General features: G+C 43.0%; 38 protein-coding genes and 1 tRNA gene (2 of these 39 running past the window's edge). 17 read left to right on the top strand and 22 right to left on the bottom strand.

Annotated elements, in window-relative coordinates:
* The 6 genes from secA to ACEN82_RS00895 all read right to left on the bottom strand — a co-directional run.
* Positions 1–779, bottom strand: partial view of a preprotein translocase subunit SecA gene (gene secA / locus ACEN82_RS00920; protein WP_413319510.1) — the 5' end (the start) only. 2533 nt of this gene lie to the left of the window's left edge; 779 of the gene's 3312 nt are visible here — the first part of the coding sequence; the start codon lies at positions 777–779; its stop codon lies beyond the left edge, outside the window.
* A 411-nt stretch (positions 780–1190) separates the two neighbouring features.
* Positions 1191–3584, bottom strand: a complete 2394-nt coding sequence (locus tag ACEN82_RS00915; protein ID WP_413319512.1) for an ABC transporter permease — start codon at positions 3582–3584, stop codon at positions 1191–1193.
* A gap of 90 nt (positions 3585–3674) precedes the next feature.
* Positions 3675–6035: an ABC transporter permease gene (locus tag ACEN82_RS00910; protein ID WP_413319514.1), complete on the bottom strand. Its 2361-nt coding sequence runs from the start codon at positions 6033–6035 to the stop codon at positions 3675–3677.
* A gap of 186 nt (positions 6036–6221) precedes the next feature.
* Positions 6222–8597, bottom strand: a complete 2376-nt coding sequence (locus ACEN82_RS00905) for an ABC transporter permease (RefSeq protein ID WP_413319516.1) — start codon at positions 8595–8597, stop codon at positions 6222–6224.
* Positions 8598–8698: 101 nt separating this feature from the next.
* Positions 8699–11068, bottom strand: coding sequence for an ABC transporter permease (locus ACEN82_RS00900; protein WP_413319518.1), 2370 nt, complete (start codon positions 11066–11068; stop codon positions 8699–8701).
* Positions 11069–11316: 248 nt separating this feature from the next.
* Positions 11317–14100: an ABC transporter permease gene (locus tag ACEN82_RS00895; protein WP_413319520.1), complete on the bottom strand. Its 2784-nt coding sequence runs from the start codon at positions 14098–14100 to the stop codon at positions 11317–11319.
* Between the two features lie 472 nt (positions 14101–14572).
* Here ACEN82_RS00895 and ACEN82_RS00890 point away from each other — a divergent pair, with 472 nt between their 5' ends.
* Entirely contained in the window at positions 14573–17071 is a 2499-nt protein-coding gene (locus ACEN82_RS00890; RefSeq protein WP_413319522.1) for a M1 family aminopeptidase, read from the top strand.
* 212 nt (positions 17072–17283) lie between these two features.
* Here the strand turns inward: ACEN82_RS00890 and pyrH are convergent, their stop codons facing one another.
* The 7 genes from pyrH to ACEN82_RS00855 all read right to left on the bottom strand — a co-directional run bounded on the left by pyrH (position 17284) and on the right by ACEN82_RS00855 (position 24085).
* A complete protein-coding gene (pyrH, locus tag ACEN82_RS00885; protein ID WP_090529473.1) occupies positions 17284–17988 on the bottom strand; it encodes a UMP kinase in 705 nt (234 codons plus the stop codon).
* A 125-nt stretch (positions 17989–18113) separates the two neighbouring features.
* Positions 18114–19235: an N-acetylglucosamine-6-phosphate deacetylase gene (nagA, locus tag ACEN82_RS00880; RefSeq protein ID WP_413319524.1), complete on the bottom strand. Its 1122-nt coding sequence runs from the start codon at positions 19233–19235 to the stop codon at positions 18114–18116.
* 157 nt (positions 19236–19392) lie between these two features.
* Entirely contained in the window at positions 19393–20244 is an 852-nt protein-coding gene (gene tsf / locus ACEN82_RS00875) for a translation elongation factor Ts (protein WP_091165207.1), read from the bottom strand.
* 172 nt (positions 20245–20416) lie between these two features.
* Complete coding sequence (gene rpsB / locus ACEN82_RS00870; protein ID WP_090529482.1) at positions 20417–21259, bottom strand: 30S ribosomal protein S2; 843 nt, start codon at positions 21257–21259, stop codon at positions 20417–20419.
* Between the two features lie 18 nt (positions 21260–21277).
* Positions 21278–21664, bottom strand: a complete 387-nt coding sequence (gene rpsI / locus ACEN82_RS00865) for a 30S ribosomal protein S9 (RefSeq protein ID WP_090529485.1) — start codon at positions 21662–21664, stop codon at positions 21278–21280.
* 25 nt (positions 21665–21689) lie between these two features.
* Positions 21690–22127 carry a 50S ribosomal protein L13 gene (gene rplM / locus ACEN82_RS00860; protein ID WP_091220406.1) on the bottom strand — a complete coding sequence of 146 codons (438 nt, stop codon included), beginning with the start codon at positions 22125–22127 and terminating at the stop codon, positions 21690–21692.
* Positions 22128–22660: 533 nt separating this feature from the next.
* A complete protein-coding gene (locus ACEN82_RS00855) occupies positions 22661–24085 on the bottom strand; it encodes a S41 family peptidase (protein WP_413319527.1) in 1425 nt (474 codons plus the stop codon).
* 193 nt (positions 24086–24278) lie between these two features.
* On the opposite strand from ACEN82_RS00855, the gene ACEN82_RS00850 reads away from it, so the two are divergent.
* Together ACEN82_RS00850 and ACEN82_RS00845 are read left to right on the top strand one after the other, a co-directional pair.
* Positions 24279–25535 carry a BamA/TamA family outer membrane protein gene (locus ACEN82_RS00850; RefSeq protein WP_413319529.1) on the top strand — a complete coding sequence of 419 codons (1257 nt, stop codon included), beginning with the start codon at positions 24279–24281 and terminating at the stop codon, positions 25533–25535.
* Between the two features lie 86 nt (positions 25536–25621).
* Positions 25622–26308, top strand: a complete 687-nt coding sequence (locus tag ACEN82_RS00845; protein ID WP_413319531.1) for a PAS domain-containing protein — start codon at positions 25622–25624, stop codon at positions 26306–26308.
* A 59-nt stretch (positions 26309–26367) separates the two neighbouring features.
* On the opposite strand, the gene ACEN82_RS00840 is transcribed toward ACEN82_RS00845, so the two are convergent.
* Positions 26368–26766, bottom strand: a complete 399-nt coding sequence (locus ACEN82_RS00840) for an SPW repeat domain-containing protein (RefSeq protein WP_090529500.1) — start codon at positions 26764–26766, stop codon at positions 26368–26370.
* A 115-nt stretch (positions 26767–26881) separates the two neighbouring features.
* Entirely contained in the window at positions 26882–27367 is a 486-nt protein-coding gene (locus ACEN82_RS00835; protein ID WP_274990090.1) for an ABC transporter ATPase, read from the bottom strand.
* A gap of 45 nt (positions 27368–27412) precedes the next feature.
* Here ACEN82_RS00835 and ACEN82_RS00830 point away from each other — a divergent pair, with 45 nt between their 5' ends.
* Positions 27413–27895, top strand: a complete 483-nt coding sequence (locus tag ACEN82_RS00830; RefSeq protein WP_413319534.1) for a hypothetical protein — start codon at positions 27413–27415, stop codon at positions 27893–27895.
* On the opposite strand, the gene ACEN82_RS00825 is transcribed toward ACEN82_RS00830, so the two are convergent.
* Together ACEN82_RS00825 and ACEN82_RS00820 are read right to left on the bottom strand one after the other, a co-directional pair.
* Entirely contained in the window at positions 27890–28693 is an 804-nt protein-coding gene (locus ACEN82_RS00825; protein ID WP_413319536.1) for a (Fe-S)-binding protein, read from the bottom strand. The two genes, ACEN82_RS00830 and ACEN82_RS00825, sit on opposite strands and share 6 nt — an antisense overlap.
* 56 nt (positions 28694–28749) lie before the next feature.
* Positions 28750–30051: a 4Fe-4S dicluster domain-containing protein gene (locus tag ACEN82_RS00820; RefSeq protein WP_413319538.1), complete on the bottom strand. Its 1302-nt coding sequence runs from the start codon at positions 30049–30051 to the stop codon at positions 28750–28752.
* A 206-nt stretch (positions 30052–30257) separates the two neighbouring features.
* On the opposite strand from ACEN82_RS00820, the gene ACEN82_RS00815 reads away from it, so the two are divergent.
* From ACEN82_RS00815 to ACEN82_RS00800, 4 genes are all read left to right on the top strand, one after another.
* Positions 30258–30330: transfer RNA gene (locus tag ACEN82_RS00815), tRNA-Phe, on the top strand.
* A gap of 350 nt (positions 30331–30680) precedes the next feature.
* Positions 30681–31466, top strand: coding sequence for a hypothetical protein (locus tag ACEN82_RS00810; protein ID WP_413319540.1), 786 nt, complete (start codon positions 30681–30683; stop codon positions 31464–31466).
* Between the two features lie 168 nt (positions 31467–31634).
* Positions 31635–32387 (top strand): hypothetical protein, encoded by a 753-nt coding sequence (locus ACEN82_RS00805; protein WP_413319542.1) that lies wholly within the window; start codon positions 31635–31637, stop codon positions 32385–32387.
* A 193-nt stretch (positions 32388–32580) separates the two neighbouring features.
* Entirely contained in the window at positions 32581–33357 is a 777-nt protein-coding gene (locus ACEN82_RS00800; RefSeq protein WP_413319544.1) for a CHAD domain-containing protein, read from the top strand.
* A gap of 161 nt (positions 33358–33518) precedes the next feature.
* On the opposite strand, the gene ACEN82_RS00795 is transcribed toward ACEN82_RS00800, so the two are convergent.
* Positions 33519–35534: a PAS domain S-box protein gene (locus tag ACEN82_RS00795; RefSeq protein WP_413319546.1), complete on the bottom strand. Its 2016-nt coding sequence runs from the start codon at positions 35532–35534 to the stop codon at positions 33519–33521.
* 214 nt (positions 35535–35748) lie between these two features.
* Entirely contained in the window at positions 35749–38535 is a 2787-nt protein-coding gene (locus tag ACEN82_RS00790; RefSeq protein WP_413319548.1) for a hybrid sensor histidine kinase/response regulator transcription factor, read from the bottom strand.
* Between the two features lie 355 nt (positions 38536–38890).
* On the opposite strand from ACEN82_RS00790, the gene ACEN82_RS00785 reads away from it, so the two are divergent.
* The 7 genes from ACEN82_RS00785 (at position 38891) to ACEN82_RS00755 (ending at position 49428) form a co-directional block, all read left to right on the top strand.
* Positions 38891–40216: a sugar porter family MFS transporter gene (locus ACEN82_RS00785; protein WP_413319550.1), complete on the top strand. Its 1326-nt coding sequence runs from the start codon at positions 38891–38893 to the stop codon at positions 40214–40216.
* 12 nt (positions 40217–40228) lie between these two features.
* On the top strand, positions 40229–41140 hold the full coding sequence (locus ACEN82_RS00780) for a carbohydrate kinase family protein (protein WP_274990103.1): 912 nt from the start codon (positions 40229–40231) through the stop codon (positions 41138–41140).
* Positions 41141–41169: 29 nt separating this feature from the next.
* Entirely contained in the window at positions 41170–44310 is a 3141-nt protein-coding gene (locus tag ACEN82_RS00775; RefSeq protein WP_413319552.1) for a SusC/RagA family TonB-linked outer membrane protein, read from the top strand.
* 18 nt (positions 44311–44328) lie between these two features.
* A complete protein-coding gene (locus tag ACEN82_RS00770; protein ID WP_413319554.1) occupies positions 44329–46035 on the top strand; it encodes a RagB/SusD family nutrient uptake outer membrane protein in 1707 nt (568 codons plus the stop codon).
* A gap of 120 nt (positions 46036–46155) precedes the next feature.
* Positions 46156–47685, top strand: a complete 1530-nt coding sequence (locus ACEN82_RS00765; RefSeq protein ID WP_413319556.1) for a glycoside hydrolase family 32 protein — start codon at positions 46156–46158, stop codon at positions 47683–47685.
* A 254-nt stretch (positions 47686–47939) separates the two neighbouring features.
* Positions 47940–48764 (top strand): family 16 glycosylhydrolase, encoded by an 825-nt coding sequence (locus tag ACEN82_RS00760; RefSeq protein WP_413319558.1) that lies wholly within the window; start codon positions 47940–47942, stop codon positions 48762–48764.
* A gap of 265 nt (positions 48765–49029) precedes the next feature.
* A complete protein-coding gene (locus ACEN82_RS00755) occupies positions 49030–49428 on the top strand; it encodes a response regulator (RefSeq protein ID WP_413319560.1) in 399 nt (132 codons plus the stop codon).
* Positions 49429–49788: 360 nt separating this feature from the next.
* Here ACEN82_RS00755 and ACEN82_RS00750 read toward each other — a convergent pair whose 3' ends face one another.
* Positions 49789–50469, bottom strand: coding sequence for a hypothetical protein (locus ACEN82_RS00750; RefSeq protein ID WP_413319562.1), 681 nt, complete (start codon positions 50467–50469; stop codon positions 49789–49791).
* Positions 50470–50703: 234 nt separating this feature from the next.
* Positions 50704–50856 (bottom strand): hypothetical protein, encoded by a 153-nt coding sequence (locus ACEN82_RS00745; RefSeq protein WP_413319564.1) that lies wholly within the window; start codon positions 50854–50856, stop codon positions 50704–50706.
* A gap of 96 nt (positions 50857–50952) precedes the next feature.
* On the opposite strand from ACEN82_RS00745, the gene ACEN82_RS00740 reads away from it, so the two are divergent.
* Positions 50953–54273 (top strand): SusC/RagA family TonB-linked outer membrane protein, encoded by a 3321-nt coding sequence (locus tag ACEN82_RS00740; protein WP_413319566.1) that lies wholly within the window; start codon positions 50953–50955, stop codon positions 54271–54273.
* Positions 54274–54284: 11 nt separating this feature from the next.
* Positions 54285–56093: a RagB/SusD family nutrient uptake outer membrane protein gene (locus tag ACEN82_RS00735; RefSeq protein ID WP_413319568.1), complete on the top strand. Its 1809-nt coding sequence runs from the start codon at positions 54285–54287 to the stop codon at positions 56091–56093.
* Between the two features lie 164 nt (positions 56094–56257).
* On the opposite strand, the gene ACEN82_RS00730 is transcribed toward ACEN82_RS00735, so the two are convergent.
* Positions 56258–57671: the 3' portion of a glycosyltransferase family 39 protein gene (locus tag ACEN82_RS00730; protein ID WP_413319570.1), read on the bottom strand. The gene runs 254 nt beyond the window's last position; the window shows 1414 of its 1668 coding nt (coding positions 255–1668); its start codon lies off the right edge, out of view; the stop codon is at positions 56258–56260.

Below are 57671 nucleotides of genomic sequence, written 5' to 3'. Positions count from 1 at the left end.
TAAGCGGCACGGCGCTGCTCAGAGTTTGGTTCATGTTTGTCGATGCAATCAACAGATAAACCGTGGAATTCATACAACGGGCCCATCCACTCACTATCTCGTCGGGCCAGGTAATCGTTCACCGTTACGATGTGAACACCTTGTCCGGCCAAAGCGTTAAGATATGCAGGCAGCGTGGCCACCAGCGTTTTACCTTCACCTGTGGCCATTTCCGATATTTTACCCTGGTGCAGTACGGTACCGCCAATCAGCTGTACATCATAATGAACCATGTTCCAGGTAACCTCATTGCCGGCTGCTATCCAGGTGCTGCTATGAAAAGCTTTATCGCCTTTAATAGTTACATTTGGTTTGCGGGCAGCAAGCTGGCGGTCAAACTCGGTAGCGGTAACTTCTAATGAACTATTGGCAGCCAGGCGGCTTGCTGTTTCTTTAACTACAGCAAATGCCTCGGGCAATATATTCATCAATATATCTTCAAGCTCTTTATTACGGTCTTTTTCAAGCTTATCAAGCTGAGTATAAAGCTCAACTTTTTCGGCTACATCCATATCAAGCTCGTTTTCTGTACGATCTTTGATGGCTTGTATCTCACTGTCGATACCAGAAAGGCCTTCGGCAATGGTTTCTTTAAAATATATGGTCTTAGCCCTAAGCTCATCATTACTCAGGGAGCCAAGCTTAGCATATTCAGCCTTAATTTTCTCAACTATAGGCTGTATACTTTTTACATCCCGTTCTGATTTGCTTCCGAAAAGCTTACTGATAAAATTTAACATATTATTTTATTATGATACAACCCGGTTCAACAATTGCGCCATAGCAGCCGTTAGAGCCAAATTGACAGGCAAATGTAAGATTTTGTGCCGAATGCCGAAAGGATAATGCTTTAAACCGTTATGCGTGGATGTAAGATTGACATTACGGTGTTTGTATTTGTTATTGCCTGACTCAGAATTTGCAGAATTAGAGGATTTACAGAATGATACCTGAACCTGAATTTATAGATTTATATAAAAAGCTAAAAGCGGAATGCACAAAGCATAAAGCTTAAGACTTTATAATTAGAATACTTAGCAAATCCGATAAACCCCTTAATCCGTTTAATTTAGGTTCAGAAGCTCACACCCCGTTGTCGTGAGGGCACGACAACGGGGTAAAAACTGATCTTTCTTTAATCACTAACCCCTCTATTCCGTTTTCAAACTTTTTACCGGGTTCATTGAAGCTGCTTTTATACTTTGATAACTTACGGTAAGCAGCGTTATGGCGATAGCTCCTATTGCGGTGAGGCCAAATATCCACCATGATAAATCGGCCCGGTATTTATAATCCTGTAGCCAGCCCTGCATAAAGTAATAAGCTGTTGGTATAGCTATCAATAATGATACCGATACCAGGAGCACAAATTCCTTCGACATTAATTGCCATAGGCTGAATATTGAAGCACCCAGCACTTTGCGTACACCGATCTCCTTAGTACGTTGTTCGGCCATGAATGATGCCATGCCAAACAAGCCCATGCAGCTGATAAAAATGGCAAGCAGCGTAAAGAAGCCGGCCAGCTTGCCAATGCGTTCTTCATTGCTAAACTTGCGGGCATATTCTTCGTCGGTAAATTTATATTCAAAAGGGGTACCGGGCGCATATTTTTTAAACATGGCTTCAATTTCGGCCAATGCGTCATGCGCGCTCATTTTAGGGTTAAGGCGGATATCAAGCAGGCTAAAATCATTTTTATCCAACAAGAATAACGATGGCTTAACCGGCTCATATGGCGACGACATCACCATATCTTTGATTACACCTATGATCTTAAACTTCTTAAACCAATCTACCGTTTCGCCAACCGGGTGCTTAAAGTTCATAAACCTGGCGGCCGACTCATTGACGATAATACCCAGCGAATCGGCAAGATTATTCTTTTCAAAATCACGGCCGTCAACAATTTTCCACTGGGCTACTTTTCCAAACTCGGGGCTAATAGTTATTGTACCAAAATCATCCTGTAAGCCCGCTGGCTTATCCCGCCAGTTAAGGCCGCTGTTATTTGAATAAACGCCTGTAAGCGGACTGCCTGACTCAGCCATTTCAATAATAGCGCCGGATTTAAGCAGATCGGTCCTTACCGCTTCAAAATGCTTATGGATCTCGTTCGTGCGCATGTCCATCTGCACAAGGCCCGTGCGTTCATACCCAATAGGCCTGTTCTTGGTAAACTGCACCTGCCTGAAAACAATGGTGGTACCAATGATTAGTGTAACCGATACCGTAAACTGCACTACAACAAGCACCTTACGTGGGATAGCGGCAAAACGTCCGGCCTTAAAAGTACCTTTAAGCACCTTAACCGGTTGAAACGACGACAGGTAAAACGCAGGGTAACTTCCCGCTATTAAGCCTGTAAAGATGCTGAAACCCAATCCCATCAACCAAAATACAACATTGCCCCAAAGCACATGCATTGTTTTATCGGCAACGGTATTAAACCAGGGCAATGTAAGCTGTACCAGCAATATAGAAACTCCAAAAGCAAACACGGCGATCATGAGCGATTCAATAAAAAACTGGCTGATAAGCTGGCTCCTTAACGACCCTACCGTTTTGCGGATCCCTACTTCCTTGGCCCGTTTCTCACTCCGGGCGGTACTCAGGTTCATGAAATTGATGCAGGCCAGCAGCAGCACAAACACACCGATGATGCCAAACATCCATACAAATTTGATATCGCCGCCGGTATTAAACCCACCTTTAAACTCCGAGTACAGGTGCCATTTGCTCATGGGATGTAAGAAAACCGCAGCCTTAAAACTCACGCCCACATTATCGCCCTGGGCTTTAAGACCATCAAGTTTTACATTCCTGATCTCTGCCGATACCTTATCCAGATTGACACCCGGTTTTAGCTGAGCGAAGATTTGCCAGGAATTATTGCCCCAGCGCGTACGGGCATTTTTTAACCAGGGCATCGTAGTCATGTACAGATCCCATGGGGCAACAAAACCAAGATCCCGGAAATTGCTGTTATGCGGTATATCCTCATACACTCCCGTTACCTTAACATTCCACTCGTTATCAATTTTAATGGTCTTGAGCATAGGGTCGGCATCGCCAAAAAGCGCTTTAGCCAATGATGCAGAAAGCATAATAGATGAAGGATCTGCCAGGCCGGAACGTGTGCCTTTCAGCATTTTGAGGCTAAGCAGGTCAGGTGCTTCGGCCTGCATGTAGTTCCCTTGTTTGGTGAGCTTTTTATCACCATAAGCCATAATATGCGTATCCGTCCAGGTTGAAAGCACTACATATTTAAAGTCATGCTTAAAATCATCCCGGAGTTTATACCCGAGCGGCATAGGCATGGCTGTTTGCGCATCGGTAACACCATTAAATGTTTGATTTTGCCACACCTGCACAATACGGTCATAATTGTCAAAACTCTTATTGTATGATAACTCGTCCCAGATCCAGAGGCCAATGAGTACAGCTACCGCCATCCCTACCGAAAGGCCTGTAATATTGATAAGCGTATGTGCCTTGTTCTTAACAAGGTTTCGCCACGCAACGGTTAAATAGTTTTTAAACATTTACCCCTCCTAACCTCCCCAAAGGGGAGGGATCTTTAATTTGATTATTAATTTATTAGCCCTCTCCTTTGGAGAGGGTTGGGTGAGGTCTTACTCACTCCTCAAATTTTTCACCGGGTTAGCCAGCGCTGCTTTTATGGCGTGATAGCTAACCGTTAATAAAGTTATTACAATAGCTCCCGCACCCGATGCAGCAAAGATCCACCAGGTTATGGCTGATCTATACTCGTACCTGTGCAGCCAGTTGTTCATGTAATAATAAGCAGCAGGTATCGCTATAAACAGCGAAATAGTAACCAATACTACAAATTCTGTCGAAAGCAATCGCCACAGGTTGGCTACCGACGCTCCCAATACTTTGCGCACCCCTATCTCCTTGATACGCTGTTCGGCAACAAATGAAGCCAGGCCGAATAAGCCAAGGCACGATATAAATATAGCCAGCACCGCAAATATGGTAGCGAGGTTCCCGATCCGCTGTTCGTCCGAAAACTTGCTCGCGTATTCGTCATCATTAAATTTAAAATCAAACGGGCTGCCGGGGTTATATTTTTTGAACACCGGTTCTATCTTTTTTAAAGCCTCCTGCATGGGCATGGTTGGTTTAACCCTCAGCGTTATGAAATTAACCCAGCCCGGTAACATCATAAATACCGTAGCTACAGTTTTTTTGTAAGGCGATTCCATCACCATATCCTTCACCACGCCCGTAACAACATGATCCTGTTTGTTCCACCTGATCACTTTGCCCACCGGGTTTTTAATACCACTCATTTTCACTGCCGATTCGTTGAGGATAAAGGCACCGGTATCTGTTGGGAAGTTTCTTGAAAAATCGCGGCCCTGGATAATTTTCCAGCCTACAGTATGCCCAAAATCATAAGTTATAGCAACGGTACCAAAAGTGGGGTCGAAGCCTGCGGGCTTGCCCTCCCAATCGAAACCTCCGTTATTTGCCCAAATCTCTGTAGTAGTACTGTTTGATTCGGCCATATCCTCAACCGCGCCGGTTTGGATCAGGTCGTTACGCATGGTTTCATAATGGCCGTAAATTTCAGGAGTCTTCATTTCGATAGAAAGCAAGCCCGCACGTGAATAACCAACCGGCCTGTCTTTAGCATACTGGATTTGCCTGAACACAACTATAGTACCGATAATCAGCGCTATGGATACCGTAAACTGCACAACAACCAAAACCTTCCGCGGCAGAGACGCAAAACGGCCGACCTTGAAAGTGCCCTTTAAAACCTTCACCGGCTCAAATGATGAAAGGTAAAATGCCGGATAACTGCCTGCTATGACACCTGTAAATAAGGTAAAACCCAAAGCCAGGAGCCAAAACCAAACATTGCCAAATGGCATACCTATTTGTTTATCGGCAATATGATTAAATGATGGCAGCGCTATCAAAACTATACCCAGTGTAACTACCAGCGCCAAACAGGCAAATATTACCGATTCGCTCAAAAACTGATTGATGAGCTGTGAGCGCATGGAGCCGATAGACTTTCTGATCCCCACTTCCTTAGCACGTTTCTCACTTCGGGCGGTACTCAGGTTCATGAAATTGATACAGGCCAGTAACAATACAAATACCCCGATAATACCAAACAGCCAAACCATTTCAATAAGTCCACCAACAGGTTTGCTGTTTTTAAAATCGCTGTACAGGTGCCATTTGCTCATGGGGTGCACCTGTATACTTTCATCATTCATCTTAAAGTGCGGCTTGGTAATGTTCCTGATCTTAGCCGATACTTTATCAAAATCCACGTTATCGGCCAGCTGAACAAACAATGAGCAGCCATGATTGTCCCATGCTCCCGTTTGCGTGCTCCACCAATTGTTTTTATTAAAAAAAGGCATCAGGAACTTTGTTTCATAAAATGAAGTATTGCGTGGCAGGTCTTCATATACGCCGATAACTTTTAAGTTTGTTTTATTATCAGCTTTGATAGTTTTATTGACCGGGTCGGCATTGCCAAACAGCGCTTTGGCAATTGATTGAGATATAACTATTGATGAAGGATCCCTAAACTCGGTATAACTGCCTTTTACCATTTTCAATGCAAGCATGGCCGGCAAATCACCCTCGGCCCAGGCCCCAATTTGTGATATCTTTTTATCACCTACCGAAAGAATATGCGCCCCACCCCAAAAAAGCGAAGTATGTTTAAAATCGCTGGCATACTTAGTGCGCAATTCGGCACTCAGCGGCACCACGGTCGATCGAAAAGTAGGCGTTTCTCCGTTTGCCGTTTGTGTAACCATAATCTGCCCCATGCGGTTGTAGGTGCTATGGTACTTATCAAACGATAGCTCGTCCCAGATCCAAAGACCGATAAGCATGGCCACTGCCATCCCCACCGATAAACCCGCAATGTTAATAAAGGCATGCACCTTGTTTTTAACAATATTACGGAACGCGATTTTGATGTAATTCTTTAACATGATTATAGTTCATTGGTTCACTTGTTTATTAGTTCATTGGTGCCTATCATTTAATCATTGCCGGAGGATAACCGCATGCTAAGCAAATAGGCTCTGTATAGTATGCGGTTGCTTCATCGCTCTTCACAATGAGATAAAATATTATTTCTTAACTCCGAAATCGAACATCCGAAATCCGATATCAAATTATTCCGACCTCAAACTTTTTATCGGGTTGATCAGCGCTGCTTTAATACTTTGGAAACTTACAGTTGCCAGCGCTATCAAAATAATTAACGTGCCCGATAGTCCAAACATCCACCATTGTACCTGTGTACGGTAAGCATAACCCTGCAGCCATTTTGAAGCAGCATACCAGGCTATTGGTGAAGCAATAAGTAAGGCGATTACTACCAGTAACATAAACTCCGATGATAAAAGCCTGAACAACGAGCCTACACTCGCGCCCAGTACCTTGCGGATGCCTATCTCCTTTACGCGCTGCTCGGCTGTGAACATGGCTAAACCAAGCAAGCCAAGACATGATATAAAGATGGCTAAAAAGGCAAATGCATCTGATAGCTTACCAATTACCTGCTCGTTCTGGTACAACTTCTGGTATTCCTCATCCGAAAAATTATAATTGAACGGGAAGGCCGGATTTAGCTGTTTGCACAACTTTTCCATGCTGGCCAGTGCTTCGCGGGTTTTGCCGGGCTGCGTACGTAACAGGATACTACCATAGTTTTCGTTTTCGGCACATCTTAACACCAATGGCTTAATTTCTTCATGCATGGAGTTAAAATGAAAATCTTTGATTACACCTACAATTTTGCCATGTTTGCCCCAAAAAGTCAGCGGCTGGCCTATTGGGTTTTTATACCCTATCCTTTTCAGCGCGGCTTCGTTAAGAATATAGCCAACAGAATCCGTCGGGAAGTCTTTCGAAAAATCGCGCCCCTGCAGTACTTTGATCTTCATAGTTTTCACAAAATCGTATCCTACCGATGCCTGGGTGAACTGGATATTAACATTAGGGTCCTTACCTATCCAGCCAACACCGCCCGTTCCATTCTGGATATTGGTAGGTGTAGTGGTGATCCGGGTAATTGATTGCACCCCGGGCATTCTCAAAGCCTCTTGCTTAACAGTGCTGTATTTGGCTGTTAAATCACCTTCAAGCGGAATATAAACCAGGTTTTCGCGGTCATACCCTAAATTTTTCGACTGGATAAAATTCATCTGTCCCGATATAACTATAGTACCGGTAATCAGCACAACTGATAGTACAAACTGAAACACCACCAACCCTTTACGGAACAAAGTGGTACCGGAATCAAGCTTCAGCGCTCCTTTGAGCACTTTAACCGGATTGAACGACGACAGGAATAAAGCCGGATAACTCCCCGATACTAAACCTGTTACCAACGTAATTGCCCCAAGTTTGAACCAAAAAGCAGCATCATGAAAGGGCAATTCAATTTGCTTTTGGGTTACCTCGTTAAACAACGGCAACAACAGTACAAGCAATATCAGGGAAACCAAAACCGAAAGTGCGGTAATGAGCATCGACTCGGCAATAAACTGGCCTATTAAAGCCGAACGCACGGCACCTACTACCTTGCGTACCCCAATCTCTTTAGCCCGCTTAACCGAGCGGGCTGTAGTTAAGTTCATGAAGTTGATACAGGCTATCAACAAAATAAACACCGCCACTATGCTGAAAATACGTACATATTCAATACGCCCTCCTACAATTTTTCCATCTTCAAAATTACCCCGCAGGTAAGTATCGCTATAACGCATCATCCCCAGATCGATGATAAAAGTTGATGTTTTACGGTTTGTACCATTATAAGAATCTAAAAAATGAGGGATCTTTTTGGCAAACTTCACCGGGTCGGCATCAGGGCGAAGCATAATAACAGCGGCTGGCCCCTGGTTGCCCCAGTCGCGCGCCCAGGTGTTTTCATCCAAAAAGTTATACCAGTTCATCACAAAATCAAACTTTTGCGAGCTGTTATTCGGCATGTCCTCATATACAGCAGTAACTGTAAAATCTTTAGCGTTTTCATAGCGGATTGTTTTACCAATGGCTGCCTCTGCGCTGCCAAAAAACCGGTTAGCCATTTTACGTGAGATGGACAAGCTCTTTGGGGTATTTAATGCGGTTTTGGCCGAACCCTGAAGCAGTTTATAACTAAAGATGTTAAAATAATCTTCGCCGGCGGAGGTACCGCCAATCTTTAATATTTTATCGCCTACCTGGAAGGTATTCCATTGGTCGAAACCCATATTTGCACCGTACTGTACTTCCGGGAATACTTTTTTCATCTCCTCGGTAGTGCGGCCCGGAGTATTGTAACTACCATGCAGCTTATGGTCGTATTTTTGTAACTCATAAACTGCATAGATCCGTGATCCATTTTTAAACCACGCATCCATATCCAGTTCATTCTGCACCCAAAGCATGATCAGCAGGCTGCACACCAAACCTACCGAAAGCCCCACAGCATTAATAAATGCATGCGTTTTATTACGCAGCAAGTTACGCCAGGCTACTTTTAAATAGTTTTTTATCATATGCTTAGTTCATTTACTTTATATCATTGGGTCATCAGGCCATTAAGTCATTTTTAACTCAATGACCTAATGACGCGAAGCAAATGACGGAATGACTTTCGTCACTCCGCCTTCAAGCTCTTCACAGGGTTCATTCTTGCAGCTTTTATGGCTTGTGTGCTTACCGTTAGCAGGGCTATTACCATAGCCAGCACACCGGCCAGGGCAAACATCCACCATCTTATAGTTACCCGATATTCAAATGCCTGCAGCCATTTGCTCATGCCCCACCATGCTATTGGCGTGGATATTACAAGGGCTATCAGCACCAGTTGTACAAAATCTTTCGACAATAACTGCACAATACCCGTTACACTGGCGCCGAGCACCTTACGTACACCTATTTCCTTACTGCGCTGTTCGGCACTGAAAGCTGCCAGGCCAAACAGGCCAAGGCAGGATATCACTATCGCCATCAGCGTAAAGGCATTAATAATTTGCGACAAGGTAACTTCAGTTTCATACTGCTTTTGCACCTCGGTATCTAAGAAAGAATATTCAAAAGGTGCGTCGGCTATGTCTTTACGCCACAGCGCTTCCATTTTGCCCAGCAGCGATTTATAGTTTTTGCTATCTGTTGATACCACCATCACATTAAACTGTCGCGGATCATTACGGTAAACCAGCATAAACGGCTTTACTTCCATATGCAGGGAGTTGTAATTAAAGTCCTTCATTACCCCGGCCACTTCAACAAAGGTTACCGGGTCCGGATCATATTGGGTATACAATCGTGTACCCGGAGCAGTCTGCGGGTTTAGTCCCAGGCGCTTACATAAGGTTTCATTAATGAGTACCCGGGTAGTATCCCCTATCCGGAAGTCCCGGCCGGCAATTATTTTAATACCATTGGCTTTGGCAAAAAACTCATCGGTATTAATATTTTGTGCATCGATGGCGGTGGTCATATTGCCCCCCGCGGTGTAAACTCCGTGATCATGCGGCACAAACTGGCTCAGGTAATTATCGGCATTGCTTACGGTTTTAACTTCGGCCAATTGCCTTAAATCATTTGCAAAATTTTTCATTTTACTTTGGGTTGTACCGGTATAAAAATTAAAGATGAGCTTTTGATTTTGGTCGAAGCCAAGATCTTTATTCTTTACGAAATTGAGCTGACTGTAAATCACAATAATACCTGTTATAAGTACTATCGACAGCACAAACTGAAACACTACCAATGATTTACGGATCCCTGCTGCCGAAATATGACTGGTAAAATTCCCTTTGATCACCTTGATAGCCTTAAACGCCGACAGGTAAAATGCAGGATAGCTTCCGGCTACAAAACCGGTGACCACAACTATGCCCATCAGCATTAGCCAAAGCCTGTAATTGCTAAAAAACGATAAATGAATATCGGTATGGGTTACCTGATTTAAATATGGTAGCAGCAATACGAGTAATGGTAACGCTATGGCTACGCCCATGAGGGTCAGCATAAACGATTCGCCTAAAAACTGCTTCATCAAATCGCCCTGGCCCGCTCCTATTACCTTGCGTACGCCAACCTCTTTGGCACGTTTGGATGCCCGCGCTGTTGATAGGTTCATGAAGTTGATACAAGCCACTACTTGTATCAGTACAGCTACCAGTATCATAATGTACAGGAATGCAGGATCAAGTGTTTTGGTGAGCTCATGCTCATGTCCTGGCGTTGTATGAATGGTAGTTACAGGCTGCAGGTACAGCGCCTTTTTCATGCCGATGGCCTTCAGTTGGTCGGCACCATATTTATTTAAAAAGTCAGGAAGCTTTTTTTCAAGGGCTGCCGCACTGGCATTAGGGCGCAGCTTTACATAGGCATATAAAAAATTATTACCGGCCCATGCGGTATTTTGCCGTACGTACTGACCTAAGCCGCCACTGTTCATAGCCATAAACATACTCACTTTGATATGCGACTGACCGGCGCTTTCGTCAACAACCCCCGTAACCTTAAAATCGTGTTTGCCGAATGAATTATCGATAGAGATCATTTTCCCTATAGGATCCTCGCTGCCGAAAAGTTTATCAGCAACCGGTTTCATCAATACAAGGCTGTAAGGCTCGGCCAACACTTTATTGGCATTACCGCTAACAAAATGAAAGTTAAACACATCAAAAAAAGTAGAATCGACATAAGCCGCATTCTGTTGATAAAATGATTTTTCTTTGTAGCGTAACAGATGCTGTTTAGCTCCAAAACCTTCGGTTGTTACCAGCCGGGTAAACTGCAAAACCTCGCCAAAATCATTTTTCATGGCCGGCGCTATTGGCGGCGAGCTTGCCGCGCCATCATGCTTATCACCCGTGAGCTCAAGCGTTGTGGTAATACGATAAATATCCTTAACATCTTTATGCTGCTTATCATAGCTATACTGATCCTGCACGTAAAGTAAAATGTACAGGCAGCACAGTGTACCTGTGGCTAATCCTATTATGTTTATCAAACTAAAGGTTTTGTTTTTCAACAAAAACCGCCATGCCGTTTTTAAATAACTTTTAATCATTTTATTAGTTCATTTGTTCAATGGTTCATTATAGTGCTTTCAAACATGTCATTGCGAGCGTAGCGTGGCAATCGCACGGAAGCATCGCCGCTCTGTATAACGTGCGATTGCTTCGTCGTCCCTCCTCGCAATGACATATTTTATATTCCAAAATCAACCTAACCTCTAATCTCCAACCTCTAACCGCTCTACTCCGCTTTCAAGCTCTTTACCGGGTTCATTAACGCGGCTTTAATGCTTTGATAGCTTACCGTAGCAAGGGCTATCATAATTGCGGCCACCCCCGCCAGCGCAAACATCCACCAGCTAAGCTGTACGCGATAGGTAAAATCCTGCAGCCATTGGGTCATTGCATAATAGGCTATAGGCGTTGCTATCACAATGGCAATAAATACCAGTTTTACAAAATTCATGGATAACATTGCAGTGATATTGCCAATAGTAGCGCCTAATACCTTGCGAATCCCTATTTCCTTGCTGCGCTGCTCGGCCATGAAAGCAGCCAGGGCAAACAGACCGAGACAAGCAATCATGATAGCTAGTACCGCAAAACTTGTGAAAATACGCCCCATACGCTGTACATCGGCATACATGCTGGCAAAACGCTCGTCCATAAAAGTGTACCTGATGGGCTGGTTGGGTGCAAACTGTTTCCAGGTCGCGGTGATCTGGTCGAGCGCTTTTTTTACATCACCGGCTTTTATTTTTACCGATACTATCGATTCGCTTGAGCTTAAATGCATCACCAATGGCTCAATGCCATCGCGCATCGAGTTAAAGTTAAAGTCCTGCACCACGCCAATAATAGTTTTACCCGGGCCATAGTTAACTATCTTTTTCCCTATCGGATTTTTAAGTCCGAGTTTGTTGGCCATCATTTGGTTAATGATCACCGCCTGCGAGTCGGCTTTCATATCGGGAATAAAGTCGCGGCCAGCCACCAGTTTAATGCCCAGTGTTTTGAGATAATCATGATCCACATCCCAAAACTGACCACCTACAGTAGGATCTATTTTTTCTCTTCCCTCAATAAAAAATTGGTTGCCATTACGCTTAGTGCCCGAAACCGGTAAAAAATCGCTGATTGATGCACTTTTAACTGTGGATAGTTTCAGCAATTCGCTTTTAAATGGTTTCACCTGGTTATCAAGCGTATTGGTACCTTGTATCATCACCACCTGATCTTTCTCAAAACCTACTTTTTTGTTAAGCAGGTATTGCATCTGGTTATAAATAACCACCGTGCTGATGATGAGGATAATAGATGTAGCAAACTGGAAAACCACCAGCACATTACGCAATACCGAACTTTTACTTCCGGTGCTTAAATTGCCTTTAAGCACTTCGGCTGGTGTAAAGCCCGAGAGGTAAAACGCAGGATAAATGCCCGCCACAATGCCAATTAAGAATGCCGCCGCCAGCACTACCGGTACTAACCACCAAACCGCCCACGGCATAGTAAGCGATTTGGACGCCAGCATATTAAAATATGGCAATAGTACCCAGGCCAGGACCAGGCCTAATACAAACGAGAAAAAGCTATACAATAATGATTCGGCCAAAAACTGCCTGATCAAACCACTTCGCTGCGAGCCAACTACTTTACGTAACCCAACCTCTTTGGCCCTGTTAGCCGATTTGGCTGTAGAAAGATTAATAAAATTGATACAGGCAATCACCAAAATAAAACCGGCCACCGCGCCAAACAACCACACGAAACGGATATCCCCGTGCGACATGCCATCATGAATATCGTACGAGCGTAAATTGATATCCTGTACATTTTGAACCACTAAATTAAAAATGCTCATTACCCTGCTGGCGCGTTTATCGCCATTGCGTGTCATGCTGGGGATGTAATAATTTTTCAGGATGCCATCATTTACCTTTTTATTAAACTGTGCTATGTTGGTGCCGGGTTTCAGCGCCATGTATATATGATAATTATTGGCATCCCAGGTTGCCTGTTCGCCATTCCAGAACTCGACACCGGCAAGGGTGATAAAGAACTTAAAATCGTGCAGATGCGAATTACCGGGGATATCCTGCATCACCGCGGCTATTTTAAAAGGTTTGGTTTTGTTATTGTTTAGGTACATTACCTTACCTACCGGGTTTTGACCGGGGAAGTATTTATCTGCCTTGCTTTTTGAGATCACCATACTCAAGGGTTCGCTTAAGGCATGTTTTGGGTCGCCGTAAACCATGGGCAGGTTTAAAATATCTATCAGCCCCTGGTCGGCATAGGCAAACCCTTCTTCGTGGGTATTATCGGCTTGCTCGGCACGCTTTAACTCATTTGCGCCGGCCCCCCAAAACAGCGAGTTTGGCATTAAACGCCCTGATTTCTCTACTTCCGGATAGTCCTGTTTAATCACTTTGGCCATCACCGAAGGCCAATCAACACCTTTTTCATCTACCGAGCCATCGTGGTAATGCCCAAGCAAACGGTAAACATTAGCGGCATTAGGGTAACTTTTATCAAAGCTCAACTCATCGCGAATGTAGAGGGCAATTAGCAAACAGGCCGCAATACTAAACGCAAAGCCGCCAATTTTAATAGCAGCATACATTTTTTGCTTGCGCAACTGTCTTAAAGCAACCTTCAGGTAATTTTTGATCATGGCTATGCTGTTTAAAAAGGGGCTATGTTGTTTTAATTTTTCAGTACTGTTATAATTAGCCTGCATGGTTTTCTCCGGTTTAACCGGAGCGGGTGTTTCAACTGCAACCGTTGGTTGTCCTGTACCCTCCATATCTTTGATCTTTGCCTGGATCTTACCAAACAAAACCGAACCGTCACTCTTTGGCTTTTCCTCTCCATCATCCCACCATTTCGACATTAACCTTAGCTGGCTATGCAGCTCCGGGTTTTCGGCCAGCAAAGCGTTTAGCTCCTGCAACTCCTTTTCCGAAGCTTCATTAGCCAATTTCTTTGAAGCCAGGCTCCAAATGTGGTCATCCAAGTTCATCTCTCAAACGGGCGTTAGTTTATCAAAGGCAGTACACTACTGTTTTGGTAGATAAAAGCCATGCCATTTATATAAATAACTAATAATCAATAATTTATATAAAACTCGTCATTGTTACTGTACGATAGCGTACATCTGGTGTCCGGTTTTAAGCAGAGTCATTTCCTTCCTGAACAAGTATGATAACACCAGCTGCAAACAGAACGTCTTTAACCAATCATTGGTGTTACCCCCCCTCTTTAATTAAAAAGCTTATTTTCAATTATTTATCCAATAAAAATACGAATTGTGTTAACCCTGTTAACTCCCAAGCCATCCGGTTTAAACTCACAATTTCTCTACTCTCCCGTAACATAATTCCGTCCCATGCGTCATAGGTGATTTACGCACAAAACATTTTGGCTGGCAGGGTGTATATTTGAGAATTAACTATCCTTAACAGCTTGTAAAAAGCAAACTTTTTGTACTACATATGACTGATCGCAAATTAATTACAAAACTCATGCTGTCGTGTGTGCTTACCACAGCTATGGCAACTGCTTACGGGCAGCAAACCCCTCCACCCGAAAACCCCGCACTAAAAATTTACCGGGCCGTACCAACCAAAACCAACGATCTTATCCACACCAAACTTGATGTGCGCTTCGATTACAAAAAACGCTACCTGTATGGTAAGGAATGGGTTACTTTGAAACCTCACTTCTATCCAACTGATAGCTTAAGGCTCGACGCTAAAGGCATGGACCTTAAAAATATCTCGGTAGTAAAAAATGGTAAAAATGTGCCGCTTAAGTTTACGTACCAGGACAGCCTTTCGGTAGCTATTAAACTGGATAAGGTTTATCACAACAACGAAAGCTATACCATTTACATTGATTATACCGCCAAGCCCAATGAGCTGAAAGCTAAAGGCAGTGCAGCTATCAATGACGCTAAAGGCTTATATTTCATCAATCCCGACGGTACGGAAAAAGATAAGCCAACCCAGATCTGGACACAAGGCGAAACCGAGAGCTCATCGGCCTGGTTCCCTACCATTGATAAGCCCAGCCAGAAAACTACTGAAGAGATCACGATGACCGTGCCTGCAAAATACGTAACCCTATCAAACGGTAAACTGACTGCTCAAAAAACAAATGCCGACGGAACCCGTACCGATACCTGGAAACAGGAGTTGCCGCACTCGCCATATCTGTTTATGATGGCCGTTGGCGATTTCAAGATCTATAAAGATAAGTGGAAAGATAAAGAGGTAAGCTACTACCTGGAGCCTAAATACGCTCCTTACGCCAAAGAGATCTTTGGTTTCACGCCTGAAGCTATCGACTTTTATTCAAAAACTTTAGGTGTTAATTTTCCATGGGTTAAATACTCCCAAATTGTAGTACGCGACTACGTAAGCGGCGCTATGGAAAATACATCGGCTACCCTTCATGGCGATTACGTACAGGCTACCCACCGCGAACTGATAGACGCCAACTTTAGCAATGGCCGCAGCACTATTGTGCACGAGCTGTTTCATCAATGGTTTGGCGATTATGTTACTGCCGAAAGTTGGAGCAACCTTACCGTAAACGAATCGTTTGCCAACTTCAGCGAAACCATCTGGGCCGAACATAAATATGGCAAGGACGAAGCTGATGCGCATAACTATGCAGATATGCAAAGCTATCTCCGTTCGCAGGGAGCCAGTACTAAAAACCTGGTGCGTTTTTATTATGCCGATAAAGAGGACGTTTTTGACGCTGTAACCTACCAAAAAGGTGGCCGCATCCTGAACATGCTCCGCAATTATTTAGGCGATGCTGCATTTTATAAAGGACTTAACATCTATCTGAAAACTAACGCCTTCAAAAACGGTGAAGCCCAGCAATTACGTTTAGCATTTGAGGAGGCCAGCGGCCAGGACCTTAACTGGTATTTTAACCAATGGTATTATGGAGCCGGTCACCCGATACTGAATATCAGCTACAAATGGGACGAGGCAACTAAAACCGAAACCGTTTACCTGAAACAAACACAGGATGGCCAAACCTTTAAACTGCCAATGGCTATTGATATTTACCAGGGCGGTAAAAAAGTGCGCCATAAAGAGTGGATGAATGACAAGGTAGATTCTATCAGCTACCAACTGACCGGCAAACCTGATTTGGTGAATGTTGATGCCGATAAAATCCTGTTAACCAAGAAAACTGACAATAAAACAATTGACGAGTTTTCATTCCAGTATTTCAACGCCCCTAATTATCTTGATCGTTACGAAGCGATAGAAGCTGCTGCATCAGATCAAACCCGTCCGCAAGCACAAAAAATCCTGATCGCGGCTTTAAAGGATAAGTATTATGGCCTCCGCATTAAAACCATCAGGGCATTAAACCTCACTAAAGATGATGTGCGTAATGCAGCCCAGCCAATATTGATCGCATTAGCTCAAGCCGATAATAACACGCTTGTAAAAGCAGCTGCTATTACTGCATTAGGCAAATTGAAAGCAAGCGGTAATATGACTTTGTTTACCCAGTCCATATCGAGCGAATCATACGCTGTACAGGGCGCGGCCTTAAACGCCATTGCACAACTTGACCCGGCCAAAGCATTAAGCTTAGCCAAAGGCCTTGAAAAAGACAACAAAGGCGCATTAACTACCGCTATCATGACTTTATATACTACTAATGGTAATGATGCCGAATGGCCATTTGTTTACCATGCGTTTACCGAGGCAGGGATTCAGGAAAAATTCAATTCCCTTAAAAACTTTGCTGACATGACTGCCAAAGTAAATAAGCCAGAGTACGCTCAACAAGGTATTGAAGAGCTTAAAAATGCCGGCATTAAATTTAAGGTTTACGGAGCAGCACCATTTATAGTAACCCAACTGGAAGGTATCAAAACCTCACGTACTACTATGAAAGACGATGCATCGGCAAAAGCTGCTGACGATGCTATCAAGGCTGTGAATGACACCAAATAAGCAGAAAGCTAAAGGCTTAAAGCTAAAAGCTTTATAGCTTTGTGCATTCACCCTGAATACAAAAGGCCGCCTTTGTTAAGAGCGGCCTTTTGTATTTAGCGTAAAGCGATGTGGTTGAGCTTAAGGCCTAAAGCTAAACGCGTTTTGAGTGTTAGCGTTATTAGCTTTGAGCTTTTTGCGTTCGGCTTTAAGCCTTCTGCTTTTAGCTTAAATTACTTTACCAGCGTACCAATATCTTCGCCTTTGGCAATTTTCATAAAGTTGCCTTCTTTGTTCATATCAAATACGATGATAGGCAGTTTATTTTCCTGGCAAAGGGTGATGGCGGTCATATCCATTACATTAAGGCCTTTGTCATATACTTCCTGGAAAGTGATTTCGTCGTAACGGGTAGCTGAAGGGTCTTTTTCCGGGTCGGCGGTGTAGATGCCGTCAACACGGGTACCCTTTAATACCACATCGGCTTTAATTTCAATGGCGCGTAATGAAGCGGCAGTATCAGTAGTAAAGTAAGGGTTACCAGTACCGGCACCAAAGATCACGATCTTGCCCATTTCCAGGTGGTGCATAGCACGACGGCGGATGTACGGCTCACAGATCTGTTCCATTTTAATGGCCGATTGCAGGCGGGTTTCCACACCAATGCTTTCTAAAGCATTTTGCAGCGCCATACAGTTAATCACTGTTGCAAGCATACCCATATAATCGGCCTGCGCACGTTCCATACCCGATTTTTCAGCACTTAATCCCCTGAAAATATTACCGCCTCCAACAACTACCGCAATCTCGATACCGGCATCATAAACGTTTTTAATGTCATGAGCATACTGCAAAACCTGGTTGTTATCAATACCATATTGCCTTGCGCCCATCAGCGACTCGCCCGAAAGTTTCAGTAATATTCTTTTGTATTTCATTTGGTGTGATTTGCTAATAATAGAAAAAGATGAAACCTGCTTTTGTTTATATCAAGAATTGATAAAGCTCTGTTCATACGGGAGTAGTTCGCCAAAAATAGCGAATAAATTTCAGTGTTAAAATTTTATGTTGTCTTTGTTAAAAAATCACCCTTTAGTATAGTCCCAAGCACTTCAAAATCAGCATTAAAAATAACAAGGTCGGCATCAAAGCCTTTCTCTATTTTACCCTTTTTTGTTTGCGATGCTAACTCGGCGGGATATAATGAAGCCATATTTACGGCCTCAGCCAGGTCAATACCGGCCAATTTAACGCAATTTTCAACTGCTTTAAGCATGGTAAGGTTTGAACCTGATAAAGTACCATCGGGCATGGTGTACCTGTCGCCCCTTAGCTCGTGCTGGTAAGCGCCCTCTTTGGTTGAAGTAACAGCATCAGTGATCAGGAAAAGTTTGTCACCCAGTTCGCGTTTAGCTAAACGTACCATAGCAAAATCAACGTGGATACCATCTGCTACAATACTGGTATATGGCCTTTCCTCAAAAATTGCAGGGATATAACCGGGCTCACGATGGTGCATGGATGGCATAGCATTAAACAAGTGGGTTACTGCCTGCACCGGTTTCTTTAAAAATGATTTGCCTTCGGCATAAGTAGCATTACTATGGCCGGATGATATGATAACACCCTGCTCATATAAATAATCTATCACCTCCTGATCCTGCAGTTCGGGCGCAATGGTGATCATCTTGATAACACCATCAGCTTTTTCAAGCCAGCCTTTAACCTCAATCAAAGTAGCCTTTTTGATAAACTTTTCGGGGTGAGCGCCTTTTTTGGCAGGATTTAAATACGGCCCTTCCAGGTGCAATCCCCAGAAAGCCCCCCTGCTTTTTTCGCGATAGATCTTAGCTGCTTCAATACCGGTTTCCACAATTTCATTAGTATTGGTGCCAATGGTGGCAAACACACCAATTGTGCCCTGGTTCAGCAGGTCATTCTCCAATTGTTCAAGCGCCTCAACGGTAGGTGTACCGGCAAAAAGCTTACCGCCGCTGCCGTAGATTTGCAGATCGATAAATCCCGGGGCAAGGAATGCGCCGTTCAGGTCTTTCTTTTCACTCTCCGTTGGGATAGCGCTTTCGTCAATAACATCAATGATAGTTCCGTTTGAGATCAAAACGGCTTTGCCTTCGGCGATGGTGCCGGCAGAGATGAGTTTAAGGTTGTGGAGGACGATAGGCATGTTTCTTCGTTTTACGTCATTGCGAGGTACGAAGCAATCGCGAACTCTACAGAGCGGCTCTGCATATCGGGGATTGCTTCGTACCTCGCAATGACGGGGTTGATTAAAAACAACAGGGCAAAAAAAATCCCCCGATTTTCATCGGGGGATAATATGATTAAGCTCCTAAAGCTACCCGCTTGAAGGCGGTTACTGTAAGGCCTTTTTCAACCGAGTCAAGGAATTGTGAAATGCTCTTAGACGAATCTTTCACAAACTCCTGATTTAACAGGGTTGAGTCTTTGTAGAATTTATTCAGTTTACCTGCAGCAATTTTTTCAACCATTGCTTCTGGTTTACCTTCTGCACGGATCTGCTCTTTAGCAATTTCAAGCTCACGCTCAATTACTGAAGCGTCAACGCCATCTTTATCCAAAGCGATAGGATTCATAGCAGCAATTTGCATAGCTACGTCTTTACCGGCTTCTTCTGCACCTGCGCCATCAGCGCTTAAAGCTACCAATACACCTAAACGGAAGTTACCGTGGATGTAAGCAACAACCTTTTCGCCGTTAACAACTTCATATTTAGATACACCGATTTTTTCACCGATTTTGCCGGTTTTTTCGATGATCGCATCACCGATTTTAACGCGGGCAGTTTCAACGTCGATTTCAAGGGCGTAAAGCTCTTCAATTGAAGCTGGTTTTGCTTCAACAGCTTTGTTAGCAATTTCATTTGCAAAAGCGATGAACTCAGCGTTTTTAGCTACGAAGTCAGTTTCGCAGTTAAGCTCGATGATAACACCGGTTTTAAAATCTTCAGAAGTACGTGCAATAACAACACCTTCGTTTGATTCCCTGTCCTGACGGCTTGCTGCAACTTTAGCACCTTTTTTCCTTAAAAAATCGATAGCTGCTTCAAAATCACCGTTAGTTTCGGTTAATGCTTTTTTGCAATCCATCATACCGGCACCGGTTTGCTGGCGCAGTTTGTTTACGTCGGCTGCAGAAATTTGTACTGTAGACATGTTTTTTTGAGTTTTAAGATTTTTTATATCGGGTTACAAGTTACCGTAATGGTATTATGCTATTGTAACCTGCAACTATTTTTAATATTAAAAATCCTCCCTGATGCTTTTAACGGAATCAGGGAGGCTTTAAATATTTGTTCCTTGTTCCCCCTTCAGGGGGTTAGGGGGCTTATTCTTCTGTTTCAGCAGCCGGAGCTTCAGCTTCGCCTTCAGCAGCTACTTCAGCAACTTTACGGGTTCTTTTACCGCCTTCGTTAACTTCAGGAGCATCAGCTTTAGCTTTTGCAGCTACTGCTTCTTTTTCAGCTTCGTCTTCTTTCTCGCGTTTGCGCTCATCTAAACCTTCTTCGATAGCTTTGATGATGATGCTGGTGATCAAAGATATTGATTTTGTAGCGTCGTCATTCGCAGGGATCGGGAAGTCGATGTTTGAAGGGTCAGAGTTGGTATCAACCATAGCAAATGTAGGGATGTTCAACTTTAATGCTTCTGAAACCGCGATATGCTCTTTCTTAACGTCGATCAGGAATAAAGCAGCCGGTAAACGGTTCAGATCAGAGATACCACCTAAAAGGGTTTCTAATTTGATACGCTCACGCTGAATCATCAGACGCTCTTTTTTAGAAAGGTTGCTGTAAGTACCGTCTTTAGTCAATTTATCGATGTTTGACATCTTTTTGATTGACTTACGTACAGTAGCAAAGTTAGTTAACATACCACCTAACCAACGCTCGGTGATGTATGGCATGTTTACACTTTTTGCATAATCAGCAACGATATCTTTCGCTTGTTTCTTTGTAGCTACGAATAATACCTTACGGCCTGATTTTACAATTTGTTTTATAGCTGCAGCAGCTTCTTCAACCTTAGTTAAGGTTTTATTTAAATCGATAATGTGGATACCGTTACGCTCCATGAAAATGTACTGTGACATTTTCGGATCCCATTTGCGGGTAAGGTGACCAAAGTGTACACCAGCGTCCAGTAAATCCTGATAAGTTGTTCTTGCCATTTTGTTGTCCTCCTGTGATTAACGTTTACTGAATTGGAATCTCTTACGTGCTTTCCTGCGACCTGGTTTTTTACGCTCAACCATACGGTCATCGCGGGTCATTAAGCCTTTAGCACGTAATGCCGGTTTCTTTTCAGCATCAAGTTCAACAATAGCTTTAGCGATAGCTAAACGAACGGCTTCTGCCTGTCCTTTTACACCACCACCTGCAACGTTTGCTTTAACATCATATTTTCCGGTGCTACCAGAAACCTCAGTGCTCTGAGTTACGATATATTGCAATGGCAAAGTAGGGAAGTACTCTTTGTAATCTTTACCGTTAACGATGATCGCACCATTTCCTTCTGTAAGGTAGATGCGGGCAACGGCTGTTTTTCTTCTGCCTGAAGTGTTAGTTGTTGGCATTTTTTTTCTCCTTAAAAATTAAAAATTAAATGGCTTTTGGGTTTTGCGCAGCATGAGGATGCTCAGCACCTGCATATACATGCAAATTGCCGAATAATGCTTTACCCAAACGATTTTTAGGTAACATACCACGTACCGCTTTCTCGATGATGCGGGTTGGATGTTTCGCCAATAACTCCTTAGGAGAAATAAAACGCTGACCACCTGGATATCCAGTGTAACGAACATAAACTTTGTCGCTTAGTTTGTTGCCGGTCAGTTTTACCTTGTCTGCGTTGATAACGATCACATTATCACCACAGTCTACGTTTGGGGTGAAATCAGGCTTGGTTTTACCACGGATGATCATTGCGATCTTCGTAGACAAGCGCCCCAAAATCTCGCCTTCGGCGTCAACAACAACCCATTGTTTGTTAACGGTTTTTTTGTTGGCTGAGACAGTTTTGTAACTTAACGTATTCACTTGCTTTAAATTAAATTGTTTAAACGTTTATTATACCCCGTATTTTCGGGACTGCAAAGATAGGGTTAATTACGTTATTAGCAAATAGTTTTTAAGGAAAATATTGTAGCATGATTAAAGGATTGTCTGAACCGGATTTGGGGAGATTCAGGGAGTGTCAGGATTTTATTTTGTCTGAACCCGAACTTGTTGAATTTTAGGAATAGTCAAAATTTTAGGAATTCGAAAAAATTCAATAATTCGTTTAATTCGAGTTCAGACAACTACCAGAATCCGATAAACCCGGTTCAGAAAAAATCTGTGTAATCAAAAATCAATCGGTGTAATCCCAATAAAAAAATCCGACATCGAAAATCCGAAAATCTCAAATCAAAATAATGGTGTTGCCTGCGGCCCGGGCTATACGTTCATACGCCTACAGGCATTACACGCATGGCCGGTATCCACTTCTATCCCTAACACAGAAAACACATCCGGAATGCTCTATGAGTATGATGCTTTACCTTCTTAAATCTACTAAATCAGTTCTCCAATTACTTAGCTAAAGCAAGGTCCAATGCCTCATCAGCAGGTGTTAGCGGGTTATCCTTTACCATAAAGTCTGGCATTACCGGGTGTTGATCATTAGTATTGCCGCTGGCCCTGATAAATTGCTTGGTTGAAGTAGTAAACGTAAATCCGGTATTGGGCAGTTTTAAAAAAATCAGTTCACCATAATCATTGGCCGGTTCGCCTGATGGTTCACCGACCAATGTAGCCAGCTTATAATCCTGAATGGTATTGGCCAGCATGTTGGCACTCGAAAAAGTATGCGGGCCAATCAGCACCAAAACGTTCCCTTTGAATAACAAATCATTAAACGTTGGCCGGGCAGGCCTATCACCGCTATTTGATACAGTAGTACCATTAATGGCATTAAAATAATAAGCCATCTTTTGTGGCCCTTCTCCTTTTAACTTTTCATTAAGCTGATCTTTGTACTCCTGGCTTACTTTCCACTTTACACCTCCTGCCATCCGGAAAGGCTTATCGGTAATATAGCCTAATAACATTTCGGCTAATGCCGAATTACCTCCCCCATTTTTTCGCAAATCGATGATCAGCACCTTGGCTTGTTTGTTTTTAATGGAAGTAAAGCACGAATCTAAAAACCGTTTAAATACAGCCGGTTCAGCTGTAAGTGTATTCAATGCTAAATAAGCTTTATCCGTATTCAAAAAATCAAATTGATGATCTGCAATTGGTTTAATCTTAGGCAGGTCTTTAGCTCTTGCAGCAATATTGTTTCTGAAATCTGCCCATGAAACCGGGTTTACTACTGCACTATCTACCTGGTTGTTACGCAGGTAACGGATATGCCATGGCCCGTTTACTCCATACAGATGCAAATACACGATGAGGTTACGACAGATATCAAGAGCTTTATATTCCGGCAGACCGCCCGCATAACCACCCAGCTTACCCATCAATTTCTCTGTAGTAATTCCATTAATGCTGATGATGGCATCGCCCGGCTTTAGTTTATCTTCCGCGGAAGCATCAAGCCTCACAATAAACTCTGAGCCATTAAACTCTCTTATCAGTACAGGAAATAAAAGATTTCCCCCAGCCTTCAATTCGTCAACTAACGATTCGGGATAGTTAAACACACTATGCCCTTCATTCAATGCGCCTATCAGCCGTGCCATAATTGGCCACGCCTCTTTTGCTGTCATACCATCATGAAGGCCGGCAAGCACGCTATCAGTGAGCCGCGAATAGGAAGCCTTACTTATGCTGTGATACATATCAGGATGCACGTCGGCAACCGTGGCAACCAGGTATTTTACATCTTCTGCTAACTGATGTTTTGAGTAGTGTTTTTCTGTAGCAACAGTGTCGCGTTTTTTTGCAGATAAGCCAACAACAGGCAACACCATCATTAGTAATAAGAGTAAAGGCAGCTTCATATCAAACATGATGCACAAAATAGCAAATTGGTTGCAAGCAGCTTCTTAATTGCTTGTAATTAGTCATTCGTCAGACGGCCGGCACTTATGGAATTTTTATTTGTAATAAGTTTTTTACATTCAGATGATATAAATATATTAGCAGGAACACTAATTAATTCCTGAATAATTGGCTCCCGCTGCTTACCGGCTCACCTTAACCTTGATTGTACTTTTAAGTACCTGCAAGTTGTTTGCCCAAACCCTGGCCGATCCGGTTGATTCGTTACAAACACAGGTAGACGCCAATGGAATCTTAGCTTCCATATTCAGCGGCAAAAGCAGCAAACCTGCCGCAGCTACCGAACAGTTACGAAATCGTACCTATTGGTCGGTATTACCATCGGCAGCTTACAACCCAAGCGTGGGTTTTGCCGTTGGGGTTATCTCATCAGGAGGAAAATACTTTGGTGATCCTTCAACTACAACACTTTCGGTAATTAATGCCGGCTTTTACCTGTCAACAAGCGGGCTCTCTACTTTTGAGTTTAAACAAAACGCTTTTTCGGCTCAAAACAAGTGGAACCTGCAGGGCACTGTACAAATAGGGAAAACCGTTGCCATGGACAACGGCCTCGGCACCGGCAGGCGCAGCTTTGGCGAAGGCAGCTTTTTCATGAATAATACCCACTTTGAAAACAATCCGGATGCCTTCCCTATCCGTTATGTATACATCAAAGCCAATGAGCGCATCTACCGTAAACTGGCACATCATATATATGTAGGTGCCGGGCTAAGCTTTAATTATTACAGCCATATAGATGATGACCGCAAGGATATCCCCATATCAAAAACTCATAACTACCGCTATAGTATCCGTAACGGCTTTCCTGTTAACTCGTACCAGGCTAATGGCTTGTTGTTCAATTTCCAGTTCAATAACCGCGACCAGCCTAACCGCCCGTTCAGGGGTATTTATGCCGATATAGTTTTTCGGAACAACCAAACCTGGCTGGGAAGCAACCGCAATGCCATGCAGGTAAAGTTTGAGTTCAGGAAGTACTGGAGCTTATCATCAACCCATCCCGAACACGTATTTGCCGTGTGGCATTGGTCAAACTACCTGTTAAGCGGCGCGCTGCCCTACCTTGAACTGCCCGGCACCGGCAGCGATGCTTATGGCCGCATTGGCAGAGCATTTATTATAGGTAGGTTTAAAGGCATGTCGTTTGTATACAATGAGGCCGAATACCGCTTTCCGCTAACAAGCAATAAGTTGCTCAGCGGTGTTGCCTTTGTCAATGCCGAAACGGCTAACAACCAGCAACGCATAAAACTATTCAGGTATTGGGAGCCCGGTGGCGGAGTGGGCTTGCGACTGTTGTTTAATAAATACACGCGCTCTAATCTATGTATTGATTATGCCAGGGGAACTTATGGTTCAAGTGGGTTCTTTTTGGGACTTAACGAGGTATTTTAACTATAAGCAGGCTACGATGATGGTTATACCGTTATAATTGGTGTCATTTTTGTGCTGAAATTGCCTGAACAAGCAATCTACCATAAATGCGCACTCCGTTAACCTCACAACTACTCGGCGACCTGATTGAAAAAGGCTACGAATATGTATTGGTAAAGATCAACCTGAACCAACAGCAAGATGAGGCTGTCGACATAACACTTGTACCAATAAAAGAAAAACCGGAATTAAATAAATTACCAACAGGCTTTGAAACTTTTTACCGCATCACCCGCGAGCCCATGCAACTGGTTTGTGGTGTCGACAATACCAGTATTTTCATCGAATATCAAACCTTTGGTGACACTATAACCAGCCAGGACCTTTTCGACGACACTTATTTTAGGATGAGCGAGGACTTTTTCAGGCAGGTGTTGGACAGCCTGGAAGATTACGCGGTGATCACTACAGATAAAAATGGTGACGTTAACAGCTGGAATACCGGTGCCCAAAAAGTGCTTGGCTACACCGAACAGGAAGTATTAGGCCTAAGCGCCCGGATTTTTTTTACTCCCGAAGATATTGCCGAAGGTAAACCCGAAGCCGAATTAAAAAAAGCGCTGAGCCGGGGCAGAGCTATCGATGAGCGTTATCATGTACGCAAGGACGGCACACGCTTTTGGGGCAGCGGGCTGGTTTTCCCGCTGTTTGATGAACAGCACAATCATCGTGGTTTCACTAAAATCATGCGTAATCAACGGGAAGAACAGCGATCAAAAGAGCTTGGCATATAAAACAAAAGAGGTGCTCAAATGAACACCTCTTTTGTTTTATATCTTTTCGGGAAAAAGAATTAAGCATTGTAGCTTACGCCGTGATCTTCTTCTACCTGTGGGTTAATAAATGGTGAGCCTTTGGTAAAGCAACCTACAATTAAAAGGTAGGCACCAAAAATCAATTGCGGAGCTACCAATTTATCAGAAAAAGCATAAACCCATGGTGAGCAAAATAAAAATGATCCCATAATTACATCACCAACATTATGCATAACCATCGGGAATTGCTTGATAAAGCCCATTTCGTTTTTAGCAAAGATAGCCATGATAAGCTGTAACCAACCAATGATCAAAGGCAGGAACAAAGCAGCACCGCCAACATGAAGTGTATCAAACGTCCATAATGATGAAATCATTAACAGGGCTACAACGTAGTTTAAAAATCCGTAAGTTTTTGTTGAGATGAAGCCTTTCATTTTTAGCTTATTTATAAAGTATCAGTAAAATGATTTATATCTAAATTCTGTGCCAAAGGTAAACATTTGCACGGCTTAAGCACAGTAAATTTTAAAAAATTGAATTGCGTGGCAATCAATTAGCTACGAGGTCGCGAAATAACTGAATATGCCAGCTATCTTTAAACGGCACCTCCCATTTAGTTTCAAGCTCGGTCAAATTTTGAACCAGGTTATTATAAACAACTGTTTCCTTATTAATGCTGCCCTCTTTTAGTTTAGCCTCAAAATCATGCCGTGGTAACGAAAGCACTTCCTCACCCTCGCGATAAGCCAAATTAAACCTGTCGAAAAGATTAATCCCTAAATGCTGCTGCACCTGCTGCATAAAATGAACCGATTTATCGATAGAGCACCCACTTGCACCTGCCTGGCTTTCATCAACAATCAATATAAAAAAACGGTTATACCTTACCTCACCTTTGGCTTTTAGCTGGTTATTGTGTGCTGTCCAGTTGGTGGTAAACCTGTCCAGCTCAGGCTGGATCTGCTGCACTTCCAGATCAGTTAATTTCCTGTCCGACTGATAGATCCAAACTCTTGACTGTGGAGAAAATTTCATTTCCAAAAATATCAATTTATTAACTTCGGGTTACATTTTGTTGTCATGAAAATATCAATTCTGCCATCAATTGGAAAAACTGCGCTCATTACATCAATTTTAGCCCTTATTGCGCTAAATTACGGTTTTAAAGCCGAAATGAGCGAACAGGAATGGTTAAACTGGAGTAACAAGTGCCTCAACACCTCATTTAACCCCGCGCCTGATATCAACCTCAAAAAGTGGGAGATTACCCTTACCAACGACTATTTTTTACGTTTGAGGAAAACTTATCAACACGGTAAACAGGAATATTTTTCCTTTAACCTGCACCGTTTAACCAATGTTGATTATGTGGGCAGCGACACCACAGGTGCAGTAAAATTCAATACCCAAACCGATGATATTATTGTACAAACCTACGAAGACCCTAATGGCAATATCGACTCAATGGCTACTACATTTGATTTACCGGTACATAACATGAGCGCCACCAAATTTGATAGCCTGAAGAATGCTTTGCATTATTTCAGGACAAAAAGTTTATAACCCGTTAGCCCTAACCGTGATCTCGGCAATATCCAACACCTTTATCTCCTGTTCCTTATCCTGGTTTTTTACGCCATCAGTAAGCATGGTCATACAAAACGGACAGGCAGCGGCTACCACCTGTGCTTTGGCTTCTATAACATCGGCAATACGCTCTATATTGATATCCTTTTTGCCTGGTTCAGGTTCCTTAAACATTTGCGCGCCGCCCGCACCACAGCACAGCCCGTTTGATTTGCAGCGTTTCATTTCTACCAATTCGGTATCCAGTATCTCTAACGCCGCGCGCGGAGCCTCGTAAACATCATTTCCCCGGCCCAAATAACAGGGGTCATGATAAGTGATCCTTTTCCCCTTAAAACTTTCGCCACCTTCGGCTTTCAGCTTACCGGCATCAATTAACTGTTGAATAAGTTGCGTGTGATGGATCACCTCATAATTGCCGCCCAGGCCGGGATACTCATTTTTTATGGTATTAAAACAATGCGGGCAACCGGTAACTATTTTTTTAATGTTATAACCATCCAGCACCTGGATGTTCATCATGGCCTGCATCTGAAACAGGAATTCATTTCCCGCACGCTTGGCAGGGTCGCCGGTGCAATTTTCTTCTGTACCTAACACTGCGTAGCTAATACCCACATGCTGCAATATCTTACAGATATCCCGGGTAATTTTCCGGGCACGCTCATCAAAGCTACCGGCACATCCTACCCAAAACAAAATTTCAGGCTCCTTACCCTGTGCAGCCATTTCGGCCATGGTAGGTATCTTTATTTCGGATTTCGAATTTTCCATTTCGGATTTAAATTTGAATTTAAAAAGCAAACTGTTAACTAAAAACTGCTAACTGCCTACTGTTCCTCCGCCCAGTTAAACCTGTCGGCCTGGCTGTATTTCCATGGGGCGCCGTTGTTTTCTACGTTACCGAACATATTATTTAAACTTGCCGGGGCCTGCGATTCTTCCATTACAATATAACGGCGCATTTCTGTTATGATCTCCAGCGGATTAATGTTTACCGGGCAAGCTTCTACACAAGCGTTACAACTGGTACAGGCCCAAAGCTCTTCGCGGGTAATGTAATTGTCAAGCAATGATTTATCATCCTGATGGTCTTTACCGTGCTTATCAATGTTATTGCCGACTTCCGTAATCCGGTCGCGGGTATCCATCATGATCTTGCGCGGCGACAGCAGTTTGCCGGTAATGTTAGCCGGGCAAACCGAGGTGCACCTGCCGCATTCGGTACAGGTATATGCCTCCATCAGGTTTTTCCAGGTAAGGTCGGTTACATCCTTTGCACCAAAACGGGCGGGCTCGCCATTATTTTCGGGAACGAATGATGGATCGAGCATGGCTTTGACCTCATTAGTAACCGATGCCATATTGGTAAATTTCCCTTTAGGGTTCAAGTTTGAATAGTACGTATTGGGGAAAGCCAACAGGATATGAAAATGCTTTGAATATGGCAGGTAATTTAAGAAACACAAGATTCCTACAATATGAAACCACCAGCAAACACGCTCGGTAATTACCAATGCCGAAGCGCTACCAGGCAGTAACGGTGCCAGCAATGAACTCACCGGAAAGCTTCCGGCTGTAACGTAATGACCAAAATGTAGTAATTGTAATTTATAATCGGCCGCATTCATGGTCAGGAAAGCGGTCATGAGCAATATTTCAGTAATGAGGATGTAATTCGCATCGGATTTTGGCCATTTAGTCATTTCTGTCCCCGTAAAGCGTTTCAGATGCACAACATTGCGCCTGCACAGGAAAACGATACATGCCGTAAGTACCAATACTGCAAGCATCTCGAAACCGCCTATTAAAAAACCATACAAACCACCAAGAGGATGTGAAAAGATGCGGTGCGAGCCAAAGATCCCATCAATCATGATCTCCAGCACTTCAAGATTGATGATAATAAAACCAATATAAATAAAAAAGTGCATTACCGCCGCTACGGGGCGTTTAACCATTTTGGTTTGCCCAAGGGCAATTTTGGCCATTACTTTCCAACGCAAAGCCGGCTGGTCGTTACGATCAGTGTCTTTACCCAGCAAAATATTGCGCCTGATTTTAGACACGTTCTTGCCGAAGAAGTAAACGGCAACCGCCAGGATGATAATAAATATAAGCTGAGCAATCATTATGCGTGCATAGTATTTTTCTCAAAGTTAAATGAATTGTTTAAAGCGCGAAATGTTTTGGGATTGAAAAAGTATTTGAAAATTAATTAGCTGATTACCTGCACAATTATTTAAAACCAGCAGGCGAACAGAAACTTTTTTCAAAAAAAAGTTTTCAAACATAAAAAAAAGGCTACATTTGCACTCCCCAAACACGGGAACGGTTTGGTACCATAGCTCAGATGGTAGAGCAAAGGACTGAAAATCCTTGTGTCACTGGTTCGATCCCAGTTGGTACCACAGCAATAAAAAGGTCATTTTTCGATAAGGAAATGACCTTTTTTTGCATTTAAAGGCATCTTTTCTCTCTGACTAAATATTGATTCACATTTTCATTGCTCCGTATTTAATTAAACGGTCTTATTCCTTTTTAAATAATTCATTAACAAGCTTTTAATAATTCACTAACAAATTGTTTATGATATATATTATTTGTAAGTTTATGTAACCAATTGCATTATTTATGGTGATAAAATTTTAGGCATTATTTTGTCCTTACCTGGCTCTTTTTACTAAGAAGTCGTCGCCCGCCAAATAAAAACCGCTACCAGACGAAATAAAGCCTTATATCATATTAAACCTTAAGCATTATGAATAAGATTTTAGTTTTCGCAGCTTTATTTAGCTTCTTGATCTTTGGATGCAAGAAAAAAGAGAAGTCGTCCGAGGCAGGCCTTTCGGGTGTATATGAACTTGAAAAACAAGTGCTTGATCGAGGAGGCAAAGATTCTGTTATTAAACGAACGCAAATTAAAATCTACACAGATCATAATTATTTATACGCCAGTATAGTTCCTGATTCATCTGTTGGGTTTGGTGTGGGCACTTATACACTTGACTCGGCCAACCGACTTAAGGAACATAGTATTTACACCAGCAGAGCGCTCGACTCATCCCTAACGTATAATCTTGAGGTTACAAAAAAACCTGATGGTTATACCCAAGTCATCCCCGACTTTGCCACGGTAAAAGGTGTAAAATATGCATTGAAGGAAGATTATAAAAAATTCCCGTCGGCGGATAGCTCAGTGCTTGACGGCTTGTGGAAAATGGAAAGAACCTATACAATAAAAGGCAAAGACACAATCCCAACTGACGTAACGCAGTATAAAATATTCTGGGGAGGGCATTTTATTTTCGTCCACAGGCTCGCTCAAAATAAGGAAAAAACCATCTTTAAAAATGGGTTTGGCACCGGGGTATTTACTTTTAGTAATGATACGCTTAGGGAAGAAGAGCAAATATCAAATTACAGGCTTCTTCAGGGTAATAAATTTACTGTTAAAGTTACGATGAATGGCCATGACCAATATACCCAGGTGATTAATAGTGCTACAAATGGCCAATCTGTAGAAATCTACAGGCGAGTCAAATAAAAATTCTTTATTTAATCTTGCGTCACTGGTTCGATCCCTGTTGGTACCACAGAAAAAGAAATCCTCTAAGTTAACGCTAAGAGGATTTTTTGCTTCTTGCAAATATCAATCTATTTTCAATAACTTTGTATTTCAAAGTGCTTTTATGAACATAAATTACAGGTAAACATGCCCATTTCTACCACACTCGACCAATTGCATTACCAGGCAAAAGGAAATAAATGGATGCGGCTTTTCGCTGTATTTAACAGGATAGTGCTGGCGGGCGGTTTTTTTATCGCCGGTAGCGTTAAAATTATGGGTGAGCGGTTCGCCAGCGGTTTGTCGACCAATCAACCGATGGGCCATTATTTAGAAGCGTTGCACCATACAGGTTATTATTACACTTTTATTGGTGTTCTGCAGGTTGCAGCAGCTATCCTGTTATTGATTCCCCGTACCCGGCTCCTCGGGGCGTTAATCTATTTTCCGATTATACTGAACATCTGCATACTGGCCTACGCCGTCAGGTTTGAAGGCACCCGCATCACCACCTTAATGGTACTTGCCAACTTATATTTGCTGGGGTGGGATTATGACCGTTTAAAATTCATTTTGCCATTCAAGCAAAAAAACAGCCATACAACGCAACCTGAAATACGAAGTAACAAGTTTCCGTTCATGTTTTTTGGAGGCGTTTTTGCAACAATAGCCGCAGTAATAGTAATTAACCAGTTCGTATATGATATCCGACCGGGCAATTCATTAATGGAATGCAACAATGGGTGTGCTGGAAATGCCAAGCCGGAGGCTTGTAAAGTTTTTTGCGACTGTGTACACAACCTGGGCAAACCACTGGACAGTTGCCTGGTTCAGTATGATAAAGCTCCGGGTAAAACTATCCAGACATCAGGCGTGGGCAATGCAAAACATAGCAGGTGAGCAAGGATATGGATATGCTATTTTCTCATTGCCTGTCCATGGGTGTTGTGTAGCCGGCGATTTGTATGTAATAATATTGGGGTAATTAGATCCTTTTTTTGGACCAGATTTGTCGCTTTAGCCGTATTTTTGAATATGCGCCACCCTTTTTTGAGGATATCAGCAAGGCTTCGACAACAATATGCCAACCGGTATGAAAAAGAAAACGGAAAAGAAGTATATAATTAAAACATGGCGAACCATGAAACGCCATCTCCGCTCTTTTGTCAAAAATGACGAACAGGAAGATTTGCATCGTTTTCGCACCGGGGTAAAAAAACTGCGGGCGCTTTTGATCTTAGGAGACAGCGCGGCAGAGAATATTGTGCTGGAGAAACGCTTCAAACCTGTTCGTAAGATATTTAAGCAGGCCGGCGAAATCAGGAATGCTTATATAAACCAGGAACTGGGCAAGGCAGTTGGTGAAAACACCGATTTTATCCGGGAGCAACAGCAGATCATGAAAATCACCACCCGGAGATTTAACGCCGATAAGGATCAGCACAGCGCCTGGCTCCGAAAAACACGCCGCAGCCTGCTGAAGCGGATCAGGCCGATCAGTAAACATCATCTCTCCTTGTATTACAGGCAACAACTGAAAATCATTGCTACAACCATAAACCCTCCCCGTTTTAATGAGGAATTGCATACCTGCCGTAAACAACTGAAGGTACTGCTTTATAATTACCCTCTGGCCCGCCCGGAACTGGACCTCCCTTTTAATGAACCTTATCTTGACCAGGTACAAGCAGCCATCGGCGATTGGCATGACAATGAACTGGCCATCGCACTTCTTTTAACCACTGCGGATACCCCGAACAGCAAAGAGACACTCAAAGGACTAAAGAAACAGGCCACCGTGCTTAAAAGACAACTCACCAGGCTCACCCGGAATTTCCGCGAACAGGCAAGCCCTCCGGCCGTAATTTAACTATAGCGTAACGATGTGAAAAAATACAAATTCGAATTATCTATTATAGAACGCTTATAAAGCTCGGGCTTCTACTGGCATATACAAATGGCTTAAGAAATCGCTGGTGTAGCCGGCTGGTGTATATTGTGCGCAAAGTCTGATGCCGGAACGGAAAAACTTTAACTTCGGTATCTTTCTTCTCCGTTTTTATGGAGCCGGGCATTAATACTGCTTAGTTTTTTTAGCGGTAACACGAAGAAAAAAGTCGATCCCATGCGGGGCTCACTTTCTACCCAAATGCGGCCCCCATGCCGTTCAATGATCTCTTTGGTAATGTATAACCCCAAGCCAAGGCCAGTAATGCTCCTGTTTACATCTTTTGCACGATAAAACTGGCTGAATATGTGGCTGATATTTTCCTCATTGATACCCATACCATAATCTTTAACAGATACCTGAATTTCCGTTTCTGACCTTTTTGCTGATACCTCAATTCTATCAGATTCCGGCGAATATTTGATCGCGTTGGTGACCAGGTTGGTTAGCACCTGATCCAGCCTCATTTTATCCCCTTCTAAAATCATTTCTCCGCTTTCGTCAAAATAAATTTCATGTGATGTGTATCCTTCCCGGATAGCTTCAAGGTTTTCTTTGATAAGCCCCGTAAAATCAAATTCTTCAAAATAAAACTGCAATTTTCCGGATTGTATTTTTGAGATATCAAACAAGTCATTGATCAGGGCATTCAGCTTTTTTAACTGGGTTATTGCTTTTGCAACAAAAGGCCGGTTTACATCAATTACCTTTCGTTCCAGCAATTGTAAAAAACCGCTCATAGAAGTGAGAGGTGTTTTCAATTCATGGGAAGCCAAAGCGATAAATTCATCTTTTTTCTGACTCAGCTCCTTTACTTCTGTAAACAGCCTGGAATTATCGAGTGCCACTGCCGCCTGGGAAGCCAGGCTAACCACGATGTCTTCATGCTCTTGCATGAAGACTCCGGCTTCCGGGTGACCAAAGAATAAGCCACCAATAACATTGCCTGAACTGCTTATAACCGGCACGGCCAGGTAGCTTACTACCGGCAGATGCCCCCCGGGCATTCCAAAATGCGGTGCATTTTGTCCATATCTGGGGTCTTTCGTTATATCATCTACCCTTAGTACGCCTTCCCCGCTAAATGTGCGATGGAAAACTGCCGTATTCCGGGGCATTCCGAAATTTTCAAATGCCTCTTTTGGCGCGCCCGACAAAGAGTACAACATATAGGCTTCGCCGTCCTGATTTATGGTATTATAAAAAAATGCGCCAAAAGCGGCACCGGTAATTTGTGTAGTGGCATCCGTTACTTTTTGCAGGATTGATTCGGTATCAAGTTTCTCCGAAATGACTTTCCCTATAGTATTCAGGATCTTCAATTTTTCCGCCTGGTGTCGGATAGCCGTTTCGGCTTTCTTTGCGGCTGTAATATCCCTGGCAATCTTTGATGCGCCAATAATGGTTCCATGCCGGTCCTTTACCGGTGAAACAGTAAGGGATATGTCAATGGCGCTCCCATTTTTGTGCAGTCTAACGGTCTGGAAATGATCAACTTTGTTACCGCTCCTGATGTTTTCAATGATAACATCTTCTTCGGACAGCCTGTCGCGAGGAATAAGAATAGATATATGTTTACCGATAGTCTCTCTTTCCTGGTAACCAAATATCTTTTCGGCACCACCGTTCCAGGTAGTGATGATCCCGTTAAGGGTTTTGCTAATAATGGCATCATCAGAATTTTCAACAATTGCAGCCAGCATGCCCCGTTTCTCTTCTGTCTCTCGTTCGTGGGTCACATCACGCATAATGTGAGATGCTCCAATTACCTCCCCCTGTTCATCCCTTATTGGCGAAATAGTAAGTGACACCGGAAAATCAATCTGTAGCTTACTGCTGCGGACAGTATATAAGTGATTTATTCTTTCACCAGACCATACACGTTCAAGAATAGCCAGTTGTTCCCGACGAACGCTTTCGGGGATCAGGGTAAGGATGTTCTGCCCTAATAACACCGGGGCCGGGCAGCCAAACATCTTTTCAGCAGCCGGATTGCAGTTTAAAATAATATAGTCAAGATCATGGCTCAATACCGCATCTTCCATTCCTTCAAAAATGGCGGTTAAGGTGAAGAGGTCAGGTAATAAGTTATTTTTCATGAAAAGCTATCTTCTTTTGCCCTGTTAGTAAATATCCGGTTTTATTAAGATGTGTGGTTTATACATCTTATCCAATCATTGAAAACTCAACAGGCTGTTTCGATGCAGGAGTAACAGGGATTGGCAAAAAAAGTTTTAAGCACCGTGCATGCTATGTTACTTTGTTATACAATAGCTAACGTTTATTCCTTCGTTAATGATCAGAAAATAAAACTTATGAATGCTGTTGCTTGCGTTTGTATTCACTTGGCGTGCAGCCATATTTTGTTTTAAAAACCGTGGAGAAATAGTTTGGTGTAGAGAAACCCACCATATAGGTTATTTCGGATATCGGATACCCTTCATTCATTAACAAATATTTCGCTTTTTTTAACCGGCGGTTTAATATGTAATCAGAGATGCTGCAGCCAAGCAACGCTTTAACCTTTCGGTAAAGCTGGATCCTTGAAACACCTATCAGTTTACAGATCTCATCAACGCTAAAGTTCTCATTCGCTAAATTCTGTTCTACAATACCGGCAAAATCATTCAGGAATTTTTTGTCGAGGGCTTTTGAGACAGGCACAGTTGATTTACTTACATCACTGGTAAAATGTTCTTTAAGTGTTGCCCGGCTTTTGATCAAATTCTTCACGGTAGCGAGTAAATAATCAAAGTTAAACGGCTTAACAATGTAGGCATCGGCCATGCAGGTAATCCCATCTATCTGTTGTTCAACACTGCCTTGTGCCGTTAAAAGAATAATAGGGATGTGCGAGGTACGGACATCAGTTTTTAGTTTAACTGTTAACGTTTTGCCAGACATCCCCGGCAGCACCACATCAGATATGATCAGGTCCGGAACACGCTCAAAGGTTTCATTTAATCCGCTTGTGCCATTATCCGCTGTAAATATCTCATAAGTAGTTCCTAATTTTTCACACAGGTAGTTCAGCAGGTCCTTATTATCTTCGATGATCAATACAGATTGCTCCCTGGGCGTGCCGAATATTTGCCCTTCATCCGTTAATGTAACAGGTGCAGCAAGGTCTGTAACATAAATTTTTGCCCGCTCTTCAAGATCTGTTTGTTTTGTGTTGATATGCTCCTGCAAAGTTTGGCCAAAATGACTATTTCCTAACAGCAGGTTAATGGTAAAAGTAGTTCCTTCCCATTTTTTACTCTTAACTTCGATACTGCCATGATGCAGGGACACGATTTCTTTTGACAGTGCAAGCCCTAATCCGGATCCTCCCGAAGAGCTGTTTTCGGCCTGGTAAAACTGCTCAAATACGTGGGCAGTGTCCTGCGGCTCCATACCGATCCCGTTATCCTGGATGGCAATATCAACGGAGTTATCATCTCTGTTTTTGAAACTAACCTGGATACGGCCATTGTCGTTGGTAAATTTCAGCGCGTTAGCTATGATGTTAAAAAACACCTTATCTAACAGGTTAACATCATACCAAACCATTATCTGTTGCTCATCGCTTACCAGGCTCAGACTGATGTTACGCTTCTGGGCATTTTCCTGAAAGCTGGTGATGATCTCCCGGGCAAACTCAACAATATTATTGGGCGATACATTGATCTGTTGTTTATCATATTCTATTTTGCGGTACTCGATCAATTGGTTAACCAGGCGCAGCAAACGGTATACGTTTTTATGGATCAGTTTCAGACTTTTCCCTGCAACCAGGTTTAGCTTTTCATTACTCATCATATCTTCTACCGGCGAGAGGATAAGCGTGAGCGGAGTACGGAATTCGTGAGAAATATTAGTGAAAAATTGCAATTTGGCCTCCGTAGCTACTTCAGCTTTTGCCGACATCTCGATCAGCTGGTTACGCTGCTGCAGAATTTCATTATTTTTCACCTCCAGGCTTTTGTTGATCTTCCGGTTTTCCATGAGCCAGTAAAATGCAAGACCGCCAAAAACGATAGCTAACACCAGCGACATTACAATTACGTTTAAAACCAATTGCTGGCTGTTGTACACCTCACGCTGCTCCGTCAGTAATGATCGTTGCCGTTCAATATCTTTCTGCTGACTGCTGATCTTGCTCCATTGCATTTTCATTAACTGTACATTGGCAGAGTCAATAACAACCGACTGTAGCAGGTTTTCCCTTGCAAACGACTCTTTATTCAGGATCCTGAAAGCGGTCATAATTGCTTCTTTACCCCCTGTAGGATATAGCATACTGGCATTGATAGTTTTTGAAGCTACCATTTGCAAGCCACCTCCATGTCCGGGCAAGGCATCAACTCCCAATACTTTGGTGCCATGAATTTTAAATTTGTCAAGCACCTCTCTCGTCCCGAGGGCCATTACGTCGTTATGTGCAAATATTACATCCGCATTTTTTATAACAGGCGCTATCCTGGTCAATTGCTTTTTAGCGCTATCCTTTAACCAATCGCCATATATCCTGTCGCTGATATTAATATCAGCGTATCTCCTTAACCCGTCGGAAAAGCCGCGGTCTCTTTCAATAGCCGGAGACGAGCCGGGCAGCCCCATAACTTCTATAACGTTCCCCCTGCCTTTTAAAAGGGCACCTGCATATTCACCCGCCATTTTACCTATCTGGTAATTATCCGCACCAACATAAGCTGTATATAAAGCTGATGACGTTTTACGGTCGATCACAATCACCGGGATCCCTTTATTGTACGTTTGCTCCACTATCCCGGTGAGGGGCTGCGCTTCATTGGGTGATATGATCAATAGATCGACACCATCATCCAGCATTTTCTTTACCTGTTCAACCTGTTTGCTGCTGTTACCGTCCGCATCGGCATAAATAAACTGGGCGTCGGGGTGTAATGAAAGTTCCATCCTCATTTCATCAAGCATCGTGCGACGCCAGAGATCAGAACCAATACATTGCGAAAACCCTATCGTATACTGTGATGTTTTATCAGCCCGCTTACAACCGGCAGCAATAAGCATGATAAAACCGATCAGCAGGATACCGGTCCGTATGTTTTTTGCATGCCATTTATTAAGCAAGGTCATAAGCTCAGATTATTTGGAAGAAAAAGGTAATAAACAGGATTAATTATTGGTTTATTTTTTCCGTTTCAGGATTAAACAAAGTAAAGATATCTATAAACGTTCCTGAAAAACAAATTTATAGGGCCGGGCAACCTACCTCACAACCGGAGTGATGTAACCAAATTGAAAGTAACAGGTAACATAAACGAATATTTCCATTTCAAATTTCGCATTTTTTATTTTATCTAACTGAAAACCAACAAGATAAAACAAGATTGATTTTTATACTTTATTGATACAAAATCAATAACCCTCACATGGCCCATTACCCTACTTTGGCCTCAATAAATCCAATATAACACCTTTTATAATTATTATGAGAAAACACTCCGTCCTGGCCTGGTCCATGGTCGTGGCCCTTGGTGGCTTCCTTTTCGGGTTTGATACCGCTGTAATATCGGGCGCTGAAAAATCTATCCAGCAATTCTGGCACCTATCCGTAGTGGAGCATGGGTTCACGATTTCTATCGCACTAATAGGAACAGTCATCGGGTCATTGTTAGGAGCCCGGCCTTCAGATCTGTTTGGCCGTAAAAACACGCTTTACTTTGTAGCTGCGGCGTATTTACTATCATCATTGGGCACTGCACTGGCCGATAGCTGGTATGTATTTCTGGTTTTCAGGTTACTGGGCGGTCTTGGTGTTGGTATCTCATCAGTTACAGCACCTATCTATATTTCAGAAGTTTCACCTGCTGACCGCCGGGGCAGGCTGGTGGGCCTGTTTCAGTTTAACGTGGTGCTGGGCATTCTGATATCATATCTGTCCAACTACCTTATCAGCCAGGTTGGCGAAACTTCATGGCGATGGATGCTTGGCGTACAGGCTTTCCCTTCGGCTCTGTTTTTAATACTGATCTACTTTATACCTGAAAGCCCGCGCTGGCTTATTCTTAAAAAGGGCGAAATGGAAAAGGCCCTCGGGATCTTACGGATCATTAATCCGCTTAACTGTGAACAGGAGCTGGCATCTATCAAACACTCAACTTTAAATGATACTGCTTCCGACGGCAACCTCTTCTCGGGTCAATATAAAACACCTATAATATTAGCTGTGCTGTTCGCCTTTTTCAACCAGGTTTCGGGTATCAATGCTATTATTTATTATGCACCCCGCATATTTGAAATGGCAGGCCTTGGAGCCCATTCATCGTTATTGTCAACAGTGGGCCTTGGAGCAATCAACTTTGTGTTCACCCTTGCTGCTATTAATATTATTGATAAAGTAGGCCGCCGGATCCTGATGCTCATTGGTTCGGTTGGTCTGATCATTTCCCTGTTCCTGGTAGCCTACACCTTTTACTCCGGAAACATGAGCGGCTTTGCCGTTCCCGCTTATATGATGCTGTTCATTGCATTCTTTGCGTTTTCGCAGGGCGCCGTTATCTGGGTATTTATTTCGGAAATATTTCCAAACCAGGTACGTGCCAAGGGCCAAACATTGGGCAGCTCAACCCACTGGATCATGGCTGCATTGATCGCTTTCTCCTTTCCGTATTTCGCCGAAAAGCTTGGCGGCACAATAACATTTTCCTTTTTCGGCACCATGATGATATGCCAGCTAATTTTTGTGTGGAGGTTGATGCCCGAAACCAAAGGCAGATCGCTGGAGCAAATTGAAACTAACATGGTAATGCATTAATCAAGATCTGCTATGATGAACCTACACACAAATACCATAACGCCGGCCATTTGCTATGGCGAGATACTTTGGGATGTTTTGCCGGATGGCCCCCAACCCGGAGGTGCTTTGCTGAATGTTTCATACCATCTTAATAAACTGGGTATACCCACCAGCCTGGTAAGTAAAATTGGTAATGACGCCGATGGTCAAAAGCTTGAAAACCTGCTCGACGACTGGGGCATAAAAAAACACCTGCTGCAAACAGATTCCGAACACCCAACCAGCCAGGTGATAGCCAAAATGAATAATGGCAACGAGGTATCCTACGAGATTATTTTTCCTGTAGCCTGGGATTTTATTAATGACAGCGAGCATATTAAAACACAGATCAGGCCGTCAACCTATTTCGTTTTCGGTAGCCTTGCGTCAAGGAACAACGTATCGCGCAACACCTTGTTTGAGCTGCTGGAAAGCGATGCTATTAAAGTATTCGACATTAATTTAAGACCGCCTTTTATAAGCCGCGATCTGCTGGCCGACCTGTTGCACAAAGCCAACATTGTAAAATTTAACCAGGCCGAGCTTGAAATGGTGCAGGGCCTGTTCAGGGGTTCATTCTGGAAGGAATCGGAACAGATCAAATTTATTCAGGATCATTTTAACATCCCTGAGATCATAGTTACCAAAGGCGAATTCGGCGCTTCTTATTATAAAGAAGATAAAGCCTATCACATTGCCGGGCGTGAGGTGAAAGTAAGGGATACCATAGGGAGCGGCGATTCCTTTTTAGCGGCATTCATAGCCAACCATTACCGTGGCGAATCACCAGAAATTTTACTAAAAAATGCAATAGCGATGGGCGGCTTCATTGCAACGAAGAAAGGAGGTTGTCCGGATTATAAAATCAAAGAATACCAAGACTTTATAAACAAGATGTTTTAACCAAACCAATTACTCTTAAACAAAAATCAATGAGAAAATTATTACTTATTTGTTCCTTTCTTATACTGCTCATAAGTGAAGGATATGCGCAATCCCGTACCATTACCGGGACTGTGTTAGATAACTCCTCGAAACCTATAGATGGAGTTACTATAGTGGTTGTTGAAACCCAAAAATCAACACTATCAGATGCAAACGGAAAGTTCAGCATCAATGTAAAAAATGGTCAATCAGTGCGGTTTTCTTATGTAGGCGCCAAACCAATACTGGTTACTATTACTGCGGATACCAAAACACTTGACGTAGTATTTAAAGACGCGGAAAACAAGCTGAATGAAGTAGTTGTAACCGGTTACACTTCTGAAAGAAAGAAAGATTTAACAGGCGCGGTTGCGGTTGTTGATTTAGCGCCGGTAAAAAACAATAGTTCGGGAAATACCATGCAGGCATTACAGGGTCGGGTTGCGGGTTTATATATTGAAAAAGATGGCTCGGCAAATGGGGCAACCAGCAGGATCCTGATCAGGGGGGCCAATACTTTAGGCAATAACAACCCGCTGTATATTATTGATGGAATCCCTACCACCAGGCCGGAGGTATTTCAAAACCTGTCGCCTTCAAATATAGCGTCGGTTCAGGTACTGAAGGATGCTTCATCCGAATCAATTTATGGTTCACGCGCGTCTAACGGCGTTGTTATCGTTACCACAAAAAATGGCGGCAACACCGAGGGTAAGGTACAGTTTCAGTTTAATAACAGTACTTCAATCCAGTCCGAAAAATCGTTAAGGTTTAAAATGCTGAACTCTGTAGACAGAGGTAGGGCCCTGTGGCAAGCTTCAGTTAACGATGGGCAGGACCCCGCCGCAGGTTATGGCGAGATCTATAACTTTGATTGGAATAATAATTTCAGCAACCCTGTTTTAAACAGCGTTACGCCTAAACCGTTTGTAGGCGGCGACCCCAACACTCCCGCCGGCGATACCGACTGGCAAAGCGTGTTATATAAAACAGCTTTTGTCTACAATAATGATTTTACGGCTTCGGTAGGTAATAAAAACTCTTCTATCCAGATAAATTTTGGGAACATCAAGAATACCGGCCTTGTACGCTTTACCAAGTACGGACGCACCACAGGTAGCATTAATGCCATAACACGGCCTTTTGATGGCAAAGTTTCCTTTGGCGTCAATATAAAAATCACTAACTCAAACGAAACCCTTACCACTAACGATCTGGGTGGTGCCTCGACCCCATTTCTGGCAGTTACGCTGGCGCCCACTATCCCCGTTTATCAAAAAGATGGTGTAACCTACGCCGGCGAATCGGGGGCTGGTTACTCTGACAGGAACAACCCACTGCACATGCAGGACCTTGCCAAATGGAATAACGCCAACAGGTTAAACACATTCGGCAACGTATTTTTAGAAGTACAGCCCATTAAGAATTTATACTTCCGGTCAAATTATGGTGCAGATAATGCAGACTACCTGAGCAAGGTAATTACACCAACTTTTTCGGAGGGTGCATTGAACCGTACTACCAACAGCCTGTTCTTTGATCAGAACCATTACCTGAGCACCACGCTTTCTAACACTTTGAGGTACAGCTATGATTTGAATAGCAAGCATCATTTTAAAATATTAGTTGGTACAGAGTATATTAAAACCTTTACTGATTTTCAAACTACCCTAAAACAAGGATACGCTATCCAAACGGAAGACTACTTTACCTTAGATGCCGGCACAGGAAATACTATTGTTACCGGCAGATCAACAGGTAATAGTTTGTTTTCGCAGTTTGGCCGCTTTGATTACAATTATGCAGGCAAATATTTAGTGTCGGCTACCGTTCGTCGCGACGGTTCATCAAGGTTTGGTGCTAATAACCAATATGGTATCTTCCCATCTGCATCTCTCGGCTGGAAAATAGACCAGGAAAATTTCATGAAAAACGGCGCCCTTTTTTCTGAACTGAAATTAAGGGCAGGCATAGGCCGGGTAGGCAACCAGGAAATCGGCGACCTGTCGCGTTACGCGCTTTACAATACACGCTATGGCACTACCCAAAACCAGCTTACGCCAGGCTTTTGGGAGCAATATATGAATGTGGGCACTGCATATTCATTATCCGGAGCTAACACAGGTTCGTTGCCATCGGGCTTTGTTCAAACCCAGGCGGAAAACCCTGCTCTTAAATGGGAAACAACCGACGAATTGAATACCGGGTTGGACTTTGCTATATTAAACGGTAAGATCTCCGGTTCATTTGATTATTTTACCAGAAAAACCACCGGCATCCTGATTACGCCTCCCGTTGCATCGGCATTGGGCGAAGGGCAGTCTAAAACCGTTAACGGTGCTTCAAAAACCAATAGAGGCTGGGAGTTTTTAGTAACCTATCACGGCCAACGGTCAGGAGATTTTAATTACAATGTAACTTTAAACTTCTCTCATTTCAGGGATAAGATCACCGATTTACCGGAGAACGTTAGACCAGCCTACCCGGGCAATATAGATAATACCATCATAGGACATTCACAGTTTGACATATTTGGTTATAAAACCAATGGCCTTTTCCAATCGCAGGCCGAAGTTGATGCTGCCCCAACGCAAATCGGTGCCGGGCCGGGCAGAATCCGTTATGTTGATATTAATCACGACGGAAAAATTGATGCCAACGATCAAACCTGGATAGGTACTACACTACCGGCCTTAGAGTACGGCGCAAGAATTGATCTCACCTATAAAAAATTCGACCTATCTATATTCGGATCGGGTGTTGCCGGCCGAAAGGGATTTGACGTATATACCCTGTATAACAATTTGATGCATAGCCGGGAAAATGTAGGGCCGGGTGTATTTGATGGCTGGACACCACAGCATACCAATACTAACGTACCGGCATTAACACTAAAAGACAATAACAACGAAGGCCGTACTTCTGATTATTTCATTGTAAACACGTCTTATTTCAAATTAAGGAACCTTCAACTTGGATATACCATTTTACCTAAAGCTGTATTTACCAGGCTAAGGGTGTTTGCCATGGCCGAAAACATATTTACTGTAAAAAGCAGTAAGTACCTAAGCCCTGATCCAGAGCGGATTGACCTCAACCCCATCCCAATTCCGCGGATCTTCAGTTTTGGCGTCAATGCATCCTTTTAACAATAAAAATCATTCAATATGAAATCGAAAATATTAGTAACAACTATTTTATCGGGGCTAATAATTTTTAGCTCCTGTAAAAAAGCATTAGATTATACTCCAAAGGGTGTATTATCTTCTTCAGATTTAAAGTCGCCAACCGCAGTTGAAGGCTTGGTAACCGCGGCCTATGCAGCTATTGGAAACGGTGATATGATAGGGCCTATATACAGCGACTGGGCTTATGGCAGCGTTCGTTCAGATGACGCTTATAAGGGCGGCGGCGGTACAGGCGATGTTGGCGAAGTTGACGCTTTGGAACATTACAACCTGGTAACGCCCTCGATGGATTCGTTTGTGTCACGCACCTGGAAAAATTTGTTTAAATCTATTTCAAGGGCAAATGTGGCGATTAGGGCAGTTAACTCCCTTTCGGATGCTGAATTCCCAAACAAAAAGATCCGTTTGGCCGAACTGAGGTTTTTACGGGCACATAGCTATTTTACCATGAAATTGCTGTACAAAAACATCCCCATTTTTGACGAAACCGCAACTGCTGCCGACATCCTGAAGGTTTCAAATACTTTATCAAATGACGATTCATGGAATAAAATTGCCGCTGATTTTCAATATGCAGTTGATAATTTACCAACTACGCAACCCGATCTGGCCAGGGCCAATAAATTAAACGCTCAGGCTTATTTAGCCAAATTAAGATTGTACCAGGCCTATGAACAGGATGATAAACACCATGTGATCAATATCAATAAAACAAGGTTACAGGAAGTTGTTACGCTTACACAAGCAGTTATCGCATCCGGTAAATATTCCTTAAGTGCAGATATTGCTGATAACTTTTTACCCGAAACAGAGAACGGACCGGAATCGGTATTTGCCATACAATTTACAATCAATGATGGCACAACTGCCGGACGTTTAAATTTTGAAGATGGCTTAAACTATCCGCACGGGGCGCCTCAATACGGCTGCTGCGGGTTCCATGCTGCAAGTCAGAATTTAGTAAATGCCTATACCACTGATGCCAATGGTTTACCTAACTTTGATACATTCAATAACAGCATAGCCGATCTGTCGAAAGTTACTGTAGATACCAGGTTAGACCATACTGTTGGTATAGACGGGCATCCGTATAAATATGATAATACCAAACCATTTAGTAATAGCTGGGTGCGCGACCCGGGAGTTTATGGCAACTTTCATACCATGCGTAACCAGCAGTTAGCTACAAGCGCATCTTATTTTAAACTGGGACCATTTATGGGCTCGGCAAAAAATTATGATATCATCAGGTATGATGACGTTTTATTAATGCAGGCCGAAGCTTATATTGAGTTAGGGCAACAGGCAAGTGCGCTGCCATTAATTAACCAAATCAGGAACAGGGCGGCAGCCAGTACAGGGCGGCTTAAAAAGCTGGATGGAACTTTCCCTTCATCCTACAATGTAAAACCCTATAACCCGGCAAACTGGACACAAGACTATGCCCGCAAGGCTTTACAATGGGAAAGGCGATTGGAATTTGCTACCGAAGGGGCACGTTTCTTTGATTTAGTTAGATGGGGAATTGCAGAAAAAACTTTAAACGACTACATTAACGTTGAAAAAGTTAGGAGACCATTTTTAGCAACGGCTAAATTTACTGCCGGAAGAGATGAATACCTCCCGATTCCGCAATCAGAGATTACCTTCACCAACGGTTTATATAAACAAAACCCTGGCTATTAAACTATAATTAAACAACGGAAACCTGGCCTGAATTATCAGGCCGGGATTCCCTTTTTTATACCAAATACCATAAGTTTTTGCATACCCTGCCAAATGTATAACCTATTAAAAGCTTAAATTATGAAAACAAAATGCGGCACATTAATACTGCCCCTCCTTATTGCTTTAAATTGTATTTGTAAGGCCCAGGATTCCTCCCCAAAACCTTATGCCGATGAGCATCGCCCCCAGGTACACTTTTCACCGGCTCAACATTGGATGAATGATCCAAACGGTATGGTTTATTATAATCATACTTATCATTTATTTTTCCAGTATTATCCTAAAGACATTGTATGGGGACCAATGCACTGGGGGCATGCGGAAAGTAAGGACCTGGTCCATTGGAAACAGTTACCTATCGCTTTATATCCTGATAGCCTTGGATATATTTTTTCTGGTAGCGCTGTTGTCGATTCCAATAATACAACCGGGTTTGGTAAAAATGGCAAAATACCCCTGGTGGCCATATTCACCCATCATGATCCTAAAGGAGAAAAAGAGGGCACCGATAAGTTCCAAAACCAAAGCCTTGCCTATAGCCTGGATGGCGGCGGCACATGGACTAAATACAGCGGCAACCCGGTTTTGAAAAACCCCGGAGTCCGGGATTTCCGCGATCCCAAAGTGATGTGGTATGGCCCGGAGAAAAAATGGGTAATGACCCTTGCAACACAAGATCATATCTCCTTCTATTCGGCCCCTGACCTGAAAAACTGGAAAAAAGAAAGTGAATTCGGCATCAAGGCAGGTGCGCACGGTGGCGTATGGGAATGCCCCGATCTATTCCCGCTAAAAATGAACGGGAAAACCTACTGGGTCCTGATCGTAAACCTCAACCCTGGCGGGCCTAACGGCGGTTCGGCTACACAATACTTTGTGGGAAGTTTTGACGGGAACAAATTTAGTCCCCTTGATTCAAGTACCAGGTGGCTTGATTACGGTCCGGACGAATACGCGGGTATCACCTGGAGCAATACCGGCAATCGTAAAATATTTTTAGGATGGATGAGCAACTGGCAATATGCTAATCAGGTGCCCACAAAGGCCTGGCGTAATGCCGCAACCATTCCACGTGAGCTTAGCCTGAAACAAAGCAAAGGCCAAATTTTACTGGTATCCAAACCCGTGGCTGAACTAAAAAATATTAAAGAAAAAACAATTGTGTTAAAGCAGCCCGTGGTTAACAGGTCTCTTGATCTTAGTTCAAAAATTAATGAGCTCAAAAGCCGGTACGTTTTAAAATTGAGCTTTGCTACCTTAAAAGATTATAGCATCAGGCTATCAAACACTAAAGGTGAAGAACTGCTTATTGGTTACTACCCTGCCAAAGATGAATACTATATAGATCGTACCAAAGCCGGAAAAATGGATTTCCAAAAGAATTTCTCCGGCCGTTTTACCGCACCCCGGCTAAGCGCGGCTAAAAATTCAGATCTCATTTTAGTAGTCGACAAATCATCAGTAGAGTTATTTGCCGACGGAGGCTTAACCACCATGACTGCAATTTATTTCCCAACCGATGATTTCAACAACCTTGCAGTTAAAACCACCGGAAAATTAGCCATTAACAATATTAGTATTTCCGGATTGAGATCTATCTGGAAATAACTGGCAATAATAAACTCCGAAAGGTTGTTTTCATCCCGAAAGCAGCCTTTTTTATTTCCGGACATTTCGAGGCATTCTCTCCAATAGCTTTATCGTCCCGTTATATTATAATATTAATGTATAATAACCCCTATAAATTCCGGTTTTGCCCCCTATCCATGGGATTTTAAGTATGTTAATTTGTGTCACCAATTAACCAGTACTCTCATCAACTATCGGGAGAAGCACACCTATTAACCTAAAAAATCTTTATTATGAAAAATTTAACTTTTGTTTTAATCGCATTTATTGTGATTACATCGTTTTTTGCATGTAGAAAAGATAATGCAGCCACCGCCAACTCCGCGGTAAATACTTCAGCCAGTCATCTTGCAACCAATACGGTATCATGGGTAAATGTCATTCCTTCTACCTCCTTTAGCTCGTACAGCACTTATTGGAATGACCTGTATCCCTGGGGATCTGATCATAATGGGTCTGCCCGTATGCGCTCTCAAAATATTTCAGTTTCCGGAGGTGTGCTTACACTAACCAGTGCGCCCAGCGGCAGCGTTGGCAACAGCAATAAAGATCCATATTTACCGATCCATTATTATTCCGGGACGGTTTATGCCAAGACCGTACCTGTAGTAACCGACTCCTGGCCTAAGTGGCATTTTAAAGGTGAATTTCAGTGCGAATCACAAACTGGCACATGGCCTGCCTTTTGGGTTACAGGAGCTGACTCATGGCCACCAGAAAGCGATTTTATGGAATTTAAAGGAAGTGCAACCTGCTGGACAAACACCTACAAAAATGCAAGCGGAGGCTGGTCGAGTGTGGGTACAACTATTTCCAGCCCCGGAAACTGGCACACTTATTCGGTTTATATGACCAAGACCAATGCGACCGACGTGTCAATCGAATACTGGATAGATGGTGTTTTAAAAAGCACCCAAACGGGCGCTAACTTTGTCGGGAAAAACCTGAATATCATTATCGATTACCAAATGGAAGGGTCGTCAGGATCACCCGGTCCTACCGGTACCACTTACATGCGTGCAAGGAATGTAATTGTTGAAAAAAGCGCTACGTTATAATTTTAACCAAATTATAAACTTGCTTCTCCGGTACCGGTGATATTTCTGGTTCATTAAAACTAAAAAGGGTATGTATGCGCAAAAGCGAAATACGTGCCCTTTTAGCTATTACTTTCAAAAATAGACCCATACATAATTTATAAATAAATTAATCAATACTACAATAACTTTCCCAAATTGCAGATTGAGCATAGTAATACTATCCATTTTTTTTAAAAGCGGATAATATATCTTAACTTATGCAACAATATCATAATTACCAATTATGTTCCGATTACTCTTTATAGATGACAGTAAACTTGACCATATTATACTGGATAAGCTTATTGCAGGAATTGAAGATTTTAACCCCGTATCACATAGTTACGACGGTGAAGATGCGTTAAAATCATTGATAGACAACCCGGCGGACTGCCCGGATGTTATTTTTCTGGACATTAGAATGCCCAGGTTTGATGGCTGGGATTTCCTTGAAGGTTTTGTGGATCTGCAATCCATACTGCCGGTTAAACCACTGCTCTATGTATTTTCGTCGTCAATTGACCCAACCGACAAGGAGCGGGCACTCAGCTATGATTTTGTCACCGGCTTTTTTAGCAAACCTGTTTCAAGGCCGGTGCTTGAGCTGGTATTAGCGGCCTGTATTGAGCGCTCGAAAACATAAGGATGATTACCCATTTCACAGGTGTTCAATTTTTAAAAGTGTGAACACTTTGTATTTTCCGCCAAAAAAATAGTGCTAATAATCAACAACTTACATCTGTGTTAAAATACACCAAACCGTGTTTTGAACAAACTATCATTGATAATCAAGCTGTTACAAAATAGCATTTCCAAAAGTTGAACACCCGTTTTTAAAAAATTGAACACTGACAAGATGTTGTCAGTTTGTATCGCCGGTGCAAGGTTGAGCCGGCGTAGCTTTGATACAAATCATGAACATGTTTTGCTGTTTGCGCTCCGGCTGTGAGAGCCATGCTTAGTATAATAAAAGGTTAGGTTTTTCACAAACTTAGCATGTGTTTTATTTGTCGGCTTTCCACCAATCATTGGGAAGCGGCAAAACATCTTTACTACTCGCAGCTATTGATTTATAAAAAAATGATACCAACGAAGTATCGGTCGGGATTTCATCGCCCACTTTATAAACATTTTTTAGATTTTCAAAGTAATCCCCCCGAATGTATGATATCGAAGCAGGTATAATATTTTCTTCCTTGGCATCATACCACTCCGGCTTATCTACCGAGAAGATCCTATTGGTTTTGCGATCAACAATGAAAATACCAGCTGAACTGTATAAAAATTTCCTATTAAACGTGGAGTCTTTAATGAGTGATTTGCTACGTATATCAAACCCGTAAAGATAAGCCCTGATACCTTTCCCTAAGTCTTCAGATGTGGTAAGAAACACATGGTTATTAAAGATAAGACTCTTGTGTCTTTTAAAGGAATTTCCCTTTATTTCATATATCCCACTGTACACATGGCTTGAATCTATATTCAAGTCCCCCGGGATAAGGAACTTTAAAGTGTCGAATGTTAGATATTTATTGTTTTCGACCAAAGATAGCCTCATTAATGAATCAACATTAATCTCTTTTGGTGATGATGTAACATCTCGGCTGGCAGTTGGCTTACGTTGGCATGAAGACAAGAAGTAAACGCATATTAGTAGATATCCAAGGATGACTTTAGTGTTCATATCTCAAATATTAGTGATTGTTTTGAAGGTCTGATTTCCATATAAACTCTGCCTATTTTTTGTAACCCCTTTATGATATACCTTACCAAGAATATCAACAGTAATATCATTACCAGCAATACAGTCATCTCAGCAGGCCAGTTTCTATCCAAATTATTAAAAAAAACTGTTGTCGCACTGGCATAATCAAAAAATGTCGCCATTTTCCCACCTAGTATTAAACTATATTGGGTCTTATGCTTTATAGCGCCCCAATTTATTGCATAACCAAATTTCAGGGCAATAACCAAATTTCAGGGCAATAACCAATCCTAAATCACCACCCCTCTTGCAATCCTCCCCCTTAAATTCTGTAAAGCTCCCTGCCAAAAAAAGAATCTCATCCATTAATGAGTATAATAAAACCCTGTGCGTGTCTTTATGGTGATTGAGCGGATAGGGCCAATCATTACACTAAGTCATAAACCTAAAAATTTAAAAACTATGAGTTTTTTTTACCAAAAAAAGTATTCGGCAAGGTGCCTTTTAGTTTTTTTGCTGCTGGTAGGCATGGGCTATCATGCTGCGGCGCAAAGCCGTCAAATCAGCGGTACTGTCACAGATTCAACCTCCAGGGAACCCTTGCCTGGTGTAACTGTGCAGGTTATTGGCACTACCAATGGCGTTCAAACTGATGTAAACGGCAAGTACAAACTAACCGTTAATCCCGGAGCAAAGTTATCTTTCGCTTTTGTGGGTTATAACACGCGTAAAGTCGCTGTTGGCGATGACCCTGTTATTAACATTCAGTTATCAGGCAAAAGAAGCGATCTGGAAGAGGTTGTAGTGGTTGCTTACGGTACACAAAAAAAACCATCGGTGGTAGGCGCCATTGCCACGGTGAGCTCAAAAGTTTTTGAAGACCGCGGACCAACTAATAACCCTATTGCCAATTTACAGGGCCAGGTTCCGGGCATGGTGGTAACCAGGAGCTCGGCGCAGCCGGGTCGCGAAAACTGGAACTTTCAGATCCGCGGTGCAACCTCCGTTAACGGACAGGATCCTTTGGTCATTTTGGATGGGGTTGCCCTTAACAATAACAACGAGCTAAACTCTATCAACCCTAATGATATCGACAATATCTCAGTTTTGAAGGATGGCTCAGCTTCAATTTATGGTGCCCGTGCAGCTTATGGTGTTGTGCTGATCACTACCAAAAAAGGTAAAGCAGGTAAAATGGTGATCCAGTATGACCCTTCTGTGTCTCAGAAATTGTTAGGCCTTCAGCCCAAGATGACCAACATTGATCAGTGGGCAAATGGCCTGCTTCAGGCCCGAACAAATGATAATTATGGAGTAGCGCCAACAACCGACCTTTGGTATCAATTGGCCAACTTCGCGCTGGCCAATAAAGGCACGGTGGTACTGGCATCGCAGATTCCCGGAAACACCACCGGAGGTATCACTGCAAATTCGTTTTATAACGGCTTGCCTGTACCGGCATTCCTCGATGTAAAGGAACTCGACTTTATTGATGTATCACTGCAACAGTACATATGGGGAAGGGCTACTTCAACACAACACAATTTTTCGGTATCAGGCGGAACAGAAAAAAACACTTATCGTGTTTCGTTAGGGTATTTAAATGACGGCAGCCAGCTCCGGATAGGCAATAACGGTAATCAACGCTATAACCTCAGACTTAATAACAGCTACAGATTCAGCGATAAAGTGCAACTGGAAACCAATATTTCGCTTGAGCAAAACAACATCCAGCAGCCCACCATGTACACTTCCGGAAGTTACAGTGCGCTTGGAAACGGATTTCAGATCGGTTTGCCTATGTTCACGCAATCTGGCCGGCCATATCAGTGGGGAGGTGTAACAAGCCCTGCAGGGCTATTACGGGATGGGGGCGACAACCTGGAAAACAATAGCCGGGCACTGTTAAACTCAACGCTTACCTATAATTTCATGAAGCACCTCACCTTTACCGGAACAGCGGGATATAACGTTTGGTGGCAGGATGACCGTGTGCAAACCAAAACCGTTCGCCTTTATTCATACGATGATAAATATCTGACCGGGACTACCGCGCCGGCAGGTGGTACTTCGGGAGGGAGCCAAAACTATTTCCGTGCTAATATCAATGATAAATATTATAACCTGATAGGACGTGTTACCTATGCCAATACCTTTAACAAAGTACATGACGTATCATTAATGATCGGCAGCTCCTACGAAAGGGACGAGTATGATATGTTTAATACACGTACCTACAATTTGGGCAGCGATGATGTGCCTTCTTTAAATTTGGGGCTGAGCAGTTCGTTGGCCGGTTTTGTAACCAACGACGAACAGCGCAACCACTACGCCCTGGGTTCATATTTTGCAAGAGCTACCTACGCATATAAAGGCAAATATCTGTTTGAAGGAACCGGCAGGTATGATGGTTCTTCAAAATTTATTGCAGATAAACGCTGGAAACCATTTTATAGCCTCATGGGCGGCTGGCGCTTAGGCGAAGAAAGCTTCATCAAGAAAACAAATATTTTTAGCGAGTTAAAGCTACGGGCCTCTTACGCTACGTCGGGCAGCCAGGGTGGCATCGGCCTTTATGATTACCTGCAATCGCTTAATGTCGGCAATAGCAATACCCTTTTAGGTTCGGCGCTCGCAACCGCCACTACCACCACCGGAAACCTGGTTTCGCTTAACAGGACCTGGGAAACAGTGATTAAACGGAACATTGGTATTGATTTCGGTTTGCTAAACGGCCGCTTAAACGGAACTTTTGAAGTGTTCCGTAATCAGAATAAAAACATGCTGGTGAGTGTTACCTATCCGGCCGTTTTGGGTATTGGCGCGCCCCAGTCAAATAACGGCGACCTGAAAACCTGGGGATGGGAAGGGCAATTAACCTGGAGAGACCACGTTGGGCAGGTAACTTATAGTATTTCGGGTAATATTACCAACAGCCAAAACAAATTGGTATATTTTAACGGCGTTCCGGCATTAGGTGCAGGTTATAACGCCACTGTTGAGGGGTATCCGCTTGGATCATATTTCGGCCTTAAATACGGAGGCCGTTTCCAGACACAGGCACAGGTTGATACCTATAACTCCACTTATTATGCCCCCGGCGGTGTGATCAATACTATTGGCATCCCTGTAGCTACCCCTTTAACCAACCTGCCGGGTCAAAACTCAGGCTTACGTCCGGGAGATAATTATTTTGTTGATGTTAACGGCGATGGTAAACTTACTACAGGTACATCGGCAAAAGACATGGGCGACCTTGTTTATTTAGGCAGCGACATTCCGCGCTATACTTTTGGTTTGACATTAAGCCTGCAATGGAAAGGTTTTGATTTCACAAGCATTTTTCAAGGGGTAGGTAAACGGACAATATTCAGGGCCAATGGTAGTGCAAATAACTGGCGTGTACCTTTTGCCGCCGTTTATCAGGCGCAAACCACCCAATGGGTTGGTAAAACCTGGACCCCTGAAAATACGAATGCCTATTACCCTAACCTGCATAGCAATGGAATCAATGGTTACAACTACCAGATTTCGAGCTGGTCTGTCGAAAACGGCGCTTATGTACGCCTGAAAAACCTTGTTATCGGTTATACCTTACCAAAATCGTTAACAGAGCGCACCAAAGCTATCAGCCGTTTAAGGTTCTACATTTCGGGAAGCGACCTGTGGGAATACAGCAAAATTCATGATGGCTGGGATCCTGAAATGACCAGGACCACCGCAGGCAATGAGCGTTATCCATTTTACAGGTATGTAACCGTAGGCGCAAACATTACTTTTTAATTGAAATGATTATGAAAAATATTTACCGGAGGATCTTCAGTATCCTTTCAATAATTATTGTTACAGGCTTGTTCGCCTGCAACAAGTCACTTAACCTTAAACCACAGGACCAGCTATCGGATGCGGCATATTTTAAGTCGGCCAGTGATTTTAAAACATTTGCTAACCAATATTATGGTTATCTCCGTAATTTCAACAATTCGTTTGCAGATAACCCTCATTATGACGGGCGTGCCGATGTATTTGGCGGAGGTGGCGTGTATGGCGCAGGTATCAATACAGTACCGGCAAGTGATTCGTACTGGAATAATAATTACTCCCGGATCAGGAATTGCAATTATTTACTTGAAAAGGCCGCCACTTTCCCCGACCAGGCCAGCATCAGCCAGTTTGTTGCCGAAGCCAAATTTTTCAGGGCTTACTGCTACTTTGAATTACTGCAATTGTATGGCGGGGTTCCGCTGATCACCAAGACGCTGAACCTTGATTCGCCCGAATTATATGGCACCAGGGCTTCACGCGATCAGGTAGTTGATTTGATTGTTGCCGATCTGGAAGCGGCCATACCAAATCTGCCTGCATCCATCTTAGCCAATTCTGCAGATTTTGGCCGGGTGAGCAAACCTGCCGCGCAAGCGTTTTTAGGTAGGGTTGCACTTTATGAAGGCACCTGGCAAAAATTCAGAAACGGCGATGCAACCCGTTATAATATGCTGCTCGATAAATCGGCCGCGGCTTCCAGCGCGGTGATAACCAGCAATCAGTTTGCACTTTTTGGTACAGCAGCTTCAAATGCCTTGGGTGGTAACAGTACCATATTGGGCGACTCTGCGCAGAAATACCTTTTTATCCTCGAAAATCCAAAATCAAACCCGGCTTCAGTTACCAAAACTGCTAATCATGAGTACCTTTTATCGTACCGTTATGATGATATCAGCAAAACAATCGGAACAAATATCAGCAGGCAGGGAACGCAGATTGGGCCTCAGCATAAATACGTGAACGCGTTTTTGTGCCAGGATGGATTGCCTATTGAAAAATCGCCCCTGTTCCAGGGTTTTGAAACTTACGGATCGGAATTTATAAACCGCGATAATCGTTTAAAGTATACTATCCAGGTTAACAATATGTACTACTGGTACGGTAACGCCAATTACCGGGTAACCTGGCTAAATGACGCCGCTGATATTGCTTTATCTATGGGAAAAGTTGTTAAGATTGGCGGTTATACCAATCAAAAATGGGTAACCGAACGCAACTGTCCGGATACCAAAGAGTCGGAAGATTACCCGGTGATCCGCTATGCCGAAGTATTGCTGAACTATGCTGAAGCGGTTTATGAACGTGACGGGGCCATAACAGATGCCGATCTCAACAAATCGCTCAACCTGGTGCGCCTGCGTGTTAATAAAAATATGCCGCCATTAACCAATGGTTTCGCAGGTGCAAACGGATTGGATCTGCGTACGGAGATCAGGAGGGAACGCTTTATTGAGCTTTATTATGAAAACTTCCGGTTTGACGATATTAAGCGCTGGCATAGTGCCGCTACCGACCTGGTTAGCAACACCGGCGGTACCGCTTATGGAAACATCAGTGCTTTTGTAAGCCCATGGCCGGTAGGCATTAAATTTAAAGGTACACAGGCCGATGTTGGGCCAAACGCTTTAAAGCCAGCCCCTACCAACGCGTTAGATGCCAACGGTCAGCTCATCCTTGACAATACAGCGCGTAATTTTTCGGAAAAAAATTATTTATATCCGATTCCGGCGCAACAAATTACCCTTAATCCAGCGTTAACACAAAATCCGGGCTGGTAAATTTATTTAAACAATCAAAAGGCTGCCTCAGGGACAGCCTTTTGATTGTTATGTGTTATCACCCTATAATTACAAACCTGGCCTAAACAGTTGCTCCCGTCAAGACGTTTAAACAAGAAGGTAGTTGTTAATTTGGGCATTGTCAATTTATAGCAGGCGTTGCTCTACCTGATCCTGATCAGATAAAATTGATCCAAAGTAGTATTCCTCTTCTTTTTGATGATAAAGGGCAAGCTCAGGTTTTCATGAGGAAAATCATGGAAAGCTTTTATTATAGTATAAGCAATCCCTTTGTTTTTTAATTCGGCTACCGCTTTTTCATCGGCTACTATAATCCGGCTTTTCAGACTGTCGGTTTTCAAGATAGCATCAACATTAGTATAAGCCACTTCGCCTTTGTAATAAAAATCGAAGGTATTTGATAAAACCGCGGCGCTTACTTTTTGCCGCGGGTAATTTTGATTAAGATATTCGGCGGCCGAAAGGTCCCCGCGGTAATCAACAATAATAGGATAAGCTACGGTCACCAGGTAGGCATTCACTAAAACAGACACGGCGCAGGTAAATAAAAATACAGGCTGATAAATTTGTGTTGGCTTTTTATAAATGTAGATGGACAACCCAATAAACCCTGCAATCAACAAAACAAATACCGGCCAGCATTCGGGCGCGAAAATGAAATTAAGCACGATAACAGCAACCAATAAAAGCCCTGTCATGATATATTGAGTTATCTTGAAAAACTTTAACCCGGCGCCAGCTTTTAATGAACTAATAAAAACCGCAGTTATAATAGCAAAAAACGGGAACAGGATATTAGTGTAAAAAGGCAGTTGAAATTTGGAAGCTGAAAAGATCAGCAACATTAATACGCTTCCCGAGATACACAGATACTCGGGCTGGGTTATACCTTTAATCATTTTCCTGACAGTAGCATAAAGCGCGCAGAACAAGATAATAGCCCATGGTGCGAAAGCCCACAGCAGGGTATGAACAAAAAATAGTTTGTCGCCGTGTGTATTCGTAATATAACCGTTATTGTTGAAACGCCCAAACTGGCTGTCCCACAAAAACCAGTGGATGCCTGAAATCCTGGTGCGACCGAAAACAACTTTTTCGGGGTGAAGGTCAAACTGGGTATACACCGAATAAATTTCGGGTAAAGTAAATATCACCACCAATATAAAAGAAAGCAGCCATTTCCAGTGGAACACGCCTTTGATATTCCCCTTAAATAAATAATCGCCAATGATAGCCGCACCTATCGGGATAAGCAGGTAGATGCCTTTAGTCATTACCGCGCAAGCTGTAAATATGGATGCCAGCAGCACATTGGCCATGCTGAACCGTTCCTTTACTTTATAAAAGTAATAAACAGCGCCCATCAGCAAGCCCATGATATAAGGCTCGGCACGTACATCCGTATTTGACATTACGCTGTGTTGAGCGGTAAGCAGGATCAGGATAGCGATAATCGCTGTTTCATCGCCATAAAACTTTTTGGCAAGCTTGTAAGTGTACGCCACCGACATGAAAAAAAACAGCAGGGCGGGCAATTTATAAGCAAAAGTATTGATG

The organism is Mucilaginibacter sp. Mucisp73, from assembly GCF_059491465.1.
Note: the sequence above shows the minus strand (reverse complement) of the source record. Positions and strands in the feature narration are given on the sequence as shown.

Bases quoted from the DNA above. Each gene is read 5' to 3' on its own strand.
- rpsI (WP_090529485.1), bottom strand. From the start codon at position 21,664: ATGCCAACAACTAACACTTCAGGCAGAAGAAAAACAGCCGTTGCCCGC.
- ACEN82_RS00740 (WP_413319566.1), top strand. From the start codon at position 50,953: ATGAGTTTTTTTTACCAAAAAAAGTATTCGGCAAGGTGCCTTTTAGTT.
- ACEN82_RS00820 (WP_413319538.1), bottom strand. From the start codon at position 30,051: ATGATTGCTCAGCTTATATTTATTATCATCCTGGCGGTTGCCGTTTAC.
- nagA (WP_413319524.1), bottom strand. From the start codon at position 19,235: ATGCCTATCGTCCTCCACAACCTTAAACTCATCTCTGCCGGCACCATC.
- ACEN82_RS00855 (WP_413319527.1), bottom strand. From the start codon at position 24,085: ATGTTTGATATGAAGCTGCCTTTACTCTTATTACTAATGATGGTGTTG.
- ACEN82_RS00735 (WP_413319568.1), top strand. From the start codon at position 54,285: ATGAAAAATATTTACCGGAGGATCTTCAGTATCCTTTCAATAATTATT.
- ACEN82_RS00830 (WP_413319534.1), top strand. From the start codon at position 27,413: ATGAAAATATCAATTCTGCCATCAATTGGAAAAACTGCGCTCATTACA.
- ACEN82_RS00770 (WP_413319554.1), top strand. From the start codon at position 44,329: ATGAAATCGAAAATATTAGTAACAACTATTTTATCGGGGCTAATAATT.
- ACEN82_RS00805 (WP_413319542.1), top strand. From the start codon at position 31,635: ATGCCCATTTCTACCACACTCGACCAATTGCATTACCAGGCAAAAGGA.
- ACEN82_RS00785 (WP_413319550.1), top strand. From the start codon at position 38,891: ATGAGAAAACACTCCGTCCTGGCCTGGTCCATGGTCGTGGCCCTTGGT.
- pyrH (WP_090529473.1), bottom strand. From the start codon at position 17,988: ATGAAATACAAAAGAATATTACTGAAACTTTCGGGCGAGTCGCTGATG.
- ACEN82_RS00795 (WP_413319546.1), bottom strand. From the start codon at position 35,534: ATGAAAAATAACTTATTACCTGACCTCTTCACCTTAACCGCCATTTTT.
- ACEN82_RS00800 (WP_413319544.1), top strand. From the start codon at position 32,581: ATGAAAAAGAAAACGGAAAAGAAGTATATAATTAAAACATGGCGAACC.
- ACEN82_RS00810 (WP_413319540.1), top strand. From the start codon at position 30,681: ATGAATAAGATTTTAGTTTTCGCAGCTTTATTTAGCTTCTTGATCTTT.
- ACEN82_RS00775 (WP_413319552.1), top strand. From the start codon at position 41,170: ATGAGAAAATTATTACTTATTTGTTCCTTTCTTATACTGCTCATAAGT.
- ACEN82_RS00835 (WP_274990090.1), bottom strand. From the start codon at position 27,367: ATGAAATTTTCTCCACAGTCAAGAGTTTGGATCTATCAGTCGGACAGG.
- ACEN82_RS00790 (WP_413319548.1), bottom strand. From the start codon at position 38,535: ATGACCTTGCTTAATAAATGGCATGCAAAAAACATACGGACCGGTATC.
- ACEN82_RS00845 (WP_413319531.1), top strand. From the start codon at position 25,622: ATGCGCACTCCGTTAACCTCACAACTACTCGGCGACCTGATTGAAAAA.
- ACEN82_RS00750 (WP_413319562.1), bottom strand. From the start codon at position 50,469: ATGAACACTAAAGTCATCCTTGGATATCTACTAATATGCGTTTACTTC.
- ACEN82_RS00755 (WP_413319560.1), top strand. From the start codon at position 49,030: ATGTTCCGATTACTCTTTATAGATGACAGTAAACTTGACCATATTATA.
- ACEN82_RS00910 (WP_413319514.1), bottom strand. From the start codon at position 6,035: ATGTTAAAGAATTACATCAAAATCGCGTTCCGTAATATTGTTAAAAAC.
- ACEN82_RS00760 (WP_413319558.1), top strand. From the start codon at position 47,940: ATGAAAAATTTAACTTTTGTTTTAATCGCATTTATTGTGATTACATCG.
- ACEN82_RS00825 (WP_413319536.1), bottom strand. From the start codon at position 28,693: ATGGAAAATTCGAAATCCGAAATAAAGATACCTACCATGGCCGAAATG.
- tsf (WP_091165207.1), bottom strand. From the start codon at position 20,244: ATGTCTACAGTACAAATTTCTGCAGCCGACGTAAACAAACTGCGCCAG.
- ACEN82_RS00765 (WP_413319556.1), top strand. From the start codon at position 46,156: ATGAAAACAAAATGCGGCACATTAATACTGCCCCTCCTTATTGCTTTA.
- ACEN82_RS00745 (WP_413319564.1), bottom strand. From the start codon at position 50,856: ATGGATGAGATTCTTTTTTTGGCAGGGAGCTTTACAGAATTTAAGGGG.
- rpsB (WP_090529482.1), bottom strand. From the start codon at position 21,259: ATGGCAAGAACAACTTATCAGGATTTACTGGACGCTGGTGTACACTTT.
- ACEN82_RS00840 (WP_090529500.1), bottom strand. From the start codon at position 26,766: ATGAAAGGCTTCATCTCAACAAAAACTTACGGATTTTTAAACTACGTT.
- ACEN82_RS00780 (WP_274990103.1), top strand. From the start codon at position 40,229: ATGATGAACCTACACACAAATACCATAACGCCGGCCATTTGCTATGGC.
- ACEN82_RS00895 (WP_413319520.1), bottom strand. From the start codon at position 14,100: ATGAACTTGGATGACCACATTTGGAGCCTGGCTTCAAAGAAATTGGCT.
- ACEN82_RS00905 (WP_413319516.1), bottom strand. From the start codon at position 8,597: ATGATAAAAAACTATTTAAAAGTAGCCTGGCGTAACTTGCTGCGTAAT.
- ACEN82_RS00915 (WP_413319512.1), bottom strand. From the start codon at position 3,584: ATGTTTAAAAACTATTTAACCGTTGCGTGGCGAAACCTTGTTAAGAAC.
- ACEN82_RS00890 (WP_413319522.1), top strand. From the start codon at position 14,573: ATGACTGATCGCAAATTAATTACAAAACTCATGCTGTCGTGTGTGCTT.